The sequence below is a fragment of the Hyphomicrobiales bacterium genome (assembly GCA_016125495.1).
Classification (GTDB): domain Bacteria; phylum Pseudomonadota; class Alphaproteobacteria; order Rhizobiales; family RI-29; genus RI-29.
This window is the reverse complement of record WGLQ01000009.1, coordinates 56,350-112,800: the sequence shown is the minus strand read 5'-3', so window position 1 is coordinate 112,800 and position 56,451 is coordinate 56,350. Positions and strand designations below refer to the sequence as shown.

Sequence of the window (56,451 nt, the reverse complement as noted above, 5' to 3'; positions counted from 1 at the left end):
CTCGCGCATCTGCGGGGCATGTTCGCCTTCGCGATCTGGGATGGCCGGCGCCTGCTGGCGGCCCGCGATCGTTTCGGGATCAAGCCGTTCTACTACACGGTCGTCGATGGCGTCTTTTATTTCGCTTCCGAGATCAAGGCGTTGCTGCCGATGCTCGACGAGGTGGCGACGGATTCGGAAGCCCTCGCCGAATACATGACGTTCCAGTACACCATTGGCGAGCGGACGCTGTTCAAGAACGTCCGCCAATTGCTGCCGGGCCATGGCCTCGTGGTCGAGAAGGGCGAGGTCAAGGTCTTTCGCTACTGGGACGTGCACTACGAGATCGACTGGGATCACCGGGCGGGCTGGTTCAGCAACCGGATGCGCGAGCTGCTCGCCGATTCGGTGCGCGTGCATTTGCGCTCGGACGTGCCGGTCGGAGCCTACATCTCGGGCGGCATCGATTCGAGCCTCATCGGCGTCATGGCGGCGCGTGAGCCGGCGTCCGGTCGCATCGGCTTTCATGGCAAGTTCACCGAGTTTCCGGGCTACGACGAGAGCCCCTACGCGAGGGCCGTCTGCAAGGAAGCGGCCATCGAGCTGCACGAGATGGAAATCACCGCGAGCGATTTCCGCGACAACATCGCCAAGGTCATCTATCACCTCGACCAGCCCGTCGCGGGTCCCGGCTCGTTCCCGCAGTACATGGTCTCCAAGCTCGCCAGCGAGCACGTCAAGGTGGTGCTCGGCGGGCAGGGCGGGGATGAAATCTTCGGTGGCTACGCGCGCTATCTCATCGCCTATCTCGAACAGTCGCTGAAGGCCTCGATCGACGGCACGTACCGCAACGGTAATTTCGTCGTCACGCCGGAATCCATCCTCCCGCACCTGACCGTCCTGCAGGAGTACAAGCCGCTCATCCGGCAGCTCTTTTCCAAGGGGCTCTTCGGGCCGCTCGACGAGCGCTATTTCCGCCTCATCGACCGCTCGGCCGACATGGCCGACGAGGTCGACTGGCGCCAGCTCGACCGCAGCGCGGTGTTCGAGCGCTTCCAGGCGATCTTCAATTCCGAGCGAAACGTGCGCAAGGAGGCTTATTTCGACTCCATGACGCACTTCGACTTCAAGTGCCTGCTGCCGGCCCTGCTGCACGTGGAGGACCGGATGTCTATGGCGCATGGGCTCGAATCGCGCGTGCCCCTGCTCGACCACTCGATCGTCGAATTCGCCGCGTCCATTCCGGCGGACGTGAAATTCGAAGGCGGCCGCATGAAGCACTTCATCAAGACGACGTTCGGCGACGAATTGCCGAGGGAGCTGATGGCGCGGCGCGACAAGATGGGCTTTCCGGTGCCGCTCAAGGAGTGGTTCTCAGGCGAACTCAAGGACATGGTCTCGGATATCTTCCACACCCAGAAGAGCCGGCACCGCGAATTCTTCAATTCCGAGGCGATCCTGGCGAACATGGGAAGTGTCGAGCGGTTCTCGCGCAAGATCTGGGGCCTCCTCAGCCTCGAACTCTGGCAACAGCAGTTCCACGATCAGGCGCCGGCCTACCGGGCCATGATCGATGCCGAACCGGGGGCCTCGAGCGTGGCGGCGCAATAGATCATCCAAGCGTGCGGAAAAAGGTGACATCGTGAGAATATTCATTACCGGCGGGAACGGCCAGGTCGGCTCGACCGTTGCCGATATCCTGCTTGCGCGTGGCGACACCGTCATGTCGATCGACAATTTTTCGACCGGCCGGCGGGACAACCTCCTGGCGCACGAAAACCTGACACAGGTCGAGGACACGATCTGCGATGGCGCGCTGATCGACCGGCTCTTTGCGGAATTCAAACCGCAGGTGGTGATCCACACCGCCGCCTCCTACAAGGACCCGGAGGACTGGGGGACCGATGCGATGGTGAATGCCGGCGGTACGGCCAACATCGCGCGGGCGTGCAAGACCCACGGTGTTGCCCGGCTCGTCTACTTCCAGACCGCTCTCTGCTACGGCACCAAGCCGATCCAGCAGCCGATCCGCCTCGACCATCCGATCAACCCGGTCAATTCGAGCTACGCGATCTCGAAGACCGCGGGGGAGAACTATGTGCAGTTTTCCGGTGTCGACTGGGTTTCGTTCCGTCTCGCCAACGTCATCGGGGAGCGCAATGTCTCGGGGCCGCTGCCGATCTTCTATTCTCGTCTCTCGGAGGGTAAACGCTGCTTCGTGACGCCGGCGCGGCGCGATTTCTGCTATGCCGGGGACCTCGCAAAGGTCGTCGTGAGGGCCGCCGACGGGACCGGTCACGGTGCCTACCATTTCTCCTCGGGAAAAGATGTCGCGATCCGGGAACTCTATGACGCCGTGGTTGGAGCCATGAAGCTCAACGAATATCCGGAGCCCGAGGTCAAGCCGCTCGGTCCGGACGATGCGCCCTCGATCCTGCTCGATCCCTCGCGGACGTTCTCGGATTTCGGCGAGGTGAGCTTCACGGCGCTCGACGAGATCGCGCGGGTCGCGGTCGAGCGGTGGGCGAGGCATGGCGTCCAGGGGGGGTATACACACCTCAAGGAAGCGCGCGGCGAGATCAAGAAGGCCTGAGGGGGGATTTCGATGCGGATCCTCATCACCGGCGGTGCCGGAACGCTCGGCTCGGGCCTCACGGAGCGCTATCTCGAGGCGGGACACGAGGTCCTGGTCGTCGACAACTTCGCGACGGGCCACCGCGGTTCGCTACCGGAGAGCCACCCTCGGCTCGAGATCGTCACCGGCAGCGTCGCCGACCGGGCGCTGGTGAACGGTGCGTTCGAGCGCTTCCGGCCGAGCCACGTCATCCACTCGGCCGCCGCATACAAGGACCCCGACGACTGGCTCGAGGATGCGCGGACCAACGTCGAGGGCACGATCAACGTCGTCCAGGCGGCGAAAGCGGCGGGGGTGGCGCGGTTCGTCAACTTCCATACCGCCCTCGGCTACGGCCGCCCGGCGAGCGTGCCGATCGCGGTCGATGCACCGGCGCGCCCGTTCACGAGCTACGGTATCTCAAAGCAGGCGGGCGAAAGCTACCTGGCGATGTCCGGCCTGCCGTTCGTTTCCCTCCGGCTCGCCAACGTGACGGGGCCCCGGCTCGCGATCGGGCCGATTCCGACGTTCTACACACGGCTCAAGGCCGGCAAATCCTGCTTCTGCTCGCGCACGGTCCGCGACTTCGTCGACATGGATGATTTCTTTTCCATGATGGATCTGGTGATGGCCGATGGCGCGCCGACCGGCATCTACAACGTCTCGACGGGAACGGGCCACACGATCAAGGAAATCTTCGACATCGTCGTCGAGCACCTCGGGATCGAATTGAAGGAGCCGGTTCCGGAAGTCGATCCGGGGCCGGACGATGTGCCCGCGGTGGTGCTCGATCCCACGCATACGATGGCTGTTTTCGGTTGGCGGCCGCGCTATGCCTTCGCGGAGACGATCCGGCGGATGCTGGCCTGGTACGACGAGCATGGCGTCACCGCGATCTACAGCCACCTCAAGGCGCCGCCGGCCGGCAATAGCTGAGCTGGGTGCCGTGACCGGTCCCGGGGCCAGGGACGACCACTCCTCGAGAGGACATCAATGAACGAGAGCTTCGCCGGACGGAACGTGCTGGTTGTCGGGGGGGGCGGGTTCGTCGGGTCGAACCTCGTCAAGGCGATCCTCGCCGAGGAGCCGCGGCGGCTGACGGTGGTCGATAATTTCCTTTCCGCCGATCCGGTGAACGTGCCGGACCATCCGGCGGTGCGCCTCGTTTCGGGGCCGATCACCTCGGAGCGGATCCTCGCTGGGCTCGATGACGATCTCGATTTCGCCTATCACCTCGCCTGCTATCACGGCAACCAGTCGTCGATCCACGATCCGCTCGCCGACCACGAGAACAACACGCTCACCACGCTCAAGCTCTTCGAGCGCTTGAAGGACATCAAGACGCTCCGCAAGGTGGTTTATTCGGCCGCCGGATGCGCGGTGGCTGCAAAGACCTTCGATGGCGCGAGCGCGACGACGGAAGATGCTCCGGTTTCGCTCTTCCACGACAGCCCCTATTCGATCTCCAAACTGATCGGGGAGATGTACGGCAACTATTATTTCACCCGCCATGGCATGCCGTTCGTCAAGGCGCGTTTCCAGAACGTGTACGGCCCAGGGGAAATTCTCGGGGCCGGGCGCTGGCGCGGGACGCCGGCGACGGTCTGGCGTAACGTGACGCCGACGTTCATCTGGAAAGCGCTGCACGGCGAGGCGCTGCCGGTCGAGAACGGGGGCATCGCGAGCCGCGATTTCATCTTCGTGGAGGATATGGCGCGGGGGCTGATGGCCTGCGCTCTCAGGGGCGAGCCCGGGGAGATCTACAACCTCGGCTCAGGGGTGGAGACGACGATCCTCGAACTCGCTGAGCGGGTCAATGCCGCGACCGGCAATCCGACCGCCATCGCACTCAAGCCGGCGCGCGACTGGGACCGCTCCGGTCAGCGTTTTGCTTCCACTGGCAAGGCGCGTGAAAAGCTCGGGTTCGTCGCCAGTGTCGGGCACGAGGAAGGGCTGCGACGCACGGTCGAATGGACGCGGGCGAACCGGACGACGATCCTGCGCTGCATGATGAGCCACGCCCATTTCCTTCCGGAAGTGCGGACCTATCTCGGAGAGGCCGCACGCTGATCTCGCGCCCCGCGTACCTCGGTATGCTGGCCTTTCCCTCGACGGCCTCCGGTCGGCGACCGCAGGGCGAAAGCGTGCGCGGAGTTCATGCCGGCAAGGCATCGAAGGCGGCGCGCACGCTGGCGGCGCGGTGCGAATAGGTGTGCGCCGAAAGCACGTGATCATAGGCCGCCTGCACGATGCGGGACCGCTCGGTCCGATCCTTGAAGCGCTCGATGGCGTCGCCGGCGTTCGAGAGGTCGGGCGATACGGCGACGTAGTGCTCGTCGGCCGTCAGGATGTCGTTGAAACGACCGCGGATCATGATCTGGCAGGTCTTGCTGCCGATGGCGTCGAAGTGGCGGGACGAGATCGCCTTGCCGTAGATCTCGGCTCGGCGTGCGGTGCGGAAAAACCGTTCGTCGAGTTCGGCGAAGGGTGTGTTGAAGTCGTCGATGATCTCGAACTTGACGGGGCCCCGCTTGAGGAGCGACCAGAGGCCGGCCTTGACGGACGATGGCAGGCGGCGCGCGAGGCGTCGCAGCGGGCTGGTGTTGCTGATGACGACACCGGATCGCCTGGCGCTGAGGTAGGCATGGATCCGGCCGACGAGGGCATCGTCGCGTTCGAGATACCAGCTGCCGGCCTCGCTCGAGATCGTTCCACGGCATTGGGCGAGGAATTCCGACCACTGGCTGCGATCGAGGCGGCGATCCTCGGCGACGTCGATGAGGAGGCCGTGATTGCAGGCGTACGTGCGGAAGAAATCGATGAGCCGGTTGCGATCGTCGTCGCCGAGGTAGTTCGGGTAGCGGTATCCGCGATAGCCGATGTCGAGGCGGCGCTGCTCGTCGGGCGGGCCGGGGCGGAAGGCGAAGGGATTGAGCGCATGCGGCACGGAGATGATACGGGCGCCGCAGCCCTGGTAGAGGAATTCCCCCGCTTCGCGCAGGAGTTGCGTTGCAATCAGGTCGCAACGCGCCTCGCCAAGGAGCCGCAAGCGCTCGACGGTCGAGACGTAGGGTGAGTTGTATTCGTTGCCAACGAAGCTCAGCAGCCGAGCCCGTCGCCGATTGCCGAGCACCGGGGCGATCGGCGCGAGGTAGTCGAGCGTGTCACCGTTGCAGGCATGCAGGATGATGACCGCATCGAACTCGTCCACCATCGCCGCCAGGGTCCTGGGGCGCAGATCGCGGACGTTCACCGTCTCGCATTCGAACTGTTGGCTGTTGCAGAAGGCGTCGCGCCAATCATCGTAGTAGGAGGCGCGATGGGGGTAGGTGAGAGTGAGCAGCAGAGTTCGCAGGACGCTCTGCCCCGTCGCCGATACCGGTCGCGCGCCAGATCCTGCGACGCTCAATCGTTCTCTCCTCGAAACGGCAGATCGATGTGGGGCCGGTTGCGGAATACTAGACCTGCCCGGCAAGGCACGAAGAGTATCGCGTCCTGGCGCGGCCGAGCAACCTCGAATGCCACTGCCCGGACTGCCTGCAATTCGCGCCGGCAGCGACATTCCACCTTGCCCGGATCGAGCGATGGTGACGGGTTTCAATGACCATAGATTCCGGCTTTGGGCAATCTCGGACGCCGGAGGTTCGGAAGGCTCCTCATGGTGCATCCCGGGTTGTGCCGGGCGCATGGCTCGCGCGGCCGGGAGGCAGGCCGAGGGCGCGCCGCTCGATCACCGTCGCCTTCAACATGGCGAAGACCGGACGGCCGACGGCAAGGCCGAGATCGGCTACAGCGGCCCGCGTGATGCGTGCCCGCAGGCGCGTGCCGCCGATGTCGACGAGTGTTTCGGCGAAGGCGGTCGCCGGCTCCTCCTCGATGCCGACGACGGTGCCGGCGAGGATGTTGCGCATGCTGACGCCGGCCGGGCGCTCGATGGCGAGACTGACGTCGCGGGCACGGATCCGGAGGCGAACGAGGCTCGCGACCGGCAATGCGGGCTCGGTCGTCGGCATCTCCATGGCCTGACCGCAGATTTCCAGCTTCGTCAGCCGGAAGACGGGATCGTGGCCGATGACGCGCGCCGTCACCGCGACGCCCGCCTCGAAACGACCCGTGGCCGGATGCAGGTCGAGGCGTTCGAGGATGTCCCCGGCCGGACCATGCGTCACGAGGCGGCCGGCGGCGAGAACCACGAGATGATTGGCGAGCCAGGCAACCTCGTCGATGGCGTGCGTGACGTAGATGACCGGCACGGCGAACTCGGTCGGCAAACGCTCGATATGGTGCATGATTTCTGCCCGGCGCGCGGTGTCGAGCGCGGCGAGGGGCTCATCCATGAGCATCAGGCGCGGACGCGAGAGGAGGGTGCGGGCGATGGCGACACGCTGACGTTCGCCGCCCGAAAGGGCCGTGCAGCGACGGTCCAGGAGGGGCGCAAGGTCGAGTGCCTCGACGACGCCGTCGAAGTGGATCGGGCTCGCGATGTGGGCCGAGCGGGCGGCCGCATAGCGCAAGTTGCCCGTGACGGTCAAATGGGGAAAGAGGCGACTGTCCTGGAAGACGACGCCGACGCCCCGGCGATGCGTCGGCATCCGGAGGCCGGCGGCGCTGTCGAGCCAGCTCTCGGAGCCGAGGCGCACGAGGCCCGACGCGCGCGGCTCGAGGCCCGCGATGATGCGAAGCAGCGTCGACTTGCCGCAGCCGCTCGGGCCAAAGAGCGCGGTGATGCCGCCGAGGGTGAAGTCGTGGGCGACCTCGAGCGCGAAACCCGGGAAGCGGACGCGGGCGTCGACGACGAGGCCGCTCACCGTTCACCCGCCTGGCGCGGCAGGCGCCCGTTGACGACGTAGACGACGAGCAGCGTGAGGAACGAAAAGGCGAGAAGGATGAGGGAAAGGCCGTGCGCCTCGGCGTAGTTTATCGTCTCGACATGCTCGTAGATGGCGATCGAGACCACCTTGGTGGTGCCAGGGATGTTGCCACCGACCATGAGAACCACGCCGAACTCGCCGACCGTGTGCGCGAAGGTGAGCACGGCGGCGGTGACGAAGCCGCGCAGTGCCATCGGCATGGCGACGGTGAGGAACGCATCTGTCGGAGAGGCCCTGAGGCTCGCGGCCTCCTCCATCGGTCCCGGACCGATCGCCTCGAAGGCCGTCTGGAGCGGCTGCACCATGAAGGGGAGCGAATAGAGCATCGATGCGATGACGAGGCCGGTGAACGAGAAGGTGAGCGTCTCGCCGGTCAGCCTCACGAAGGCGCCGCCGATGGGGGCGGTCGGGCTCAGGAGGATGAGGAGATAAAAACCGAGCACGGTCGGCGGCAGAACCAGGGGGAGTGCGGTGACCGCCTCGATGCAGGGTTTGGCGGGCGAACGCGTGCGGGCGAGCCACCAGGCGAGCGGTGTGCCGACGAGGAGGAGCGCCAGCGTGGTGACGAGCGCAAGGTGCATCGTCAGCCAGAGCGGGGCGAGGTCCGGCAGGCTCATGAGCCGGGGGCCGTCGCATAGCCGTGGCGAGCAATGACGGCGCGCGCCGGGGGGGAGGCCAGATAGGCGAGGAACGCGCGGGCCGCGTCGTTCGAGGCACCATGCGAGAGCAGGACCGCGTCCTGACGGATCGGCCGGTGGAGATGGCCGGGAACCTCCCAATGGCTCGAGCGGGCCGGGGCGCGGGGGCCCTTGAGCGCGGAAAGGGCAACGAGGCCGAGGTCGGCCGCCCCGCTCGCCACCAGGGAATGCGCCTGACCGATGTTCTGGCCCATGACGATGCGCGGTTGGAGGCGATCCCAGAGCCCGAGGCTCTCGAGCGTTTCGCGGGCCGCGCGGCCATAGGGCGCCAGTTCCGGGTTGGCGATCGCGAGGTGGCCGCGCTCGAGGCTGCGCAGTGCAGCCACCCCGTCGAGGGTGACGCGCGAAGGATCACTGCTCCAGAGCACGAGACGGCCATAGGCGTAGGCAAAGCGGGTGCCGGGGACGCCGGCCCCCTCGTTCTCGAGCCGCTCGGGCGTGATTTCGTCGGCCGAGAGCAGGATGTCGTAAGGGGCGCCGGCCTTGATCTGGGCATAGAGCTTACCCGTGGAGCCGGTCGTGATGCGCAGCTCGTGACCGGTCGAGGCCGCGAAGGCGGCAGCGAGCTCCGTCACGACGTCGGCGAAGTTGGCGGCAACGGCGACGAGGGGGCGCGCATCGGCGGCCCGGTCCCGCAGTCCCGAAGCTCCGACGGCGGGTGCCGCGAGCAGCACGGCGAGGGCGGCGGAGAGGACGGCCGGAAACCGCAGCGGCGCGGTCCGCACCAGCATCGACATGGCGGCCATGGCCCAACGCATGCGCCCACTCCGACATGTTTCACCGTACATATCGGCGACAAGAGTAACGGATGGCAGTGGGCCTGACAACCAATTGCCGCTGCTCGAATGATCGATCGTCGTGCAGGGTCCTCAGTTGTCGGATTCGCTGACCAGCATGGCGCGCAGTTTGGCGAGTTCATCGGCGATCGCCGCGTCGGTGATCTCCTCGATGCGCCGGTAGCAGGCGAGGACGCGGCGGCCCTCGTCGGTCAGTTGCGCGCCGCCACGGGCATTGCCGCCGCGTGAAGTCTCGACGAGGGGGGCCTTGAAGCAGGCGTTCATGGATTCGACGAGCAGCCACGCGCGCTTGTAGCTCATGCCCATGCTGCGCCCGGCGGCGGCAATCGAGCCCGCTTCGGCGATGGCCTCCAGCAGGTCGGCCTTGCCGGGTCCGATCGCGATGTCGGTTTCGAGGACGACACGCAGCCTCGCCCCGGTCTTCTTGTTGCCCGCTTTCATGGCGGAGCCATAGCCGGCCGCGGGGCTCCTGTCACGGGGGCGGGCGTGGGCGTGGCCGGGGGGCATCACCCACGGCAAATGCATACGGAGCACGCGTCGGCCTTGACGTCGCCCCGATTCGGCGCGACTGGTCGAAACATGTGTGGATTCCGCATCATCGTGGCCGTATCGGGGGCCATCGCGCTCGCCGGATGCTCCAGCTCCGGCAGTGGCGGGTTGGGTGGCATACTCGGCTCCAGTAGCGCGGATGTGCCGGCGACCCAGAGCGCCAGCCTGCCGCAGCCGGCCGCCGGGGCGCCAGCCGCGGTTCCTGGTCCCGCCACGGCGGGGCAGACGACCGCGCCAGGGCAACCGGGTCAAGCCTCGACACAGCCCGGTGCCAGCCAGCAGGCGAACGCGACCGCGCAGCGGCCGCGCGGGACGACGTCGTTCACCACGGGTCGCACGCCCGATGCGCCGGTCGTACAGCCGACACTCGTTGCGGCGCAACCGGCGGTGCCGGTCGCCACGGCGGTGGAAGCGCCGGTCGATCCCATGGCCAAGCCGATGCATGTCGGCTGGACCATGGCGCGGGCAAGGCACTGCGGTTTCTATTTCGAACCCGACAAGGTGCGCGCCGGATATCTCGCGTTCGAAGCCCGCAACGGTACGCCACCGGAGCAGCTCTCGAAGATCGAGCAGACCGTTCGCTTCACCGAGGTCTCCGTCGCCAAGCGCCTGCCGGAAGCGCCGGCCTACTGCACCGATGCTGTGCTCGGCGAAATCCGCGCCGATCTGCCGCCGATGGTCGCAGGCGATTTCACGCGGCCCCCGCGTGCGCCCAAGAAGAACGACGAGGAGGAGGCCGGCCTCCTCAGCTGGCTCTCGACGCCGGTCTCCAACAAGCCCAAGCCCTTCGACCGCCGCAAGGTCTTCGCGCCAGGGGACTCGAAGTAGTCCCTGCATGGTTGATCAGTTGCTATGGCTCGATGCGCTCGTCAAAATCGTGGCGGGCGCATTTCTCGTTTTCATCCCGCGAGTGTCGGTCGCGGCGTTCGGGCTGCCCAAGAGCGATCAGTCGTTCTATTTGCGGTTGATGGGTGCCCTCTTGCTGGGGATCGCGGCCGCGATCGTGGTGGGCGGTGGCGGTCGCTCGGTTGGCGGGCTCGGCGCGGCGGGGGCGGGGGTCATCAATCTCCTCGGCGCGGGCATGCTGTCGACGCTCTTGATGCTGCCGCGCGCGACGTTGGCGATGCGAGGACGGGTGCTGCTCTGGGGCGTCGCGGGCGTGCTGGTCGTGCTGGGCGTCGGCGAACTGCTGCTCGGATGACGGCGGCGAGGGCGTTGGAGCGCTGCGTCTTTCGGCATGGCGCCGGCCGGGTTTGGAGTGGTAGGAGGAGGCATGACGCCGTTCGACAGGCCTCCATCATCCGCATCCGCCGGCAGGCCTGACGTTTCGTTCGGCGGTGCTGGCACGGGCGCCGGCGCAACTGCGGGCGCGTGGCGATCACCGCTCGTGCTGCTCATGCTGCTCGCAGCGGCCATGCAACTCGCGCATCAGACCTGGTTCACTTTGCTCAACAACTTCGCGATCGGCGAGATCGACTTTTCCGGGCGGGAAATCGGCATCCTGCAGTCGCTGCGCGAGATCCCGGGGTTTCTTTCTTTCGGAGTGGTGTTCATCCTGCTCGTGATGCGCGAGCAGCCGCTCGCACTCATCTCGCTGGTGGCGCTCGGGCTCGGCACGGCGCTCGCCGGCTATTTCCCGAGCGAGTACGGCTTTTATGCCACCACCATGCTGATGTCGCTCGGCTTCCATTACTATGAGACCGTTGCCCAGTCGCTGGCGCTGCAATGGCTGCCAAAACACCGAGCGGCGCAGGACCTCGGGCGGATAGCGGCGGCCGGCTCGCTTGCCGCGCTGGGGAGCTATGGGCTCGTCTATCTCACGTTCGAATTGCTCGGTCTCGGCTTTGCGAACGTCTATCTGATCGCCGGGGCGGCAACCCTCGCCATCACGCTCATGGCCTGGCTCGCCTTTCCCATGTTCCGTCAGGAGGTTGTGCAACGACGCGAGTTGATCGTGCGCAAGCGCTACGGCCTCTATTACGCGCTCGTATTCATGAGCGGCGCGCGGCGTCAGATCTTCATCGTCTTTGCCGGTTTCATGATGGTCGAGAAGTTCGGCTATTCTGTTACGGCGATCACGACGCTGTTTCTCGTCAACCACGTGATGAACATGTTCCTGGCGCCGCGGATCGGGCGGCTCATCGCGTACATCGGGGAACGCCGGGCACTCATCATCGAATACATTGGCCTCGTCGGTGTTTTCACGGCCTATGCCTTCGTCGACGATCCGATGGTGGCGGCGGGACTCTACATCGTCGACCACGCCTTCTTTGCACTCGCGATCGCCATAAAGACCTATTTCCAGAAAATCGCCGACCCGGCCGACATCGCGCCGTCGACGGGTGTCGCATTCACCATCAACCATATCGCGGCGGTCTTCCTGCCGGTCGCCCTCGGTTATGTGTGGTTGCGCGATCCCTCCGCCGTCTTCCTGCTGGGGGCGGGTATGGCGTTTGTCTCGCTCATGCTCGCGCATCTCGTTCCGCGGGCTCCAGCGCCGGGCTCGGAAGTGGTGTGGCCGGGGGCGCCCGCGCCGGTGCGCCCGGCGGACTGAGCCGCTGGGAGGGGCGCTCGGCAGCCGACGCGTGCCCTCCCTGTCGCCCGTCACCTGCGGGGGCATCGGTGGTGCCGAAGCAACAATCGACAGCGTTCTGCTCGAGGCGCGCAAATCCGATTGTCAGTCGTTCAGCACCTGCCTAGCGTCGGTGCCGCAGGTGGCTGGCCGACGGGGATTGGGGCACGGCGGGCCCTGCGATGGGTTGCAGGGCAGGTTCCGGTCCGACGCGTCGGTGAGCAAGCGAGAGCGAAGCAATGTTCGACAGAATTCCAAGCGGTTGGCGAGAATTGAGGCGTGGGTGTCCGGTGGCGGCGCTCGGTGTCGCGTTGGCCTTGCTCGGAGGGTGTGCCAGCAGCTCGGAAAGCATCCAGGCATCCTATGTCAGCCCCGTCCTCTACCAGGGCCTATCGTGCGAACAGCTCGCGGCGGAGGCGCAGCGCGTCAGCTATGCGGCGGTTCGAGCCGCGGGCGAGCAGGACCAGAAGGCGACCTCCGATGCCGTCGCGACGGGCGTCGCGCTCGTGATCTTCTGGCCGGCGGCGTTGCTGGTGAGTGGCGGCGACGGCCATACCGCGGCCGAACTCGCCAACCTGCGCGGTCAGATGAAGGCCATCGAGGAAGCCAATCTGCAGAAGTCCTGCGGGCTCAACTTCACCCCAATGCAGCCGGCACCCGTGCCGAATGTGCCTTCGGCCCCACCGCGCTCTTCGACCTGATCCGGGCTTGGCCGTGGCCATCGCGAGAGCGATGGTCGACCGCTGATGCAAGCGAACGGTCCCGATGGCCACAATGCGTCGGGCAGCGCGTTTGCGCGCTAGCCCTGACGAAAGCCAAGAGACGGACTTTCGTCACGAAATCACCGCCCGATCGCCGCTGGCCTGACCAGCGCTCGCCCCGGCCGCGACAATCCGTTGTGCCAGGAACATTGCTTCATTGTTTGTTTGGGCAATTCGGCGATGTTTCCTTCTCATGGGGTGTGAGCGTTTTTCCAAATGGGCGGCATTGGCCGCGACATTACTGCTGGCGTCGTGCGGCGGCAGTCAGCCGTTCGTGTCGACCGATGCGCCATGGCGTGCCGAGGAGGAGCAGGCCTGTCTCCTGACGGGGGTTGCCGACCGGTCGCCATGGGTGCGCGAGCGGGCGGCACTCGGCGGGCCATCGGTCTGTGGGGCGATGCGCCCGCTGGCCGTGCACGCAACCGATGGCGGGCGGACTCGGCTCGCGCCACCGGCCACGCTCCGATGCCCGATGGTGCCGGCGCTCGATCGCTGGATGAACGAAGTCGTCCAACCGGCGGCTGTCCGCCATATCGGTGCACCGATCGTCGAGATGAAGGTGGCCGCCTCCTATGCCTGTCGGCCGCGCAACCATCAGGCGGGCGCCAAGCTCTCGGAGCACGGCTTTGCCAATGCCATCGATTTCAGCGTCTTTCGCTTTGCCAACGGCCGCGAGGTGAGCGTTCTCCAGGGCTGGCGCGGCCGGAGTGGTGAGCAAGCCTTCCTTCGGGAGATTCATCGCGGCGCCTGCGGCATCTTCACGACCGTGCTCGGCCCCAATGCCGACCAGGCGCACCGCGACCATTTCCACCTCGATCTCGCGCGCCATGGCAAGCCGGGGCGCACCTACTGCCGGTGACGCACGCGTGCCGCCGGCCGCACCTGCCGGTGGCGGGAGGGCCGGCGCGTGCTAGACCTCTCGGTATGAGCGAGCCAGGCACGCGGCGCGACAATGACCTTTCATGACGACGACGAGCCCCAGAAGCGAAGGGGCTATCATCATGGCAATCTGCGCGAAGCGCTGATCGCGGCGGCGCGCATGCTGATCGGTGAGAAGGGGGCGTCGGGCTTCACGTTCGCGGAGGCGGCGCGCCTGGCGGGGGTCAGCCCGGCGGCCCCTTACCGTCATTTCAAGGACAAGGACGACCTGCTGGCCGATGTCGCGCGCCAGGGGTTCGACCGCTTCGAGGCGGCGCTGCAGGCGGCATGGGATGGCGGCCGGCCGAACCCGCTCGCGGCGTTCGACCGCCTGGGGCGTGCCTACCTCCGGTTCGCCAGTGAGCACCCGGCCGACTATCAGGCGATGTTCGAGGCGGGAATCGCGATCACGCCCGGAACTCCCCTCGCCCACTCGTCGGACCGCGCCTTCAATGTCCTGCGCACGGCGGTGTCGGTGCTGGTCGAGACCCTGCCGGCCGCGAACCGTCCGCCAGTGATGATGATGAGCCTGCACATCTGGAGTCTGACGCACGGCATCGCCTCGCTGTTCCTCAGGGGCGACGGGGCGCGGCGCAAGGCGCCGATCTCGGCCGAGGAACTGCTCGAGTCGGCGCTGCTCATCTATCTCCAAGGGCTCGGGTTCGGGAGCGCCGGAGGTCCTCGATGAAGTTTGGGTGCGGCCTTGCGTTCCCGGGCCCTTGCCACCCGGCGGGTGTCATCGGTTGATCAGCCGCCAGAGCGCGTCCGCGTTGAGCGGGGTCGAGGACACCGGCACCTCGAGCGCATCGGCGACCGCATTGGCGATGGCGGCCGCCGGCCCGATGGCACCCCCCTCCCCGAGCCCCTTGGCGCCGAGCGGCGTCAGCGGCGTCGGCGTTTCGATGTGGTGAACCTCGATGGTCGGGATCTCCGGCGCGAGCGGCAGCAGATAGTCGGCGAAGGTCACCGTGCGGGGCTGACACTCCTCGTCGTAGACGAACTGCTCGAACATCGCCGAGCCGATGCCCTGCACGATGCCGCCGCGCACCTGACCATCGACAACGAGCGGGTTGAGGATGCGTCCACAATCCTCGACGGCGATGAAGCGCTTGAGGCGCATCTTGGCGGTTGCGAGTTCGATCTCGACGACCGCGGCGTGCACCGCATTGGAATAGGTTCCGTCTCTCGGGCCATCGAGGGAGCATTGCGCCTCGAGTCCGGGCGCCATGCCCTTAGGCAACCGGTCGACGTTACGGAGTGCGGCGCGCGTGAGCCGCGCGATCGGAATGTGACGGTCGGGTGCGGCGGTCACGAACGCGCGCCCGCCGCCGAGCGTGATCTCCCGCTCGGACGCCTGGAGGAGGTGGGCAGCGATCGCGCGGAGTTTTTCCGCGATTTCACTCGCCGCGACGTGCACCGCGCCGCCGCCGAGCGGGCCGCCGCGACTGCCCCACGTGCCGACCGAATAGGGGGTGGTGAGGGTGTCGCCGTGACGGACGTGAACGTCCCCTGGGGCGATGCCGAGGGCGTCGGCGGCGACTTGCGCCATCACCGTCTCGTGGCCCTGGCCATGACTCTGCAGGCCGATGTCGACGACGGCGCCACCATCCGGTGTCATCGCGACCCGGGCGGCGATGTAGCCGGTTTCGATGGGCACGCGGCGGCGCGTGAAGTCGGGCGTGCCGTGGGCGCTCTGTTCGATGAAGCACGCGATGCCGACGCCGACCCTGCGCTCGGGGTGCCCCCTGAGGCTGGCTGCCTCGGCGATGTCGTCGGCGAGAAGTTCGCGCGCCTTTTCGAGGCACTCGGCATAGGAGCCGGGGTCGTAGGTGAAGCCGAGCGCGTTGGTGTACGGAAAAACACGCACGACGTTGCGCAGCCGGAGCTCGATTGGATCGATGCCGAGTTCATCGGCGATGTCGTCCATCAGGCGTTCCTGGGCAAAGACCGCCGACGGCCGGCCGACACCGCGATAGGTGCCGATCGGGCATTTGTTGGTCGCGAGGGCGCGGAACGTCGCCTCGTAGTGCTGGAAGTCGTAGGGGCCCGGCATGACCTTGGCCGCCATGCCGGGATCGCCCGCCGCCGTGAAGGGGAAGGTCGAATAGGCGCCGACGTCGACGCTGATATCGGCCTTCAGCCCGAGGATGCGCCCGTCCGCGGCGACGTAGGCCTCGAGCGTGTGGCGGTGGTCGCGGGCGTGGATGCTGGCGAGGAGATGCTCGCGGCGATCCTCGATCCATTTCACCGGCCGCCCGGTCTCGAGCGCGAGCCAGGCGACAAGCACTTCCTCGGAAAAGACCTGTCCCTTGACGCCGAAGCCGCCACCGACGTCCGGGGCCACGACCCGGAGGCGCTGTTCGGGGAAGCCGAGTTCCTCGGCAATGTAAGTACGCACGAGGTGGGGGATTTGTGTCGAGGACCAGACGGTGAGGAAGCGGTCGGCGGGATCGTAGCGGGCGACGACGCCGCGCCCCTCCATGGGCACGCCGGCCTGGCGGTGCGTCGAATACGTGCGGCGGATGATGTGGGCGGCGGCGGCGCGGGCCCTTTCGATATCGCCTCCCTTCATCTGGCGCTCGACGAAGACGTTGCCATTCCAGCCATCGAATAGCGGCGGGCTGGCCGGATCGAGCGCGGCCTCCATGGAGGCCACGACCTCGAGGGGATCGTAATCGACGAACACGAGTTCGGCGGCATCCTCGGCGATGTAGGGATCGTCGGCGAGGACGGCGGCCACCGGTTCGCCGACGAAGCGCACGCGGTCCCGGGCGAGCAGCGGCTGCTCGGAATACTGGAACTCGGGTACGTCCTGGTGCGCCTTGATGGCGAGCCCGCCGATGTCGGCACCGGTGAAGACGCGTGTCGGGTGTTGGAGATCGCCGAGCGCGCCGATGTCGATGCCGAGGATGCGGGCGTGGGCCATCTCCGCGCGCACGAAGCGCAGGTGCAGCATGCGGGCAAGGCGGATGTCGTCGATATAGCGTGCGCCACCGGAGAGGAGGCGCGTGTCCTCGATGCGCTCGACGCGTGCGCCGACGTGTCTCGGGCGATCGGCGGCCGTGGTCATGCTGGTGCTCCAGTTCCTATCCGTTCGGCGATCGCCTGGCGAACCGCCTCGACAATCCCCTGATAGCCGGTGCAGCGGCAGATGTTCCCGCTCATCGCATCGCGGATTTCATTCTCGTCGGGCAAGCGGTTCTCGGTCGCCATGGCCTCGACGAAGGGCGCGAGCGTCATGATGAAGCCGGGGGTGCAATAGCCGCACTGGAGAGCATGCGCGCGGCGAAACGCCTGCTGCAAGGCGTGCTCCGCCGCCGGGCCCCCGATATCCTCCACGGTTCGGACCGACTTCCCGTCGCACTGGACGGCGAAGGTCAGGCAGGACAGCCGTGGCACGCCGTCGACATGGACCGTGCAGCAGCCGCAGGAGCCCTGGGCACAGCCGATGTGGACGCCGGCAAGGTCGAATTCCTCGCGCAGGACATCGGCGAGGAGACGCCTCGCCTCGACCCTGAGGCTGCGCCGGTCACCGTTCACGACGAGCGTGATCTCGATCATCGTCCCTCCCTCGTGCGTTCGCCGGCCGAGGCGAGCGCGCGTGCGAGCAGCGCCGCGATCAGCCTCCGCCTGTGGTCACTCGTTGCAACGATGTCACCGGGCGGCGCGAGGGTTGCGGTGAACGCATCGATCGCGCTCCCGGCAACGGCGAGCGCGGTGACCGACTGGCCGGCGAGCGCTGCCTCGAGGCCCGGCGCGCGGATCGGAATCTGCGATGCTCCCGAACAGGCAATGGCGATTTTTCGAATGGTGCCGGCCTCTTCTTCCATCACCACCGCAACGGCGGCGATCGCGAAATCGCCGCGCCGCTCGCTCATCTCGAGGAAAGCGCCGAAGGGTCGCGAGTTGGGCAGCGTGAATTCGACGTGGGTCAGCATCTCGCCGGGCTCGAGGGCGGTCTCATAAGCGCCGCGGAAAAAATCCGCGCTGGCGATGCGGCGTGTCCCACGCAGGGAGGCGGCAACGATCGTGGCATCGTGCAAACGGGCAAGGAGTGGGAGTTCGGCGCTCGGGTCGGCGTGCGAGAGGCTGCCGCCGGTCGTGCCGTTGCGTCTGATGGTCGGATGGCCGATGCAGGCGACTCCTTCCCGGATAACGGGGAAATATCGGGCAACGAGGTCGTCCCGCAGGTAGCGCTCGTGGCGCACCAGCGCACCGATCCGGATCACGTCACCCACCTGCTCGATGCCCTCGAGGGGGAGATCATTGATGTCGACGAGGTGACGGGGGCGGGCAAGCCGGAGGTTCATCATGGCAACGAGGCTCTGTCCGCCCGCCAGTGGCCGGCCATCCTCGCCGTGCTCTGCCAGGAGCGCGAGTGCGTGCTCGAGGCTGGTTGCCCGATGGTAGGCGAATGGCGCTGGCCTCATGCTGGTTCCCGTCCGGTCGCCCGATCCCCTGCGCGCGGGATCAGGCCTCCCAGGAATATGCCCGGTGCCCGATTGTGCGCCAGACGAAGTTAGTCAGCGCTCGTTTTGTATGCAATGATAAATGCATTGTAGACACAAGCCGCGAGGGCGTTCTAGGCTGTCCTCCGCGCCGGCGCCCTGCTCGGGTTGGTCGGAGCCGCGGTTCGCCCGTCTTCATCGGGGAGGAACGAATGGAGGATGGAATGAGGATATTGGCTAGGAACGCCCTGCGGGCTCTGGCTGTCGCCGTCGTTGCCGGCAGCGCCACGGCGGCCTTCGCGGAAACGGTTACGCTGCGGATGATCGGGTCCTTCCCGATCGGCCCCTCACCGACCGCCGAGATCGGCAATCAATTCATGCAGGCCGTGAACAGGCTCGGCGCCGGCAAGGTGGAGATCAAGTACATCGGCCACTCCGACGTCATCCCGACGTTCGACCAGCCCGAAGCGCTCGTCAACGGCGTGTTCGACGTCTGGTACGGCGCGCCGAACTACTGGGCGGGCGTGGTGCCTGGGGGCGACGTCACCGAGATGTCGTCGATGAAGATCGCCGACGGTGGTCCCGGTCACGAGATGTACCAGTATCTCGTCGATCTCTTCGCCAAGAAGGGCGTTCGCTATCTTGCGCACGCGGCCGCGGATGTCGGTGTCGGCACACATTTCCTCTCGACGAAGTTCCCGGTCGCCTCGATCGACGATCTGCGTGGCAAGAAGGTGCGCGTCGCACCACTCCTGCGCCACTTCGTCCAGGCCTCCGGCGCCGAGCCGATCACCCTGCCGCCTGCCGATATCTTCCTTGCGATCGACCGTGGCACGGTCGACGGATTCACCTGGCCGGTTGCCGACGGATACACCCGCAACGGCTGGCAGACGGTGACCAAGTACCTGGTGAACCGTCCGATGTACCGCAGCGGGGCCGGGCTCGCCATGAACCTCGCCAAGTGGGATTCCCTCTCCAAGGAAGTCCAGGACATCCTTCTTGCGGCGGTCGTCGAGGCGCAAACCTTCGCCCAGGACTGGTTCCTCAAGAACGAGCAGGAGCAGATGAAGCTGATGCGCGAAGGCGGGATGGAATTCATCACGCTCTCCGACGAGGCTGCCGCCAAGTGGAACGAGGTCGCGCGCAGTGCGCTCTGGACCTACTACAAGGGCATCATGACGCCTGAACAGGTCGAGACCGTCGCCCGCATCCTCGAGATCAAATAGCTGGCGGACAACGCAAGTTGCTGCCGCGGGCAACCAGCCCGCGGCCGCGGTCACCACCGGCGACGGTCCCGCGAGGGGGAGGGGAACAGCGTATCATGCGGATCGTTGAAAGGATCTATGATCGGATCGTGGATCTGCTCGCCGTCGTCGCCGCCGTCTTGCTCATTGCGGTGATGCTCGCCACGGTCTTCAAGGTGGCGCTTCGAGGATTATTCGGTGAGGGGATAATCGGCGTCGACCAGTTGAGCGGAACGGCGATGGTCTACATGACCTTCCTCGGCGCCATCTGGGTCCTGCGCAACAACGGACATGTCTGCGTTGACATCCTCATCGGCAATCCACACGGGGGCAGGACGCGCGGGCTCATCTTCATGAGTTCCCTCATCGGCGCCGCGATCTGCTTTTGTGTCGCCTGGTTCGGGGTGGGCGCCGTGCAACTCTCGATCGCACGCGGGGTGATGGTGGCGACCGAACTCGAGCTGCCGCGCTGGATCGGGCTCATCCCCATACCGATCGGCTGCTTCCTGCTGGGCATCGAGTTCCTTCGCCGGGCGCGCGATGCGTGGTGTGGCCAGGGGCCGCATCTCGCGCCCCCCCACATCGAGCAGTGACCGTCATGGAGTGGTGGATCCATCTGCTTGCATTCTTTTCCGGCCTCGCGGTGCTGCTGCTCATGGGGCTGCCGGTGGCCTTCGCTTTCCTCGTCGTCAACGTCGTCGGGGTCTATTATTTCTGGGGCGGCGTTTCGGGTCTCAATCAGATCATCCTCAGCATAGAAAGCTCGATCTCGACCTTCGTGCTGGTGCCGATCCCGATGTTCGTGCTGATGGGCGCGATCATGTTCCATTCGGGCATCGCCAGGAAGATGATCGAGGTGCTCGACCATTGGATAGGCTTCATCGCCGGGCGCCTCGCGGTTCTCGCGATCCTGACAGGGGCGGTGCTCGGGGCGCTGACGGGCGTGGCAATGGGCAGCGTCGCGATCCTCGGCTCGACCCTCCTGCCGGAGATGAAAAAGCGGGCCTATGCCAAGTCGATGTCGATCGGGCCGATCCTGGCGAGTGGCAGTCTCGCCATTCTCATCCCTCCAAGCACGCTGGCCATCGTGCTTGCGAGCCTCGGCGGGTTCTCGGTCGCCAAGATACTGATCGCGATCATCGTCCCGGGTCTGATGCTCGCGGTGATGTATGCGACGTACATTCTCGTCAGGTGCACGCTCAATCCGGAGCTGGCGCCTGCCTACGAGGTGCCCGAGGTGCCGATGGGCCAACGCCTTCGCGAGACTTTCGTGCACCTGCTGCCACCGGTCTCGATCATCGTCTTCGTCATCCTTTCGATCTTCTTCGGGGTGGCGACGCCGACGGAGGCCGCGGCCATCGGCACATTTCTCACTTTCGTGCTCGCGGGGCTATACGGCCGCCTCAACTGGCAGGTGCTGCGCACCGGCATCGGTTCGGCGACGGCCCTTTCCGTTATGGTGATGATCATCCTGACCGGCTCGGCCGCGTTCAGCCAGCTGCTCAGTTTCTCGGGTGTTACCTCGGCGGTGACCAAACTCGCGACCGGGCTCCCCGTGGACCCGATCGTGCTCTTCATACTGATGCAGTTGGTCGTGATCATCCTCGGCATGTTCCTCGAGCAGACCTCGATCGTGCTCGTGACGATGCCGATTTTTCTTCCCATCATCAAGGCGATGGGCTGGGATCCGATCTGGTTCGGAACGGTCATGATGCTCAACCTCGAGATGGCAACGATAACGCCCCCATTCGGGCTTTCCCTCTTCGTCATGAAGGGAATCGCGCCAAGTGGCGTCACCATCATCGACATTTACAAGGCGGCGTTGCCGTTCATCGCGATCAACCTCGTCCTGATGGCGTTGATGATCTTCTATCCACCGCTCGTTCTCTGGCTGCCGGGGCTGATGAATTGACGGACGGAGCGCCCAACGGCAGACAGGTCCCGCGGCTGTCGGCGGGGTCCGGAAGACGAGCGAACCAGGAGTGAAACGCAAACGATGGCGGAGCTGAAGCAGGAGTTCGTCGTGCAGCAGCCGCGTGCACGGGTCTGGGCGCTCTTTCAGGATGTCGCGACGGTGGTCGAGTGTCTGCCGGGCGCCGGCCTCGCCGAGCCGCCCGTTGGCGATCACGTCAAGGCGACGATGACGGTCAAGCTCGGGCCAGTCAGGGCGAGCTTTGCCGGCGAGTGCGACATCGAAGCCGACGAGGAGCGCCATGTCGGTCTGATAAAAGGAACCGGCGTCGACCGCAGCCAGGGCTCGCGGGCTCGCGGCAGCATGCGCTATACGCTCGAGGAAGCGGACGGGGGCCGCGCGACGAGAGTGCTGGTGAACGTGGACTATGCGCTGACCGGTGCGCTTGCCCAATTCGCGCGCGGGGGCATCGTGGAAGCCGTTGCAGCCAAGCTGGTGGAGGATTTCGCCGGCAACGTCGAGGCGCGGCTCGCAGCCGACACGCAGGAGGTCGGTGCGCAGGATCGTTCGATGGCAGCCGAAACCTCGGGTCTCCAGCGGGGGGTGGGCAGTGGAGGTGAACTCAATGCGTTCGGATTGCTCTGGGCGATTATCAAGAACTGGTTCGCTAAGGCGTTCGGGCGCGAGCGAACGGGGGCTCGCAGGGGCGATGCCGGATCGCCTGGAGGAGGCAACGGGAGGTGAAGCGGTTGCGGGGTGTGGTGTCATTCGCGCTCCCGAAACCGGTTTTCGTTCAACAGGATGAATGTGACGCTTTTTATTATCCTCGAAGTTTGACTTGGATTTGCGCCGGTGCTACCGGGCAGGGTGAAGGCGGCGGTTCGGAACGGGATGTTCGATGGATTTCGGATTGCGCGATAGAAGGGTCCTCGTGACCGCCGCCACGCGGGGCCTCGGGCGGGCCAGTGCGCTCGCGCTCGCGGCGGAAGGGGCCGCGGTCTGCGTTGCGGGCCGCGATCCGGATCGCCTCGCGCGCCTCGTCGGCGAACTGCGCGCGGCCGGGGCCGCCGATGCCGCGGCTGTCACCATGGACCTCTCCGATCCGAGCACATTCGCGCCGGCGGTGGCCGAGGCGGCCCGGACGTTCGGCGGTATCGATGTATTCATCGGCAACACGGGCGGTCCGCCGAGCGGGCCCTTCAGCGAGATGACCCGGGCGCGCTGGCAAGCGGCGCTCGACGAAACGCTGCTCGCCATGGTCGACCTCTGTCACCTCGCCGTCCCGCACCTCATCAGCTCCGGCAGTGGCCGGATCATTTTCATCACCACCGTCGGCGTGAAGATCGTACAGCCGAACATGGTGCTGTCGGATTCGCTGCGGCTGGCCATGGTCGGGCTCGCAAAATCCCTTTCTATCGAACTCGCGGGCGATGGCGTCACCGTGAACTGCCTCTGTCCCGGGCCGTTCAAGACGGACCGCATGGAGGACCTGATCGCGGCGACCATGGCGCGCGAGGGGGTCGATCGGGCGACGGCGGAGGGTATCTGGCTCGAGGAGGTGCCGGTCGGCACGTTCGGCGATCCGGCCGATTTCGGCGCGATGGTCGCGCTGCTCGCTTCTCCGCGCGGACGCTTCGTGACAGGGACAGCGATCGCGCTCGATGGCGGAAAATCCCGCGCTTACTAGCATAGCGCATCCGACGCTCGGTTCCGACACCAGCCGTATCGGTGCCAAACGTCGGGACCGGAACACGGTGGTGCCGACGGTGCCGGCAGACTCGAATTGGAACGGAGAACGACATGCCGCAGAATTACGACGGTGGTGCCGCGGTCGTCGGCTGGCTCAAGGAGGCGGGCATCGGGCACGTCTTTTCCGTTTCTGGCGGACCGATAAATCCCGTTTATCGCGCCTGCGCCGAGCTTGGTCTCCCGCTCGTCCACGTGCGCCACGAGGCGGCGGCCTGTTTCATGGCCGAGGCCGCCTCTAGGGTCACCGGAAAGCCGGGTGTCGCGGTCGTCACGCTCGGGCCGGGGGCGACGAACACGCTCACGCCCGCGCTCGTCGCCACACTTGCTGGAACCCCGCTGATCATCATCGCCGCACAGGCCGCCACACGCAGCTTCGAGCGCGGCGCCGGTATGTCGCACGATGTGCTGCCAATGGTCGCGAACGTGACGAAATGGTCGGCGCGGGTGCTCGACGTGAACCGCATCGGGGAATATCTCGACATCGCCTGGCGGAAAATGTGGGCCGGACGGCCTGGGCCCGTCTTCCTCGAAATTCCCTCCGACATCATGGCTGCGACGCTGACGACGGCGGTCGGGCGATCGGGGCCGCCGTGTCTCGTGCCGCGTCCGGGTCCCCGGCCCGCCGACGTCGCGAGCCTTGCCGGAGAGATCGCGGCGGCGCGAAGACCGCTGTTGCTGCTCGGTGACGAGACGTTCTGGGATGGCGGTGCCGGATGGCGAGAGGTGATCGAGCGTCATCAAATGCCGTTCGTCACGCTGCGGCTCGCGCGCGGTATCGTCGACGAGCACCATCCGTTCTGGATGGGGCCGGGCTACAGTCCGTGCAACGAGACGCTGCGGCGTGCGCTCGCCGAGGCGGACGGTGTGTTCCTCATCGGCCATCACTTCGAATTCGATCTCGAGTTCGGCGACAAGCTCGGGCGCGCAACACGGGTCACGCAGATCGCCTCGGACCCGGAACTGCTGCACCGCAACAGGAGGGCCGAACTCGCCATCCCGGCCTCTCCGGCGAGTGTGGTCGAGCATTTTCTCGCCGCCGCGCCCGGTGCCGTCGATCGCGACTGGGTGGATGGCATGCTCGCGAGCTGGCGCGCGGAGCGGGCCAGCCAGCTGGTGGAGAACAATGGCGGCGCGCTCCATCCGGTCGCGGCCGTGGATGCCGTTGTCACCGCCGCGCCCGACGATACGATCTACGTGACGTCGCACGGCAACGTCGATTTCTGGGCGGATGCACGGCTTCGCATTCGCGCGCCAGGGCAGTACCTGCGAGCCGGTCAATCGGGAGCGCTCGGAGCCGAAGTGCCCTATGGCGCGGGTGCCGCGTTCGCTCGACCGGGTGCGCCTGTCATCGTCTTCGTCGGCGACGGGGGCGTCGGCTTTCACGTCACCGAACTCGATACCGCGGAGCGACATGGACGACCGTTCGTGATCGTCGTGCTCGACGACGAGTTGTGGGGTGCCATCGCATTGCCGCAGGAAATGCGATACGGCACGACCTACGAGATGGGGCTGCCGCGTCGCGACTGGGCGAAGGTGGCCGAGGGGCTCGGCTGCAAGGGGTATGTCTGCAACAACGAGAGCGAAATCGCATCGGCCATCGGTGAGGCGATCGCCAGCGGCAAGCCCGCGCTCGTGCAGGTCGCGGTGCGCTCCGTCATCAGCCCCTACATGAAATTCATTTCCTAGTGTCGCGTCACGGACTCCGGTGCCCGGTCGCGGTTGGCGACACAATCAAATGCCGGGTCGATAGCTTAGGCTCGTATCATAGGGTTGCTCGTCTTTCTTCGGTTCCGACACCCGCGCTCGAGTTCGCAGCGAATGGGACGCAAGTGTCGACACCGGAACACCGCCGGGCGGAAAGGGAAAGAACATGAAAATCTGGAAGGACGGCCACAAGACCGGCATCACGCCACCCAATCACTTCGGCGGGCTCAACGTGCTCGACATCGTGCCGCTCGCGGGGAGCCAGTTCTCCGTGCAGGTCTCCAAGGCGCCGCCGGGTGGCGGGGGCGAACTGCACCATCATGATCACTGGTCGCAGGTCTTCTACGTGGCCGACGGTGAGTTGACCTTCGACACGGGTGCGGAGCGCTTCACATTGAGGCGTGGCGAGGCGGTGCTTTTCGCGCCGGGCGATCCGCACTACACACTCAACGAGAGCGACCGGGAGAGCACCTGCCTGGTCATCACCGTCGACCATTCGAGTGGCGTCAGGCCGGTGTGACCGCCGGATGCGCGGCCGGTGCCGGCAGGCCGTGGCCGAGACCGCCGAGGAGGGTGAATGAGCACGCCAACGAGGAAGAAGGCCGTGCGCGGGCCGGAGAGCGAACGGCCCGCCAATGCCGCGAGGGTGGCGGGAAACGCCGCGGGAAGTCTCGTGCAGGCGCTCGAGGACGATATCCTCGGCAATGTCCTCAAGCCCGGCGACCGGCTCGACGAGCAGGCGCTGGCGCGGCGCTTTTCGGTATCGCGCACGCCCGTCCGCGAGGCTCTCAGGCACCTTGCTTCGAGCGGGCTGGTCGAAATCCGGCGCAACCACGGGGCGACCGTCCGGAGCCTGACGACGACGGAAATCGTCGAGATGTTCACGGTCATGGCGGAGCTGGAGGGCCTCTGCTGCCGGCTCTGTGCGCGGCGCGTGACGGAGGCCGAGATCGAGGAGATGCGGCGATACAACCGCCAGTGCGAAGAGCTGGCGCGCAGCAGCGATCACGAGGGGTTCTTCACTGCCAACAATCTTTTTCACGATGTCATTTACGCCGGTGCCCGCAATTCCTACCTGCAGGGAGAAGCGGTGAAATTGCGCAACCGGATCAACGTCTACCGGCGCCACATCAGTTTTCAGCCCCGGCGCATGGTGCGCTCGGCCGAGGAGCATTGGCGGATCGTCGAGGCGATCGCATCGGGTGCCGAGGAGGATGCCCACCGCGTAATGCGCGAACATGTCGACCTGCTCGCGGGCTCGACGGCCGACGTGCTTCTCGCGCTCGAGGCCAAGAACCGGCGCTAGGCTTGCACCACGTCCGCCACCCGGCTTCGCATGGTGGGCGAGGTAACGGGCAAGGCAGTACCGGGCGCCGCCGCCCGATCAGGGTGCGATATCGATCAGGACGCTCTTGAACCGGAGGTTCGCCTCGAAGGCTTCCCGCCCGAGGTCCTTGCCGAAACCGCTGCGCTTGAAGCCGCCGGTCGGTATGGCGAGATCGTCGCTGCGTCCGTACCGGTTGATCCAGACAGTTCCCGCTTCGATATCGCGCATCGCGCCGAGCGCCTTCGATATGTCGCGCGTGTAGACGCCGGCCGCGAGCCCGTAGTCCGGATGAGCCGCGAGCGCGACGCCTTCCTCGAGGCTCTCGAATGTCTCGACCGTGAGCACCGGTCCGAACACCTCCTCGCGTACCGCAACGCTTTCCGCCTTCACACCCGTCAGGATCGTCGGGGAAAAGAAGCAGCCGTCGCCATGTCCCGCAAGAGTGCGTCCACCGATGACGGCCTCGGCTCCGCTGTCGATCGATTCCCTCACCAGGCGGTCGATGCGATCCAGTTGCCGGCGCGAAACGATGGGTGAATAATTCGTCGCACCGTGCCATGTCGGTCCGGGTGCGATCTGGCTCATGGCTGCAACGAGCCGTTCGATGAGATCATCAGCGATGCTGCGATCGGCGACGAGGCGCGATCCGGCAACGCAGACCTGACCGGCGTTGGAGAGGATGGAGCGGGCGATGGACCGCGAGGCGAGGGCGAGATCGGCGTCGGCGAGAACGAGCTGTGGTGATTTTCCGCCGAGCTCGAGCGTCACGGGTTTCAGTCCATGTCCGGCGGCAAGGGCCATGATCCGGGCGCCGGCTGCCGTGGAGCCAGTGAACGTCACCTTGCCGACGTCGCAATGGCGCACGAGTGCCTCGCCCGTGGTCGGCCCGTCTCCCTGAACGACATTGAAGATGCCCTGCGGAAGTCCTGCCTCCGCCGCCAGTTCCGCGAGCCGGATCGCCGTGTAGGGCGTCATCTCCGACGGCTTCAGGATCACGGCGTTTCCAGCCGCGATCGCCGGGGCCACCTTCCAGGCGGCAATGACAAGAGGGTAATTCCAGGGTGCGATCGCCGCGACGACACCGTAAGGCTCGGCGACGGTCATGCCGAGGTGCCGCGAAGCGGTCGCTTTCACCTCTCCGCCATGCTTGTCGACCAGTTCCCCATAGAAGCGGATGATATCGGCGACGTGCGGTACGTCCCAGCCGATGACCTCCCTGATCAGGCGGGTCGAGCCGACGGCCTCGAGGCGTGCGACCGCGATCGCGTCGCGCTCGATCAGGTCGGCCCAGCGACGCATGACGCGGCCGCGCTCGCGCGGGGCGATCCTCGACCATGTGCCGCGGCGAAAGGCGCGGCGGGCGCTTTCGGCGGCCCTTGCCACCATTGCCTCGTCGGCGAGCGCAAGTCTGCCGTAGGCTCGCCCGTCGCTCGGGCGCCGCACATCGAGTGCGTCCGGCGCGGCAACGCGCGCGGCGTCGATGTAGTGCCCGGCCGGAATGTCCAGCGCATCGGGATCGAAATCCATCATTGTTTTCCTCCGCAATGCCCGACGGATCGCCCTTTGGCGATACCACTGCCCCCTCGTCGATACCCGCGCACCGCCTCGGCCCGCAAGTGCCGATGCCGCCCCGGGTGGCGGCCAGCCGCCGGCCGGCGGCTGGTTTGCCGTGGCATAACCATAAGTTTGGTCTGACCAAACAGAAAACATTGGCGCCTCGGGCGCTCCCATGGAACCGATAGAGCCGTCACAAGGAGGCAGGTGCCATGTCGGGCCCGGGCTCTGGTCGCTTCGTGCGACTTGCTGAAACCGATCGTGCGACCGTCGCATTCACCATCGACGGTCGACCGGCCAGTGCCCTGGCTGGCGATACACTCCTCGTTGCCGTGTTGATGAACGCCAGTTCGGTGCGTGCGACCGGAGCGCCGGGCGTGCGGCGGGCTGGCTTCTGCCTGATGGGCGCGTGCCAGGATTGCTGGGTGTGGACGCGTCAGGGCGAGCGGCTGCGGGCCTGCACGACGCCGGTGGCCGCGGGGATCGAGGTTTTGACCGAAGCTCCGGAGGACCGATGGCCGACCCTCGCGTAGTCATCGTCGGTACTGGCCCGGCGGGAGTGCGGGCCGCCGAGACGTTGCTGGCAGGCGGGCTGATCCCGACCGTGATCGACGAAGGGCGGGACGGGGGACAGATCTATCGCCGCCAACCAACGGGCTTTTCGCGCGATCCGGTCGACGTCTACGGCGCCGATGCCGCCAAGGCCGCAGGACTGCACGCGGCATTCGAGGCGATAGCGGGGCGAGTCGACTACCGGCCCGACACGGTCGCTTGGGGGCTTTGGGACAATCGTGTCCATCTCGCCTCGGGCGATCGTTCGAGCGTCCTGGCGTTCGATCGTCTCATCATCGCCGCTGGAGCCACGGATCGGTTGATGCCGGTCGATGGCTGGGAACGGGCCGGCGTCTTCACCCTTGGCGGTGCGCAGATCGCATTGAAATCGCAAGCGGTTTCGATCGGCCGCCGGCTCGTCTTCATGGGAACGGGGCCGCTGCTCTATCTGGTCGCCTGGCAGTACATGAAGGCGGGCGCCGAGGTGGCCGCCGTGCTCGACAGCGCTGCGACGACGGACCGCTTGCGCGGCCTGCCCCGTCTCCTCGCGCGGCCGGATGTGCTGGCCCGTGGACGCTCGCTCGTGCGCGACCTGCGGGCCGCAGGAGTTGAGCTGCGTGCCGGCATCACGCCCCTCGAAATCGAGGGAAGCGACGCGGATGGCGTTTCGGGCGTGCGCTACGCTTGCGACTACGGGCGCGAGCGTACTGTCGCGTGCGATGCCGTCGCGATGGGGTATCATCTGCGCCCCTCGCTCGAGCTGGCCGACCTTGCGCGCTGCGAACTGCGCTTCGATGCCACCACCCGACAGTTCATGCCGGTGCTGGATGGCGATGGGCGGAGCAGCGTCCCTGGGGTCTATCTGGCCGGCGATGGTGCGCGCCTCGTCGGTGCGGACGGAGCCGAACTGTCGGGTCGTCTCGCCGGGCTCGCCGTGCTCGCGGACTGCGGGCGGGCCGTGCCACAAGGGGAGATGGCGCGGCTGCGCCGTGCGCTTACCCGCCATGTCCGTTTCCGCGACGGCCTTGCAACCGCCTTTCCCTGGCCGGCGCATCTCGCGAGAGAGCTGTCCGACGACACGGTGCTCTGCCGCTGCGAGAGCGTGACGGTCGGCGAACTGCGCGAGGCCGTCTCGGTCAAGGGTGGCTCCGAGGTCAACCGGGCCAAGGCCTTCAGCCGCGTCGGGATGGGCCGCTGTCAGGGCCGCTATTGCGGTCATGCCGCCGCGGAGGTCATCGCGGCGAGCGCGGGCATCGGAATCGAGCAGGTCGGGCGGCTGCGGGCCCAGGCGCCGGTGAAACCGCTCGCGCTCGCCATCGGTCGGACCGAGGAGGGGGCGTCATGAAGCCGCTCGCAGCGGACGTCATGATCGTCGGCGGCGGGCTGATGGGGGCCGCGACCGCGTTCTTCCTCGCGCGCCGCGGTCGCTCCGTTCTGCTGCTCGAGCAGGGGATGATCGGCCAGCAGGCGAGTGGAGTGAATTTCGGCAACGTGCGCCGGCAAGGGCGCTTCCTTCCCCAGCTCCCGCTCGCCAACCGCTCGCGCGAAATCTGGGGCCGTCTGCCCTCGCTCATCGGGGAGGACGCCGAGTTCCTGGCGAGCGGACATATCCGCATTTGCTACAATCGGGAAAGCCTCGGTGTTCTCGAGCAGTACGCCGAGGATGCGCGGCCCTACGGTCTCGATCTCGAGCTGATGAGCGCGAATGCGCTGCGCAGCCGCTTTCCCTTCCTGACCTCCGAGGCGATCGCCGGCTCCTACTCGCCTCATGACGGACACGCAAATCCGCGTCTCGCAGCCCCGGCATTCGCACGCGCGGCCGTGCGCGCCGGCGCCCATGTCCTGGAGGCGACCGAGGTCGCCGAGATCCAGAAGGTCGGAGAGGATTTCGAGGCCGTCGCCACGGACGGGAGGATTTTTCGCGCTCCTGTCGCGATGATCTCGGCGGGGGCGTGGGCCGGGCGGCTCTCGGCGCGCTTCGGCGAGCCCGTCGACCTCGTCGCCCGGGGACCGCAGATGGCGGTGACCGAGCCGCTGCCCTACCGCATCGAGCCCGTCATCGGGGTTTGCACCAAGGTGACGGAGGAAGGCCTCTATCTGCGCCAGGTCAAGCGCGGCAGCATCGTCTTCGGCGGTGGCGATCGCGGCCCTGCCGATCCCGGGACGCGGCGTGCCTATGCGCTTCCCGAACGGCTCGAGAGCCAGGTGCGGCAGATCCGACGCATCGTTCCGGCTCTGGCGAACGCGCACATCATCCGCACCTGGAGCGGGATCGAGGGATATCTTCCGGACGACATTCCGATCATGGGGCCGAGCGCGCGGGTTTCGGGGCTCTACTACGCGTTCGGCTTCTGCGGTCATGGCTTCCAGCTCGGCCCCGGGGTTGGTGACGTCATGGCCGAGCTGATCGACCGCGGCGAGACGACGACGCCGATCGAACCCTTCTCCATCAGCAGGTTCGCGCCGAATGGCGGCCTGCAGGACAGTGACAGTTGATCCATGCGAGGAAGCAACATGGCGCAGACGACCGCAGTTCGCCCGTCGGCGATCGAGGCCAGTGAAGAAACGAAAAGGCTCCATGACGGGATTTTCGTCTTCGATGCGCTGTCGATCGGCTATGTCCTCGAGGACAAGTATGCCGAGCGTGTGCTCTCGGGCGGGGTCAACGCCACCAACGTGACGTTCGCTCTCGAAGAGGACTGGAATACGGTGCTGCGGAACTTCGAGACCAATCTCACGCGCATCGAAAAGAGTCCGTATCTTCGCCTATGCCTCACGGCGGACGACATGCTGCGTGCCCAGTCCGAGGGACGGCTCGGTGTCGTCATCGGCACTCAGGGTGCGACAATGCTCGACGACCAGCTCTGGCGGCTCGAGTTCATGGTGCGGATGGGGCTGCGGATTTTCGGCCTCGCCTATACGACCGCGAATGCCTTCGGTGACGGTTGCGGAGAAAAGCGAGACGCGGGGCTCACCTACCTCGGAGAGGATCTCGTGGCGCTCGCCGACGGTTTGCCGCTGATGATCGACCTTTCGCACTGCGGCCATCGCACCCGCGCCGAGACGACGGAACGCGCGCGCGCGCCTGTCTGCACGCATTCCAATGCCTCGGACTTTCGTCCCAACGGGCGCAACACCGAGGATGCGACAGTTGCGGCGATGGCCGCCAAGGGCGGGGTGATCGGGGTGTGCGGGCTGCCGCAATCGCTTTCCGACGGCACCCCGACGCTCGCCGATCTCCTCGATCATGTCGATCATCTGGTTCGTGTCGCCGGAATTGGACGGGTCGGGATCGGCATGGACTACGTGGAGAAATACCAGGAGCAGACGAATGTGATCGCGCCGCCGAGTGTCGTGCGCTGGCGCACCCTGCGCCCGGATATCTTCGGCCCGCTGTCGTCGTTCGGCCGCCAGTCCTACCCGGTCGGGGTCGAAACGGTGGCCAAGCTCGCCAATCTCACCGAGGGGCTTTTGGCCCGTGGGTATGACCGCGAGCAGGTCGCCGCGATCATGGGAGGCAACTGGCTGGCGGCCTTCCGCCGGTTCTGCGGCTGAGGGCAATTCGATCAGTTGGAGTGGTTGCAAGTCATTTGAACAGGTTCCCGCTGGAAAGAGCGACGGCGCAGCCGAGGACCCCTGTCCCGATGGCGCCGAGAAGGACCGAGATGGACGCCTCGCGATTCGGGGCGGAACGGAAAGGGGACATCCCCGATCCCGCATAAGGAGAGGAAAGACAGATGTTCGACCGTGACGAGGAGTTCAAGAGGCTGGTGAGCCGGCACGACCAGTCGAGGATCGAGGAGGCCATCCGCCGTGGCGCGACGCGGCGTGAGCTGCTCGGCATGCTGACGGCGGCCGGCGCGAGCCTCGGATTTGCCGGCGGGATGATAACGCTGGCGCGCGAGGCGGTCGCCGGGACACCGAAGAAGGGTGGGTCGATCCGCTTCGCCTGGTCCCAGCATGGCCCATCCGACACCTTCGACCCGATCCTCAACACCAACACGATCGACTACGGTCGTGGACGCCTCACCTACAACAATCTCTGCCGCTTCAACGAGGATCTGACCGTGCGTCCGGAGCTGGCCGAGGAGTTCACGTCGAACGCCGATGCCACGGAATGGACGTTCCGCCTGCGCGACGGCGTCACCTGGCACGATGGCTCCAAGCTCACCGCCGAGGATGTCATCTATTCGATGACGCGGCACCTCGGTGCGGAGACCAAATCGAAGGCCAAAGTGCTCGTTTCCGGCGTCAAGGAGTGGGTGAAGGTCGACGCGCGGACCGTTCGCGCGGTGCTGAGCGCGCCGAACTCCGAATTGCCGGTCGTCCTTGCGACCTTCCATTTCAGGATCGTCAAGGACGGCACCAGCGATTTCTCCAAGCCGATCGGCACAGGTCCCTACAAGGTCGATGATTTCTCGCCCGGCGTGCGCTCGATCCACTCGCGCTTCGACGGCTACTGGGGAACGGAAGGAGGACCTTATCTCGATCGCATCGAGGTGTTCGGCATCACGGACGCCGCCGCCCGCGTAAATGCACTGCTGACGGGGGACGTCGACATGGCCGGCACGATCGACCCCAAGGCGATCGGGCAAGTCGAGGCCTCGGACGGGGCCGAGATGTTCATCGTGCCGTCGGGGGCCTGCAACACCTACAATATCCGCCTCGACATGGAGCCGGGCAACAATCCCGACTTCGTCATGGGAATGAAATATCTGCAGCGCCGGGACCGCGTCCTCGAGGCCATCCAGAAGGGCCGCGGCTCGATCGGCAACGACCATGCAGTGGGTGCCGCCTATGGTGCCGACTACTGCGGCGACCAGGTGATACGGCCCTACGACCTCGACAAGGCCAAGTTCCACCTCAAGAAGTCCGGCATCACGCAGGCGAGCATCGATGTCGCCGATGTCGCCGTCGGGATCATGGATGTTGCGCTCCTCCTGCAGAGCGAGGCGGCCAAGGCGGGGCTCGACCTCAAGGTCAACCGCGTGCCGAACGATGGCTACTGGAGCAAGATATGGCTCAAGTCGCCATTGCACGTCGGCAGCTGGAACATGCGGCCGAGCGCCAACATCATGATGACCATCGCCTACAAATCGGACGCTCCGTGGAACGAAACACGTTTCAAGAGCGATCGGCTCGATGCCCTCCTGGCGATGTCGCGTGCCGAACTCGACGCCGGCAAGCGTAAAGAGATGCATTGCGAGATGCAGAAGATCGTCTCCGACGGGGCCGGTTCGCTCATTCCGAGCCATTCGGCCTACATCGATGGAAAGTCGAAGCGGCTCAAGGGATTCCCCAAGGTTCCTCTGGCCCCGTTCGGCGGTATGGAGTGGCCGGAGTACGCCTGGCTCGACGCCTGACCCGGGATCGAGCCGGGGCAACGTGGCCGGCGGCGCAGCGCGCCGCCGCCCCCTGCCCGCTCGATCCGCGAGGTCGGCCGCGACGGCGCCGGCTTTCGGCGGGTCACGATGCGCTTGGCGCTACCGCCGAAGACGATTGCAATTGATGGCGTTTGCGGCCAGGGTGCCGCCGCGCCGCGCTTGCCACCAGACCTGAAGGCATAACAGGGAACGACCCATGAGCAGCTTGCGGCCCAAGTTCATCACTTTCGACTGCTACGGAACACTGACGTGGTTCCAGATGAGCGCGATGGCGCGCGAGGTTTATGCCGACCGCGTCGCTCCCGAGCGCATGGATGCTTTCATCGCCGATTTTTCGTCCTATCGATACGACGAGGTCCTGGGCGACTGGAAGCCATACGGCGACGTGATCAGAACCGCCACGCGGCGCGTCTGCGAACGATGGGGGATCGACTACGTGGAGGACGAGGGCACCGCGTTCTACGACGCCGTGCCGACCTGGGGCCCGCACCCGGACGTGCCCGCTCCGCTCGCCCGCGTCGCCCGGGAATATCCGCTCGTCATCCTGTCGAACGCCAGTGACAATCAACTCGGCTCGAATGTGGAAAAGCTCGGCGCGCCGTTCCACCGCGTGCTCACCGCCCAGCAGGCCCGCGCTTACAAGCCGCGGTTCAAGGCGTTCGAATACATGTTCGACGAACTCGGTTGCGGGCCGGAGGATATTCTGCACGTCTCCTCGAGCATACGATACGACATCATGGCGGCCGCGCTGCTCGGGGTGCGCAACAAGGTCTACGTGAACCGTGGTTACGAGCCCTCGGTGCCGGCCTTCGGCTATCACGAGATGGCCGACCTCGGTGGTTTGCCGGGTGTCGTCGGCCTCTGAGGAAGGCAAAGCGATGAAGCTGGCGTCCTACTGGCTCGAGACGGCGCCGGCGTTCGCGGGTGGGGCGCAGGGCGAGCCGCCGTCGCGGGCCGATGTGGTCGTGATCGGCGGCGGGTTCACAGGGCTTTCGGCCGCGCTCGCGTTGGCGAAGACGGGGGCCGATGTGGTCGTGCTCGAGGCGGCAGGTGTCGTCTCGGCCGCCTCCGGCCGGAACGGCGGGCACTGCAACAACGGGCTTGCGCACGATGCCTCGGCGCTCGTCGACCGTTTCGGGCTCGAGCGCACCCGCGCCCTCTACCGCGCCTTCGACGATGGCGTCGAGCGTGTCGCGGCGATCGTCGGCGAAGAGGGGATCGACTGCGATTTCCGCCGCTCGGGCAAGCTGAAGCTGGCCGCCAAGCCCGGCCATGCCGGCGGACTCGAGCGGTTGCAGGCGTTCCTCGCCCGGGAGATCGACCCCGATACCGCCTTCCTGATGCGTTCCGACCTCGAGGCCGAGATCGGCTCGAGGGTCTATCACGGCGGCCTCCTCTATCGGCGCAGCGCCATGCTCCACGTCGGGCGGTTCGGGGTCGGGCTTGCCGAGGCAGCGAGCCGCCGGGGTGCGCGGATCTACGAGAACACTCCGGTGAGCCAAGTGCGCCGCGATGGCGCGCGCATGATCGTGGAGGCCGGCAAGGCGCGGATTTCATGCGGGGCCGTCCTCCTTGCGACGGGGGCTCAGACGACCCGACCCTTCGATTATTTCCGTCGTCGCATCGTGCAGGTCGGCAGCTTCATCGTCGCCACGGCGCCGCTTTCCGATGCCCTCGCCCGCGAGATCGCTCCCGGCAACCGGACGTTCGTGACCACCAAGCACATCGGGAATTATTTCCGTCTTACGGCCGACAACCGTCTCGTGTTCGGCGGTCGCGCCCGGTTTGCGATCTCGAACCCGACTTCGGATGCCAGCAGCGGCGTCATCCTCGAGCGCGCGATGCGCGCGATCTTCCCGCAGCTGCGGGATACCCGCATCGACTACTGCTGGGGCGGTCTCCTCGACATGACGGCCGACCGGCTGCCCCGGGCGGGCGAGCGCGAGGGCATCCATTTCGCGATGGGCTATAGCGGTCACGGTGTGCAGATGTCCGTATACATGGGCGAGGCGATGGCCCGGGTGATGGCGGGCGATCCCGCTGCGAATCCCTGGCGTGACCTTGCCTGGCCGGCGGTTCCGGGGCATCTCGGCAAGCCCTGGTTCCTCCCGCTTGTCGGCGCGTGGTACCGGATGCGCGACCTCTACGAGTGAGGCGCGGCGGGCGGATCGTGGCACGCGGGATGCGCTTGGCTCTGCGTTCGCGGCGGTTCCGTCGCCTCCAAGCCGAGGTTATGATCGGCCCATGAACCTGCGACACCTCGAAGTCTTTCGGGCGATCATGCGGCACGGCTCGCTGACAGCCGCGGCCGAGGCCCTGCACGTCTCCCAGCCCGCCATCAGCAAGGTGCTGCGCCATTTCGAGGCCCGCATCGGCTACCGTCTCTTCGACCGCATCGGTGGACGGCTCGTCGCCACCGCCGAGGCGGAGCTGCTGTTTCGCGATGCCGACCGGATCTTCCGCGAAGTCGAGGTTCTCAAAGGTTTTTCCGACCGGATCCGCGACAAGCAGGTAGGACTTCTGCGTATCGCCTCCAGTGCCCCGCCCGCATTTGCCCTCCTGCCGCACGCCATCGAGCAATTCCACCGGCGCAACCCCGGCGCTCGCATCGTCGTGCACACGTTGCCGGCCGAGGAGATCGCCGAACGGATCCTCATCGGTGATGTCGACATGGGCCTTACGCTCGCCGCGATCGCCGAGCCGCAGGTGCGCTGTACGGTCATCGACCGCACGGAGATCGTCGCGGTGATGCATCGCGAGCATGCCCTCGCCGGGCGGGCGTTCCTCGGTCCGCAGGACTTCGAGGGTGTCAGCATGATCAGTTATGGCTCCCAGCCGTTGATGGGGCGCCTCCTCGATCGCGTCTTTCGCGAGGCAGGGCTGCGCCACGAGCCGCAATTCGAGATCACCATGTCGATTGCCGCGGCGCTGTTCGTTGCCCGGGGTCTCGGCGTCGCCCTCGTCGACGGTCTCATGCCGTGGCGCAACTTCGGCGATTTCGTCGTCCTGCCGTTTCGCCCGCGCGTCGAGATGGAGGTGGTGCTGACGACCAGCCTGGCGCTGCCGAGCTCGCGATTTGCGAACGAGTTCAAGGATGATCTCGAAGCTGCCGCGCGGGCGCTGCGTCACGCGAAGGGCTGAGCGCTCGTTTCGCGTCGTTCATTTCTCCAGGGGTGACCGGGACTGGCGCGAGCGCATCGCCCGACCGGCGAGGCCAGCGACATCGGTGACGCCGACACCCGCCATCGTGCGCTCGAGTTCGTCACGCAGGACCGCGAGGATGTTGCGTGCCCCCGCCTCTCCCCCGCAGGCGAGCCCGTAGAGCGGCGCCCGGCCGGCCAGCACGCCCTTGGCTCCGAGGGCGAGCGCGCGCGCGATATGGCTCCCCCGGCGGATGCCGCTGTCGGCGAGTACGGTGAGCTGATCGCCGACCGCGTCGGCGATCTCGGGCAGAACCTCGACGGGCGTCGGTGCCGCATCGAGATTTCGCGCTCCGTGATTGGAGACGACGATGCCGTCGCAGCCGGCGCGGACGGCGAGCCGCGCGTCCTCGAGCGACAATATCCCTTTGAGAACGAGTGGACCTTGCCAGCGCCGGCGGAGTTCCGCGACATCCGACCAGTTCACTCGATCGTCGAGCGCCATCTCCGTGCCGAGTCGCTCGCGGCCCGCCTTCGACCTGAACTCGGAGGGATAATGGCCGTAGGTCGGAAATCCCTTCGCCAGGATGTGCCGCAGCAGGACCGAGACGAGCCAGCGCGGGTGCATCAATGCATCGGCGATCGATCTGGCGGTCGGCGCGTAGGGAACGTTGAAGCCATTGCGGATGTTGTATTCGCGCTTCGGGCTGATGGGGGTGTCGACGGTGAGCACGAGCACTTCGGCGCCGGCCGCCGCGGCGCGCTCGAGAAAGGCGAACGTGCGTGAGCGTTCCCGCCAGACGTAGAGCTGGAGCCAGAGTCGGGCTTTGCTGTCGGCGATCTCCTCGATGGAGGTGACAGACTGTGTTGCAACGCAAAATGGAACGCCTGCCGCGTGCGCCGCGCGGGCCAATGCAACCTCGCCATCGTACCAGACCAGCCCGGCGAGGGCAGTCGGCGCTATCACCAGGGGAAACGAAACCCGGCAGCCGAGGATCTCGGCTGCCGCCGAGCGCTTCGAGACGTCGACCAACACCGACGGGCGCAGCGCGACGTCATCCCAGGATGCCGCGGTGTCGACGAGGCTGATCTCGTCCTCCGTTCCCCGATCGATGTATTCGAAGACGAGGCGCGGCAGCCATCTGCGCGCGCGTTCGCGGGCTTGGTCGAAATTGAGGGGAGCGGCCATTGGCAGACTGAAATTCTCCGTTCGCGGGCGACAACTCCTTGACATCCGGCGCCCGGGTCCAGCACTGTATACAGGAACGATCGTCATGCCTACGGGCACAGCATTGCTCGGCTATCGATGCCCGGTGCGCCGGTAGCATCATGGCTCAGCGGGAGCAGAGGGAGCTGCATTCCGCAATGGCTGGCGCCCTGCCGGGTGCGCTGGCGCAGCACACATTTCCGAACAACCCGGGCTCGTCGCCAGGCTGCGGCACGGCAATGCCCGGACCACGTATCCGTCGAATGTAAGTATCAAGTGGAAGGGATGAGATTGATGCTGCACTCCTCTTTGTTGCAACGGCTCGCCGGGGTCGCGCTGCTCGGTGCGTCGATCATGGTTGCGGCTCCGGGGGCGATCGCCCAAACAGTCGTCAAGCTCGGCCACACGGAGGCCGAGGGTGATCTGCTGAAGAACCCCTACTGGGCCTTCACCGAGGTCTTCGGCCGCGTGCTCGAGAACGAGACGAATGGGCGATATACGCTGCAGGTCTTTCCGAACAAGCAGCTCGGCGACCTCGAAAGCCTCGCCGAGCAGACCTCCCGGGGCACCATCCAGATGGCGGCGGGGCTCAGCGCCGGTCACCTCAGCAGCTATTTCCCGAGCATCCAGGTGCTCGAGATGCCCTATATGTTCCCGACGACCGAGGTCGGACGCCGGGTGATGAACGGGCGCTTCGGCTCGGAGCTTTCCGATGCGGTCGCGGCTCAGAGCGGCATTCGCATTCTCTCCTATCTGCCGTCCGCATTCCGCAGCTTTACGAACAATGTCCGTGTGATCCGAACGCCGGAGGACATGAAGGGCCTCAAGATCCGCGTCCAGAACATTCCGATCCACGTCGAGATGGTGAAGGCGCTCGGCGCCTCGGCGACCCCGATCGCCTGGGCGGAGCTTTATGGCGCGCTGCAGACCGGCGTCGTCGATGGTCAGGAGAATGCGCCTTATACCCTCCTTCTCGCGAACCTGCAGCAGGTCCAGAAGTACTACACGCTCGACCGCCATCTGCTGAACATGCCGCTGATCGTCGTCAACGAGAAGTTTTTCCAGGGTCTCAGCCCGGCCGACCAGAAGGCATTCCGGTATGCCGCGAGCGAGGCCTCGTTCGCCATGCTCGGCATCATCACGGCCAAGGAATCGCAGGACCTCAAGACCATCGCCGCGGCCGGCGTGACGATCTACTCGCCGACGCCCGAGGAGTTCCAGAAGTTCGTCGAGGCGACGCGTGAGCCGATCATGGCGATCATGCGCGAGAAGGTCGACCAGCGCTGGATCGATGGTCTGGTCGCCGCGATCGAGGAAGCAAAAGGTCAGTAGCGGGCGCGCCTACTGCTGGCCGGCTCGCACGACCGTGCGAGCACCGCGTTCGAGCCATGGATTTGCCGGGCGGCTGCCGATCGGGGCCGCCCGCTGATCCGACCGGTTGGGGGAATGAATGCTCGCAATGACGCACCGGCTGGCCGGGCTGCTCGCCAGCGCGAGCGAGATCCTGGCAAGACTGGGCGTGCTCGTCGTTGCGATGATCCTTTTCGTCCAGGTCGTGCTGCGCTACGTCTTCAACACTGGGCTGCCGTGGCCGGAAGAAGCCTCGCGATACATCATGATCTGGGTGACGATGCTCGCCGGAAGCCTCCTGGTCCGCGACGAGCAGCTCATCGCGGTCGATTTCTTCGACAAGTACTGGCCGGAGCGCGCGCTGCGCTACCGCAATGCGCTCTTTCGGCTGCTGCTCGCCGCCATGCTGGCCGTGCTGTTCTGGGTGGGACTCGATCAGGCGATGTTCAGCGCGTTCCGCCGGACGGCGACGCTCGAAATCTCCTGGTTCTGGCCCTACCTCGCAATTCCGGTCGGCGCCGCTCTCATGCTTCTCAACATGGCGCTGCTCGCCGTTCGCGATCTGACCGCCGAGGATTTCAAGTCGTCGCGGCGTGCCCGCGACACCGAGCCGCTCGGCTAGAGAGCGTCAGGGGAGGCAATCGCCGTGGAACTACCGCCGCTCCTGGTCGTGATCGGGCTCCTCGTGATGCTGCTCTTCATCGGCAGCCCCGTCATCTTCGCTATCGGAGCCGCCGGTCTCGCCTACTTCCTGATCGCGCCCGGGATGATCGACCAGCTCCCGATCTTCGCGCACAAGTTCTTCACCGGAATGGACGTCTTCATCTGGCTTTCCATCCCTCTCTTCGTCTTTTCCGGCGAGGTGATGGGGGCGATCGGGATGACCGACAGGCTGGTGCGCTTCTCGCGGCTGCTGGTCGGCTGGCTGCGCGGCGGGCACGGCTATGTGAACGTCGTCGGCAGCATGATGTTCGGCGGCGTCTCCGGCTCGGCCCTCGCCGACATCTCCGCGCTCGGTCCGATCGAGATCAGGCTGATGAAGCAGGCCGGCTACCGGGCCGATTTTTCGACCGCGCTCACCGTGACCTCGGCGATCCAGGGTCCGATCATTCCACCGAGCATTCCGCTCATCATCTTCGCCAGCCTGACGAATACGTCGGTCGCCGCTCTCTACCTCGGCGGCGTCATTCCGGGCTTGCTGATCGGCATTGCGCAGATGGTGGTTGTCTTCATCATGACGCGGGTCTACGGATTCCCGAAGAATCCGATCGAAGGGCTGACCTTTGCCATGGCCTTGCGGATCGTCATCGACGCCACGCTTGCCATCATGATGCCGGTGATCATCCTCGGCGGTATCCTGTCGGGTGCATTCACGCCGACCGAGGCCGCCGCAGTCGCGGTCGCCTATGCCCTCATGGTCGGCTTCCTCGCCTACCGCACCCTGACGTTCGCACGCCTCTGGGAACTCCTCGGCAAGGTCGCGCGCACCAGCGCCTCCATCTACCTCATCGTCGGGTTCGCGACGGTGCTCGGCTGGGTGTTCGCGGCCGAGCGCGTGCCGACGGCCATCCAGGGGCTCGTGGATCACTATCAACTGGCGCCGTGGATGTTCCTGCTCGCGGTGAATATCTTCCTGCTCATCAACGGGCTCTTCGTCAGCGATTCCGTTCAACTCCTCCTTTTTGCTCCGCTCTTCACGCCGATCGCGGTGACGCTCGGCATCGATCCGGTCCACTTCGGGGTCATCATGACGGTCAACGTGATGATCGGCCTCATAACGCCGCCCTACGGGCTCGGGCTCTATCTCGGTTCGATCGTCGGGGGGGTGCCGCTCGGGGCGCTGGTGCGCGCCACACTGCCTTTTCTCGCCTCCGCCATCGCCATGCTGATGCTCGTCACATACGTGCCGGAGACGGTACTCGCTCTGCCGCGCTATTTCGGTTTCCTATAGCCAAAGGAGTTAAACATGGCTCTCACCTCCAGCATGCTCAGAGGGCTTCTGCCGGCGCTGACGACGCCGCTCGATCGTGATGGCCGGGTGGACGCGGTCGCCACACGCCGCCAGGTGGACTACATCATCGCGGGCGGTGCGAGTGGCCTCGTTCCCGTTGGCGGGACGGGTGAATATTCCGCCCTCTCTCAGTCCGACCGCGTCGCCATGGTGCGCGCCACGGTGGAGGCCGCGAACCGCCGGGTGCCGGTCGTGGCGGGCGTGCTCGCGCCGGGGTTGCGCGATTCGATCGAGGCGGGCCGCGAATTCCTCGCGGCTGGTGCCTCGGGCCTGATGGTCATCGCGCCCTACTACATCACGCCAACGCAGGAGGGCATCCGCGATTATTTCAAGGCCTTTGCCGATGCCATCGGCGGACCCGTGATGCTGTACGAGATCCCCTATCGTACGGGTGTCACGCTCAAGGCCGAGACGATCGCCGGCATCGTCGAGGATGGCAGCATCGTCGGGATGAAATCGTCGAACCCCGACATGGCGCACATGGCCCGCGTCCTCTCCCTCGTCGGTGACCGGATCAGTGTGGGGAGTGGGGAGGAAATGCTGTTTCCGACCGGGATCGCGATGGGTGCGGTGGGGGGCGTTCTGGCGAGCGCGGTCGTGCTGCCGCGGACGTGGGTGGAAATTTTCGATCTCGCCAAGGCGGGCAACCTCAAGGCGGCCCTTGCCCGTCACGCAAAGATGCACGAGTTCCTCGCGGCGGTCTTTTCGGAGTGCAACCCGGGGCCGCTCAAGGCGGCGCAGGCGATCGCCGGCGTTCCGGTCGGCGAGGTTCTCTGCCCATTGCGTCCGCCGGCCCGTGCCCTCGTTGCGCGCCTCGAGGAGTTGTTGAAGCCGCTCCTCGCCCACGAACGCTCGCTGATGAGCAAGGCGGCCTGAGGCGTCTCTCGCGGGCGGTCGATCTGGCCGCCCGCAGCCGCTGGATCGTGCGGCCGTCGGCGTAAAAGCGGAGCGGACAGGAATGTCGGAGTTGGTCGGTGAGCTGCGGGCGAGGCTTCCCGGGGCGGCGGTGGTCACCGAGGCTTCGGATATCGAAGCCTATTGCATCGACTGGCGGGGCCGCGTTTCGGGACGGCCGGTGTGCGTCGTGCTTCCCTCCTCGACGGCTGAGGTCGCGGCAGTGGTTTCGGCCTGCGCGGCGCGCGGCGTCGCCATACATCCGCAGGGGGGAAATACCGGCCTCTGCTATGGCGCCGTGCCAGCCGGCGACCGGCCCAGCGTCGTCATCTCATTGTCCCGCATGACGAAAATCCGCGCCCTGGATCGGGCGGGGAATTCCATGATCTGCGAGGCGGGCACCGTTCTCACCAAGGCCCACGAGGCCGCCGCCAGCATCGGCCGGCAACTTCCGATGCACCTTGGCAGCGAGGGTTCGGCGCAGATCGGCGGCCTCATCTCCACCAATGCCGGCGGCACGGGCGTGCTGCGCTACGGTCCGATGCGCGATCTGGTGCTCGGGCTCGAGGTGGTGCTGGCGGATGGGCGGGTCTGGAACGGGCTTTCGATGCTGCGCAAGGACAACACGGGCTACGATCTCAAGCATCTCTTCATCGGCGCCGAGGGGACGCTCGGCATCGTCACCGCCGCTGCCCTCGAGCTGTTCCCCGCCATGAAGTCGCGCGGTGATGCCTGGGTGGCGGTTGCAACGCCCGCCGATGCACTTACCCTCCTCGGGCGCTGCCAGGATGCGTTCGACACCCGCATCCAGGCGTTCGAGCTGCTTTCGCGATCCGAGGTGAATATCGCGCTGACCAACGTTCCCGGCAACCGCATTCCCTTCGCCGAGGCGCCGCCCTGGTCGGTGCTGATCGAACTCGGTGATCCGGACGGCGGCGCGACGCTGACCGCCATGCTCGAGGACGTGCTCTCGGCAGCCGCCGAGGACGGTATCCTGCTCGATGCCGTGATCGCCCAGAGCGACGCCCAGGCGCAGTCCTTCTGGCGCCTCAGACACACCCTCTCGGAGGCCAACAAGCGCCACGGCCATCACCATGCTCAGGACGTTTCCGTGCCCGTCGCGGCGGTGCCGGAATTCCTCTCTCGGGCCGATGCCTGGCTCGCTTCCCGATTCCCCGAGGCCGAGCCGGTCGTCGTCTCGCACCTCGGAGACGGCAATGTCCACTACATGGCGATGTTCACGAGGGAGGATTGGGCGAGGGTCCCCGATCCGGCGGCGGCTGTCGATGAACTGCAAACCGCCATCCACGACATCGCCGCCGGTTTCGGCGGCAGCTTCAGCGCCGAGCACGGGGTCGGGCGCAAGCTGGTCGGCGAACTGGCGCGGCTCACCGATCCCGTCGAACTGGATCTGTTGCGGACCGTCAAGAAGAGCCTCGATCCGCAGGGCATCATGAACCCGGGCGTGATCTTTCCGGAGCGCTGAGGCGCGGGTGGACGGTCACCGCTGCCGGTGGCGTGTGGTCGGTTGCGAGCCGATCGGGGCGAGATCAGGCCTGGTTCCCATCGCGTGCCGAGTTCTCCTCCTCGAGGCGCGCGGCGGTCGCCTCCGGCCGGATGCTGTAGTTGCTGATGCCCTTGCGGAAGGGCAACAGCAACATGTCGTGCAGATTGAGCTTGGACTGGTCGCGGAACTCGTGAAGCCCGATGGTCATGCCGGTGTGGCCCTTGCTCGGCTGCGGCGTGTAGGTGCCGCAGAGGCGGTCCCAGATCGAGAGAAAAAATCCGTAGTTCGAATTGGTCTCTCTGACGATCACCGAGTGATGCACGCGGTGCATGTCGGGCGTGACGACGACCGCGCGAAGCGTCCTGTCGATCGCCTGCGGCATCGCGACATTGGCGTGGTTGAAAATCGCCGAGCCGTTCAGCACCACCTCGAACGCGATGACGACGTAGGCGTCGCAACCGAGCGCGGCGACGATCGCCACCTTGTAGAGCATCGAGAGCAGAATTTCGATCGGATGGAAGCGCAGCGCCGTGGTGCAGTCGAAGTCGAGGTCGGCGTGGTGTACGCGATGCAGGCGCCAGAACACCGGCAGGGCGTGCGACATCACGTGCTGCAGGTAGATGGCAAAATCGAGGATGAGGAAGGCAATCGCGAACTCGAGCCAATAGGGCCAGTCGACGAGCGCGAAAAGACCCCAGCCGCTCTGCTCGGCGTGGATCGCCATGGCGACGGCGGCCGCCCCGAGCGTGAAGCGCTGCACCAGGATGTCGATTAGCAGGATGCCGAGGTTGTTGAACCAGCGCAGTCCCTTGTGCTGTGTCAACTCGCGCCGGTGTGCGAGTACCTCCCAGACCGCCATGACGAGGAACACACCGAGAAAGGCGCCGAAGCGGATCATCGTCTCTGCTGTCATCGTGATTCTCCGAGCGGACCTTGCGACGGTCGATGTGCGCGCCCGGCCGGCGGGCTATTTCACCAGCGGATAGGATTGGACCGGGCCGGCGGACCATTCCCACATGGAACCGGCATAGTTCTGCGCCCGGATTCCCAACGTCTGGAGCACGGAGGTGAAGTATCCCGAGCGAACGCCGCCGGTGCAATAGGCGATGACCTCCTTGTCCGGCGTCACCCCCAATGCGGCCAGTTTCCCGCGTAGCGCCTCGGGCGCAAGGAGACGGCCGTCTGCTCCGAGAACGTCCTTGAAGTGAAGGTGGCGGGCGCCGGGAACATGGCCGCCGCGCGCTTCGCCATAGGGCGTTGCACCGGCGAATTCACGCGGCTCGCGGGTATCGATCACGACCACGTCCGGGCGGGCGAGCGCGTCGCGCACTTCGTCGGCAGTTGCCTCGAGGGATGGGTCGGTGCGTGCGGTCCAGTCGCCGGTTGCGACCGGCGCCGTGATCGGGAAGGGGCCGCCGGCCGCGAGGGCGCCGTAGCCGCCATCGACGAGAACGGCGCGCTCGTGCCCCCGGCTTCGGAGCGTCCAGACGATGCGCCCGTCCTCGCCCCAGCCCGAAAGGGCATCCCCGACGACGACGACTGGCCGTGCCGCGCTGACGCCGAGCGCACGGAAGGCCTCGGTGAGGGTCGCATCGTCGGCCAGCAATCCAAGGCCCGCCCGCTCGCTGGACCGCGAAAAATCGTCCCAGGCGACGGAGACCGCGCCGGGCAGGGGTTTCCACCATTGGGCGAGCCGGTCGCGAGCATCGAGCACGAGGGCGCCGGCTGCGATCAGAATGCGGGCTTGCGCGGCGCTGACGATCCAGGTCGCCTCGAGCGCTCGCTCTTCCTTCGCCAGCGCCGCCCTGCCCGGGAGGAGCGACGCGGCGAGGAGGACGAGAACGGCGATGGCCGCGGGCAAAGCGGGCAGGTTCATTCCCAGCCGGCGCTTCGATATGCGTGTTCGCAATGGGTGCATTGTCTCTCTCCGCCAGCTGCGATCGCGCTACCGGCTGTCGCCCGTTCGCTTGTTGTGCGCCGCTGTCATATCGTCTCGCGTGGGGCTGGCAAAAGACCACGGCCATCAACTTGCCGCGAGAGAGGCGTGGCCATTACGAGCAACGCGGGCGGAATGGCGCGTGGCCGCACCTGCCAATCCGCTCCGGCTGGCACCAATGTGTCGCCGCAACGGCATGATCAACCCCCAAGGCTGCTTTGCTCGACAGCCGGAATTGGTCGTGATTATCTGCAACTCGAGAAGCGGGATCGGTCGACGGGAGTGCTCGATGATTTCGGTCGACTTCGCTGGACCCTTCGTTCCTGGAGTGTGCGGGTGTTGCTGAGCCGCCGCCAGTTCACCACCGGCGCGGGCGCATGCCTCATGGCCCCTGGGGCGCTGGCGGCCCGCGACGTCATCGATTCCGCCGGGCGGAGTGTGCGCTTGCCCGACCGTGTCACGCGCGTCTTCGCGGCCGGCGGGCCGGCGGCGATCGTGGTCTACGTGTTACGGCCCGATGCGCTCATCGGCTGGCCGCGGGCCATGCGTGCGGAGGAAAGACCCTACGTCCTCGAATCGGCCCGCAACCTGCCGGAGGTCGGGATGCTGACCGGGCGGGGGGGATCGGCCAACATCGAGGTGGTGCTGCGCACGAAGCCCGATCTCATCGTCGATTTCGGGTCGGTGCGCCCGACATTCGTCTCTCTGGCCGAGGCGGTGCAGGAGCACACGGGTATCGCCTACGTCCTCGTCGATGGCCGCTTCGATGCAACGCCTACCGCCCTGCGCACGCTCGGCGACATGCTGGGGGCGAGCGAGCGGGGCGAGACCCTGGCGCGCTACACCGAGGCGCTCTTTGCGCGGGTTGATCAGGCCGTTGCCTCGGTGGCCGAAAGTGACCGGCCGCGCGTCTATCTGGCGCGCGGGCCGGATGGCCTCGAGACCGGGCTCAAGGGCTCCATCAACACCGAGATCATCGAGCGCGCGGGTGGGCGCAACGTCGCCGACGCCGAGGGCCAGCGCCGCGGCATCGCCCGAGTCTCGCCCGAGCAGATCCTGGTTTGGAACCCGGATGTCATCGTCACCTGGGATCGGCGCTTCCACGAGTTGGTGCGTTCGGGCCGCGATCCGATCTGGCAAGGCGTCGAGGCCGTCCGCCGCGGCCGCATCCACCTCGCCCCGACGGCGCCCTTCGGTTGGATCGATCGACCACCCTCGGTCAACCGTCTCATGGGGCTCGCCTGGTTGGCAGGGCTCTTTCTCGGTGAGCGCTTCGCCTTCGATATCGAGGTGGCGACGCGCGAATTCTACCGCCTCTTCTATCAGGTGGAATTGAGCGAAGGGGCGCTCGCCACGCTGATTGCTTGGGCGGACGGCAAGCCGCCGGCTTTGCGGCAATGAGCGTTGCGACGGAGCGTCGGCGCTCCGCACCAGGAGCGGTCATGGCTTGCCTCGTGTTCGCGGTGCTCGTTGCCGTGTTCGCGGGGCTGACAGCCGGAGCCTACCCGCTTTCCCTGCAAAGCTATGGGCGAGCCCTCGAGGCACTCGTGAGCGGGGAAACCGAGCTCACCAGTGACGAGCGCGTGTTGCTCCTGGTACGCGGCCCGCGCGTGCTCGCCGGCTTGCTCGTCGGAGCGGCCCTCGCGGCGGCCGGGGTCGTCTACCAGGGACTGTTCCGCAATCCGCTCGTCTCACCCGATGTGCTCGGCGTCTCAGCGGGGGCAGGGCTCGGTGCGGTCGTTGCGATTTTCCTCTCCCTTCCGCTCGCCATGATCCAGTTGTTCGCCTTCGCAGGGGGAATCGCAACGGTCGCGGTCGTCACGTTCATCGCGGCCGCGGTCCAGGGGCGCGATCCCACGCTGGTGCTGGTGCTGGCAGGGGTGGTGGTCGGCGCCTTGGCTGGCGCGGTGATTTCGCTGCTCAAGGTGCTCGCTGACCCCTATGACCAGCTTCCGGCAATCACCTTCTGGTTGCTCGGCAGTCTCGCATCGGTTCGTGCTGGCGATCTTGCCGCGACCTTGCTGCCGGTGCTGCTCGGACTCTTGCCGCTCGTCCTCTTGCGCTGGCGGATCGATATTCTCTCCCTCGGCGACGAGGAGGCGCGTGCCCTCGGGCTCGAAGCCGGCCGGCTGCGGATCATCGTGATCGCGGCGGCAACGCTCGTGACCGCGGGCGTCGTTGCCATCGCCGGCGTGATCGGATGGATCGGCCTCGTCATTCCCCACATGGCGCGTATGCTGGTCGGCCCGAGCTTCGAGCGCCTGCTGCCGGCGGCCATGCTGCTCGGGGCGGCCTATCTCGTCGTCGTCGACACGCTGGCGCGAACGCTTTCGGCGATCGAGATCCCGCTCGGAATTCTGACGGCTGTGCTCGGGGCGCCCTTTTTCCTCTGGCTGCTCTGGCGTGGCCGGCACGGGTGGTCGTGATGCAACTCGAGGCGCGCGATCTCGAATTCGGTTATCCAGAGCGTTCCGTCGGTCGGCTCGAGCAGTTCGCCTGCGGTTCGGGAGAAGTGGTCTGCCTGCTCGGGCCGAACGGTTGCGGCAAGACGACGCTCTTCAAGACTCTACTCGGTCTTTTACCGGCGCTTTCCGGGACGGTCTCGCTCGGGGGGGAACTGTTGCCCGCCTTGGCCCGGCGCACGATCGCGAGGCGCATCGCGTATGTGCCGCAGGCCGGCTCCGTTCCCTTCGCCTATGCGGTTCGCGACGTCGTTCTCATGGGGCGCGTCGCACATCGGGGCCTCATTTCGGGACCGAGCGCGGGCGATCACGAGACGGTGGCTCGTGCCCTTGCCGATCTCGGCATCGCCGATCTTGGCGATCGCGATGTCCCGCGCCTTTCGGGTGGTCAGCGCCAGCTCGTCATGATCGCGCGCGCGGTCGCTCAGGACGCTCCCCTGATCGTCCTCGACGAGCCGACGGCGAGCCTCGACTTCGGAAACCAGGCGACGGTGCTGGGCGAGGTTCGGGGACTGGCCGAGCGCGGCGTCGGGGTCCTGCTCTCGACCCATGATCCCGATCAGGCCTTCGCCATCGCCACCCGAGTCGTTCTGATGCAGGACGGGCGGATCGTGGCGTCCGGAGCGCCCGACGAGGTCCTGACTGTAGAGAACCTGCTGGCGGTCTATGGCGTGCGCGTGACGGTCGAGACGCTTTCGACGGGTCAGCGCGTCTGCGCTCCCGAGTTCGAAAGCCATTCGGAGCGTCGGCGGGACGGCCGTCGGGAGTGAAAAACCCGCGGGGAGCAAGCCCCCGCGGGTCGCAATCATCGGCAACGGGCGGCGCCGAGTGTCGGAGCCGCCGCGGTGCGATGGATCAGACGAACCACCAACGCTCGCCGTTCTTGTGGCCGTCGAGCTCCCAGTTGTTGGCGAGCTGTGCCGGAAGACCGACCTTCTTGCTGATGGCGTGCGTGTAGGCCATGAACATCGGGATGATGGCGCCGCCGTCCTCGTTGCAGAGCTTCTGCATCTCGACGTACATCTCGCGACGCTTGGCGGTGTCGAGTTCGCTGCGCGCCTGCAGGAGCAACTCGTTGAAGCGCGCGTTGTCCCACTTCGACTCGTTCCAGTCCGCGCCCTTGGAATAGATCTGCGAGAAGATCCAGTCCTCGGTCGGACGGCCACCCCAGTAGCTGCCGCACCAGGGCTTCTTCAGCCACACGTTGTCCCAGTAGCTGTCGTCGGCCTCGCGCACGACCTCGATCTCGATGCCGGAGGCCTTGGCCGATTCGGCGATGAGCGTCGCGGCGTCGATGCCACCCTCGAAGGCGGTGTCGGCGATGTGGAGCTGCACCTTGAGGCTATCCATCCCAGCCTTCTTGAGGTGGAACTTGGCCTTGTCGGGGTCGTAGGGCCGCTGCGGCATCTCTTCCGCGGTTGCCCGGTAGATGTTGGCGGGGCCGACCGGCGAATCGTTGCCGACCTCGCCCTGGCCGCGCAGGATCTTGGCGACGAGTTCGTCACGCTTGATGCTGTACTTGATCGCCAGTCGCACGTCGTTGTTGTCGAACGGCGCGGTATCGCAGTGCATCGGCAGCGTGGCGTGCTTGTTGCCGTAGGTCGGCACGACCTGCACGTTCTGGTCACGCTGGAGGAGGTGCACGGTCTTGAGGTCGAGGTTCGACATCGAGTGGATCGAGCCCGTGATCAGCGCGTTCGAGCGGGCACCCGAATCGGCGATGAAGAGGTTGTCGATCGAGTCGAACCAAGCGCGGCCCTCTTTCCAATAGTTCGGGTTGCGGCGCACCTTGGTGCTGACGCCGGGATCGAAATTCTCCAGCGCGTAGCCGCCGGTGCCGACGCCCGACTGCCAATCCATGCTGCCGTCGTCGTTGGCCGGGCAGATCGTCAAGTGGTAGTCGGAGGTGATCGCCGGCCAGTCGGCGTTGCCGCCTTCCAGCGTGAAGATCACCATGTCGCCGTCGGCCTTGACGTCCTTGATCTGCTTGGTGAGGCCGGAGGCGGCGGACTTCGTGTTCTCACCACGGTGGTGATTGAAGGAGGCGACGACGTCGTTCGGCGTCATCGTCCGGCCGTTGTGGAACTCAACGCCCTTGCGAATCTTGAAGGCCCACGTGGCGGCGTTGTCGGAGCCTTCCCAGCTCTCGGCGAGTTCGGCGGTGAGCTGGCCGTCCGGTCCGATCTCGATCAGGTTGTTCCGCAGCTGACCCGAGCTGACGTTGATCATGTAGCTGTCGAGCGTCTGGGCCGGGTCGAGCACGTCCTTGGTCCCGCCGCCGGTCAGCGCGTTGACGAAGTGCCCGCCCTTCTTGGGCTCGGCGCGCGCGGCGGTCGAGAACATCGTTTCTGCGGCGGTCGCGGTGACACCGGCAGCGATCGCGAGCTGCACGAACTCACGCCGGTTCATGCGGCCTTTGCCCGCTTCCTTCTTCATCCAGTCCAAATTCTTCTTGTCCGTCATCGAGTGACCCTTCTGTTCAGCCTACCTCCCTTGACACCGCACGCCCCGGCCGATCTCGGGCATCGCGGTGTGTGATGGTCAGCGGTTACGTTTCCCATCTGACGTGGGTCAGTTGCCCGCGCTTTCCATCCTGCGTGTCTGGAGAACATTCTCCAGCCAGCCGGTCCGCATTTCGGGGACCGATTTCAGCAACAGGTCCGTATAGTCGTCGAATGGTGGCGACAGGACGTCGGCCTTGCGACCAAAGCGGACCACGCGCCCCTTGTAGAGGACACAGACACTGTCGGCTATCGCGCGGACCGTCGCAATGTCATGTGTGATGAAGACGTACGAGACGTGCGTCTCCTTCTGCAGGCCGACCAGCAGCTTCAGGATGCCGTCGGCAACGAGCGGGTCGAGCGCGGAGGTCGGTTCGTCGCAGATGATGAGGCGGGGGTTGGCGGCGAGGGCCCGAGCAATGCACACGCGCTGCTTCTGCCCGCCCGACAGTTCGCCCGGGTAGCGGCCGATGAAGCGTCTGCCCATCTCGATCTGGTCGAGCAATTCGACGATGCGGCGTTCGCGTGCGGCGCCGGCGAGGCCGAAATAGAACTCCAGCGGTCGCCCGATGATCTCTCGCACGGTATGGCGTGGATTAACCGCCACGTCGGGCATCTGGTAGATCATCTGCAGGTCGCGCAGGTGCTCTCGCGTGCGCTGTTTGAGCGCTGGCGGCAGGGCCTCACCCGCAAAGACGATGCGCCCGGACTTCGGCGGCAGCAGACCCGTGATCACACGCGCCATGGTCGATTTGCCGGAGCCGGACTCGCCGACCACGGCGAGCGTCTCACCGGGCTCGACGCTGACCGAAACACCATCGAGCACCGTGAGCTGGTTGCCGTAGGCGGCCGTCACGTTCTCGACGGCGAGCAGCGGTGCCGGGGCGGCGGTCTCGGCGGTCGGCTTGGAGAATTGGCGGATGGCGACGAGATCGCGGGTGTAGTCCTGCTTCGGGCGCGTGATGATCTCGTCGGTCGGCCCCTGCTCGACCATCAGGCCATGGCGCAGGACCATGATGTCGTCGGCGATCTGGGCGACGACGGCGAGATCGTGGGTGATGTAGATCGCCGCCACCCCCTCGTCCTCGATCGCCTCCTTGATGGCGGCCAGGACGTCGATTTGCGTGGTCACGTCGAGAGCGGTGGTCGGCTCGTCGAAGATCACGAGGTCGGGGCGGGGCGCCAGCGCCATCGCGGTCATGGCGCGCTGGAGCTGGCCGCCCGAGACCTGATGGGGATAGCGTTGCCCGATGCGCTGAGGGTCGGGGAGCTTCAGCTTGGTGAAGAGCTCGACGGCCCGCGCCTCGGCCTCGCTGCGGTTCATCACACCATGGGCGAGGGCCGTTTCGACGATCTGGTCGATCAGGCGGTAGGCCGGGTTGAATGCCGCCGCGGCGGACTGAGCGACATAGGCGATGCGGCTGCCGCGCAAGCGGTCGAGTTCGCTCTCGCCGAGCGTGCGCAGATCGACGCCGTCGAACATGATGCGCCCACCGGTGAACCGGCAGCCGGCCCGCGCATAGCCCATCGCGGCGATGCCGATGGTCGATTTTCCAGCCCCGGATTCTCCGATGAGGCCGAGCACGCGGCCGCGCTCGACGGTGACATCGACGCCGCGCACGATCTCGATCCAGCGATCGTCGGACTGACCCTCGATCATCAGGCCGCGCATCTCGACCAGAACGCCGCTCTTTGCGGAGCGGGAGCCGGAACCCGTGCGGGGCGACAGGGATCGCGCGCCATTCGCCATTTCAGTGCTCATCGCGCAATCCGCTCGTCTTGTGCAGGAACCAGTCGACGACGAAGTTCACCGCAACCGTCAGCAGCGCAATAGCGCCGGCGGGCAACAGTGGCGTGACATCGCCATAGGTGATGAGAGTCGCGTTCTCGCGCACCATCGAGCCCCAATCCGCGGACGGCGGTTGAATACCGACGCCGAGGAACGAAAGCGCCGAAATGGTGAGGAACACGAAGCAGAAGCGCAGGCCGAACTCGGCAACGAGCGGCGGCATGACGTTGGGCAGGATCTCGCGACGCATCACCCAGCCGAGCCCCTCGCCGCGCAATCGCGCCGCCTCGACGAAATCCATGACGGCAACGTTCATTCCGACCGCGCGGGCAAGGCGGAAGACGCGGGTGGCGTCGAGCAACGCGATGATGATGACGAGGTTCACGACGTTCGAGCCGAAAATCGAGAGCAGCATCAGCGCGAAGATGAGGGAGGGTATCGACATGAGCACGTCGACGATGCGGCTCATGACGAGTTCGAGCCAGCCCTTTCCGATCACCGCCGCCAGGATGCCGAGCGTGCCGCCCACGAAGAATGCGAGCAGGGTGGTGGCGACCGCGATGCCGACGGTATTGCGGGCACCGTAGATGAGACGCGAGAGCATGTCGCGGCCAAGCTGGTCGGTGCCGAGCAGGAATTGCGATCCGGTGGTCTCTATGGTGATCCAGTAGGGCAGCGAGATCGGTCCGAGATCGGCCCAAAGCAACTTGGGCACGTGACTCCACTGCTCGTAGGGGATGTCGAAGACCTCGGATTCGCCGTGCGGCGCGATGAACGGGGCGAACAGCGCGACGAAGATGTAGCCGAAAATGATCACGAAGCCGAGGAATGCCGTGAACGGCATCTTGCGGACTTCACGCCAGAAACGACCGCGCTCGGCCGTCTCGTCGGCCGTCGGAGCAGGCAGACCGGCTGCGTTTGGATCGGTCGTCATCTCGGGTGGAGAATCCTCGGATTGGTGGCGATCGAGATCACGTCGGCCAACAGATTGAGAAGGATGTAGGTCGCCGCGAAGATCAGGGCGCAGCCCTGAACGACGGGGATGTCGCGCGTGCTGACCGCATCGACCATGAGCTGGCCGATGCCAGGATAGACGAAGACCACCTCGACGACGACCACGCCGACGATGAGATAGGCGAGGTTGAAAGCGATCACGTTGACGATGGGGGCCCAGGCGTTCGGCAGGGCGTGCCGCATGATGACCTGTCGATTGGGAATTCCCTTGAGACGCGCCATCTCGATGTAGGGGCTGGCCAGCAGGCTGATCAGGGCCGCCCGCGTCATGCGCATCATGTGTGCGATGATGACCAGCGTCAGGGTGAGGGCGGGCAAGAGGCACCGCCAGATGCGTTCACCGAGGCTCATGTCGGCGCTGACGTTGGCGAGCGTCGGCAATAGGTGCCACTGCACGGCAAGGAACAGCATCAGCACGTAGGCAACAAAGAACTCTGGAAACGAGATCGTCGTCAGAGTCGTCGCGTTGATGGTTCGATCGAAGATGCCATTGCGATGGAGTGCCGCCATGATCCCGAGAAAGAGAGCGAGCGGCACCGCGATGATCGCCGTCATGCTGGCGAGGAATAGCGTGTTCCAGAGGCGCGGCTTGATGACGTCGACAACGGTGCGCTTGTAGCCAGCGCCGCTCGCAAAGCTGTTGCCGAAGTCGCCGACGGCGACCTTGGAAATCCACTCGAAATACCGTTGCACGGGTGGCTTGTCGAGGCCGAGCTCGCGCTGGAAGACAGCGACGGTCTCCGGCGTCGCGGACTGCCCGAGGATCGACTTGGCGAAATCGCCCGGTAGCATGGTCACGGAGGAGAAGATGACGATCGAAACGACGAAGAGGGTGACAATGCTGAGTGCCAGACGCTGAATCACGGTGCGTACGATCGGGTGCATCAGGTCCCCTCGGCGACGTGTTGGGCGCTCCGACGAGCCCCCCCGGTTGTAACCGGCGGACGTCGAACGCAAGTATCATCCTCGCTTCGCGTCACTTCTGACAACCCAAGAAAACCGACAGAAAATATTCCGAAACCGTCGAATTCGTGCGGATGCATGCGTCGAGTGCATTGCCGAAGCCCCGTTCCTGCATAGTTCCCACCGCACCTGTCGTCTATGGCTGCGTGGCAGCGAACCCTTCACGCGCTGTTGATAATGGTGGCGGGGCTCGCGCGATCGACGACACGCGCGTTCTTTCAAAGCGGAGGGGGCGCGGTGCCAGGTCAGGACCCGACCAGGCAGGGCAGGGTGCGGCTGGCGCCGGCCGGAGGCGGCCGAGTGGGGATCGCGCCGCGAACGGATCAGCTGGCGTTCGGGTCGACCTTCGCGCGACCGATGCCACGGAACAGCTGACCGATGAGGCCACGCTCGGCGATCTGCGGCGGCGTCTCGCGCTCACTGAAATTGACGACGCGACCGTCCTCGAGGCCATATTGGGCGACGCGTGTCACCGAGCCGAACGGATCGAAATAGACCGCCAGCACCTGTCGGTCGACCACCTCGGGCGCCATGAAGGCGACCTGCTTCTTGGTGGTGGAGATGTAGTAGTAGGCACCGCCGTCCATGGTGGACGTGGTGATCGGTGTGCCCAAGGTGAGACGGACCTGCTCCTGACTCATCCCCGGCTGGATCTGCTGGATTTCGACGGCCGAGAAGTGGTGGCCGTGGCGGATCGTCTCACCCGCACAGGCGCCGAGGAGGCCTCCGGCGAACACAGCCGCCAGAACGCCCTTCGCGATCTTCGCGCGCCCGGTCGCACGGCGCGGGGCGCCGCCCAGCCCCACTGGCAAGACCGATACCGTCGATCCGGTGCGGGTCTGCCCGGCGGCCGCTCGTGAACGCGCCATCATGTTCCTCGCCTGCCCACCGAAGCCCCCGAATCCATGCGCCAGCCTAGCCAGAAATGCGCCTGCAGCGGAGATGGAAGACTTGGCTTCTCGACGTTTTCCACGCACACGTTGCCTTCGCGCATCCGCGTGCGAACACCCGGTTCCATAATGCGGAGAAGACTTCATGTTCAAGTGGTTCGCTCGTCGCGTTCGCGGCCCCGGCGGCGCCGAGCAGCAATACGAGGCGATTGTGACGGCGGCGCGGCATCCCGCACACTACATGCAACTCGCGGTTGCCGATGACATCGCCGGACGCTTCGAGATGTTGACGCTCCATCTCTTCCTGGTCCTCGAGAGGTTGCGGGTGCTCGGGCCGTCGGGGGAAACCGCGACCCGAGATCTCCTCGAGACCTTCTTTTCGAACCTCGATCACGAGCACCGGGAGATGGGATTGGCCGATCTCAGTGTCGCACGGAAGATGGGGCGCACCGCGGAGGCCGTATATGGCCGTCTCAAGGCCTATGCGGAGGGGGTGCGCGAGCCGAGCGGCGAGGCGCTGCGTGCGGCGCTCGGGCGCAATCTCTATGGCGGGCGTGAGGAACCGGTCGCGGCCGGCGACATGGCAACCTATGTAGTGGCGGCGCTGCGCCACCTCGCCACGGTCGAGACGGCCGACGTGCTGGCCGGCCGGCTGACGTTTCCGGAGCCGGGCGAGGTCGTGGCAGGGCGCCCGGCTGCGGCGGGTGACTGAGGCGGTGGCGTTCGCCGGGGCGCTACGCCGGCGACGCGCAGGGCGATGGCGGTGCGACGTGGTCGTGGAGGATGCGAGCGATGGGCGAACAGGAACCTGCGGCATCGCCGCTCGAGGCCATGCCCTGGCGGATTCCGGTCGGGGCACTCTCGCGTGGTGCCAATACCGGGCTAATCGAGGCGATCGAGGAGGAGCGGCTCGAGGTGGCCCGCGCGCTCGGTCTGCTCGCGCTCGACCACCTGGCGCTCGACTGGCGGCTCGCACCCTTGTCGCGCGGCAGGTGGCGCCTCACGGGGCGTCTGCATGCGCGGCTCGAACAGGCTTGTGTGGTGTCGCTCGAACCGGTGGCGCAGGACATCGAGGAGGAGGTGTCCGCGGTGTTCGTGCCCGATGCCGGTGAACGTGGCGCCGTCGTCGACAATCGCCAGCCAGCCCCGGCACA

53 protein-coding genes (2 of these 53 cut by a window edge) are annotated in these 56,451 nt (G+C 66.2%); 36 read left to right on the top strand and 17 right to left on the bottom strand.

From position 1 onward, the window contains the following. The 4 genes in view from asnB to GC150_09330 are tightly spaced (at most 57 nt apart) and all read left to right on the top strand, a layout consistent with a single transcriptional unit that may run on beyond the window. On the top strand, positions 1-1,590 hold the 3' portion of the coding sequence (gene asnB / locus GC150_09345; GenBank protein MBI1385101.1) for an asparagine synthase (glutamine-hydrolyzing). It extends 351 nt beyond the left edge of the window; the window shows 1,590 of its 1,941 coding nt (coding positions 352-1,941); the start codon falls outside the window, past its left edge; its stop codon occupies positions 1,588-1,590. Positions 1,591-1,618: 28 nt separating this feature from the next. Then, positions 1,619-2,572, top strand: coding sequence for an NAD-dependent epimerase/dehydratase family protein (locus tag GC150_09340; protein ID MBI1385100.1), 954 nt, complete (start codon positions 1,619-1,621; stop codon positions 2,570-2,572). Positions 2,573-2,584: 12 nt separating this feature from the next. Next, positions 2,585-3,529: an NAD-dependent epimerase/dehydratase family protein gene (locus tag GC150_09335; GenBank protein MBI1385099.1), complete on the top strand. Its 945-nt coding sequence runs from the start codon at positions 2,585-2,587 to the stop codon at positions 3,527-3,529. A 57-nt stretch (positions 3,530-3,586) separates the two neighbouring features. Then, the gene (locus GC150_09330) at positions 3,587-4,663 is read left to right on the top strand and encodes an NAD-dependent epimerase/dehydratase family protein (protein MBI1385098.1); all 1,077 of its coding nucleotides are present in this window, start codon (positions 3,587-3,589) and stop codon (positions 4,661-4,663) included. An 85-nt stretch (positions 4,664-4,748) separates the two neighbouring features. Here the strand turns inward: GC150_09330 and GC150_09325 are convergent, their stop codons facing one another. The 5 genes from GC150_09325 to GC150_09305 form a co-directional block, all read right to left on the bottom strand. Next, a complete protein-coding gene (locus GC150_09325) occupies positions 4,749-6,281 on the bottom strand; it encodes a glycosyltransferase (GenBank protein MBI1385097.1) in 1,533 nt (510 codons plus the stop codon). Further along, entirely contained in the window at positions 6,250-7,401 is a 1,152-nt protein-coding gene (gene modC, locus GC150_09320) for a molybdenum ABC transporter ATP-binding protein (protein ID MBI1385096.1), read from the bottom strand. Before modC ends, GC150_09325 begins: the two co-directional genes overlap by 32 nt. After that, positions 7,398-8,081, bottom strand: a complete 684-nt coding sequence (gene modB, locus GC150_09315; protein MBI1385095.1) for a molybdate ABC transporter permease subunit — start codon at positions 8,079-8,081, stop codon at positions 7,398-7,400. The genes modC and modB overlap by 4 nt, the downstream gene beginning before the upstream one ends. Then, the gene (gene modA, locus GC150_09310) at positions 8,078-8,908 is read right to left on the bottom strand and encodes a molybdate ABC transporter substrate-binding protein (protein ID MBI1385094.1); all 831 of its coding nucleotides are present in this window, start codon (positions 8,906-8,908) and stop codon (positions 8,078-8,080) included. The genes modB and modA overlap by 4 nt, the downstream gene beginning before the upstream one ends. 123 nt (positions 8,909-9,031) lie before the next feature. Continuing rightward, positions 9,032-9,400, bottom strand: coding sequence for a LysR family transcriptional regulator (locus tag GC150_09305; GenBank protein ID MBI1385093.1), 369 nt, complete (start codon positions 9,398-9,400; stop codon positions 9,032-9,034). A 138-nt stretch (positions 9,401-9,538) separates the two neighbouring features. Here GC150_09305 and GC150_09300 point away from each other — a divergent pair, with 138 nt between their 5' ends. The 6 genes from GC150_09300 to GC150_09275 all read left to right on the top strand — a co-directional run bounded on the left by GC150_09300 (position 9,539) and on the right by GC150_09275 (position 14,447). After that, entirely contained in the window at positions 9,539-10,336 is a 798-nt protein-coding gene (locus tag GC150_09300) for a hypothetical protein (GenBank protein MBI1385092.1), read from the top strand. A gap of 7 nt (positions 10,337-10,343) precedes the next feature. Beyond that, positions 10,344-10,709 (top strand): hypothetical protein, encoded by a 366-nt coding sequence (locus GC150_09295; protein MBI1385091.1) that lies wholly within the window; start codon positions 10,344-10,346, stop codon positions 10,707-10,709. A gap of 195 nt (positions 10,710-10,904) precedes the next feature. Continuing rightward, positions 10,905-12,062: an MFS transporter gene (locus GC150_09290; protein ID MBI1385090.1), complete on the top strand. Its 1,158-nt coding sequence runs from the start codon at positions 10,905-10,907 to the stop codon at positions 12,060-12,062. A gap of 257 nt (positions 12,063-12,319) precedes the next feature. Continuing rightward, positions 12,320-12,781, top strand: a complete 462-nt coding sequence (locus GC150_09285; protein ID MBI1385089.1) for a hypothetical protein — start codon at positions 12,320-12,322, stop codon at positions 12,779-12,781. A gap of 253 nt (positions 12,782-13,034) precedes the next feature. Then, positions 13,035-13,700, top strand: coding sequence for an extensin (locus tag GC150_09280; protein MBI1385088.1), 666 nt, complete (start codon positions 13,035-13,037; stop codon positions 13,698-13,700). Between the two features lie 93 nt (positions 13,701-13,793). Continuing rightward, positions 13,794-14,447 carry a TetR family transcriptional regulator gene (locus GC150_09275; protein MBI1385087.1) on the top strand — a complete coding sequence of 218 codons (654 nt, stop codon included), beginning with the start codon at positions 13,794-13,796 and terminating at the stop codon, positions 14,445-14,447. Between the two features lie 48 nt (positions 14,448-14,495). Here the strand turns inward: GC150_09275 and GC150_09270 are convergent, their stop codons facing one another. From GC150_09270 to GC150_09260, 3 genes are read right to left on the bottom strand one after another with little or no spacing between them, the layout of a single operon-like run. Next, entirely contained in the window at positions 14,496-16,829 is a 2,334-nt protein-coding gene (locus GC150_09270) for a molybdopterin-dependent oxidoreductase (protein ID MBI1385086.1), read from the bottom strand. Continuing rightward, positions 16,826-17,320, bottom strand: coding sequence for a 2Fe-2S iron-sulfur cluster binding domain-containing protein (locus GC150_09265; GenBank protein MBI1385085.1), 495 nt, complete (start codon positions 17,318-17,320; stop codon positions 16,826-16,828). Before GC150_09265 ends, GC150_09270 begins: the two co-directional genes overlap by 4 nt. Further along, positions 17,317-18,189 carry a xanthine dehydrogenase family protein subunit M gene (locus GC150_09260; protein ID MBI1385084.1) on the bottom strand — a complete coding sequence of 291 codons (873 nt, stop codon included), beginning with the start codon at positions 18,187-18,189 and terminating at the stop codon, positions 17,317-17,319. The genes GC150_09265 and GC150_09260 overlap by 4 nt, the downstream gene beginning before the upstream one ends. Here GC150_09260 and GC150_09255 point away from each other — a divergent pair. The 8 genes from GC150_09255 to GC150_09220 all read left to right on the top strand — a co-directional run bounded on the left by GC150_09255 (position 18,174) and on the right by GC150_09220 (position 26,122). Continuing rightward, positions 18,174-19,433 (top strand): hypothetical protein, encoded by a 1,260-nt coding sequence (locus GC150_09255; protein MBI1385083.1) that lies wholly within the window; start codon positions 18,174-18,176, stop codon positions 19,431-19,433. The genes GC150_09260 and GC150_09255 overlap by 16 nt on opposite strands. Positions 19,434-19,528: 95 nt before the next feature. Beyond that, complete coding sequence (locus GC150_09250) at positions 19,529-20,044, top strand: TRAP transporter small permease subunit (GenBank protein ID MBI1385082.1); 516 nt, start codon at positions 19,529-19,531, stop codon at positions 20,042-20,044. Between the two features lie 5 nt (positions 20,045-20,049). Continuing rightward, entirely contained in the window at positions 20,050-21,363 is a 1,314-nt protein-coding gene (locus GC150_09245) for a TRAP transporter large permease subunit (GenBank protein ID MBI1385081.1), read from the top strand. A gap of 84 nt (positions 21,364-21,447) precedes the next feature. Beyond that, positions 21,448-22,107: a hypothetical protein gene (locus GC150_09240; GenBank protein MBI1385080.1), complete on the top strand. Its 660-nt coding sequence runs from the start codon at positions 21,448-21,450 to the stop codon at positions 22,105-22,107. A 154-nt stretch (positions 22,108-22,261) separates the two neighbouring features. After that, positions 22,262-23,050: an SDR family oxidoreductase gene (locus GC150_09235; protein MBI1385079.1), complete on the top strand. Its 789-nt coding sequence runs from the start codon at positions 22,262-22,264 to the stop codon at positions 23,048-23,050. A gap of 113 nt (positions 23,051-23,163) precedes the next feature. Then, a complete protein-coding gene (locus tag GC150_09230) occupies positions 23,164-24,798 on the top strand; it encodes a hypothetical protein (GenBank protein MBI1385078.1) in 1,635 nt (544 codons plus the stop codon). A gap of 184 nt (positions 24,799-24,982) precedes the next feature. Further along, positions 24,983-25,336, top strand: a complete 354-nt coding sequence (locus GC150_09225) for a cupin domain-containing protein (protein ID MBI1385077.1) — start codon at positions 24,983-24,985, stop codon at positions 25,334-25,336. 57 nt (positions 25,337-25,393) lie between these two features. After that, the gene (locus GC150_09220; protein ID MBI1385076.1) at positions 25,394-26,122 is read left to right on the top strand and encodes an FCD domain-containing protein; all 729 of its coding nucleotides are present in this window, start codon (positions 25,394-25,396) and stop codon (positions 26,120-26,122) included. Between the two features lie 78 nt (positions 26,123-26,200). On the opposite strand, the gene GC150_09215 is transcribed toward GC150_09220, so the two are convergent. Continuing rightward, positions 26,201-27,673, bottom strand: coding sequence for an aldehyde dehydrogenase family protein (locus GC150_09215; GenBank protein ID MBI1385075.1), 1,473 nt, complete (start codon positions 27,671-27,673; stop codon positions 26,201-26,203). Positions 27,674-27,909: 236 nt separating this feature from the next. On the opposite strand from GC150_09215, the gene GC150_09210 reads away from it, so the two are divergent. The 8 genes from GC150_09210 (at position 27,910) to GC150_09175 (ending at position 36,774) form a co-directional block, all read left to right on the top strand. After that, complete coding sequence (locus GC150_09210) at positions 27,910-28,230, top strand: (2Fe-2S)-binding protein (protein MBI1385074.1); 321 nt, start codon at positions 27,910-27,912, stop codon at positions 28,228-28,230. After that, positions 28,212-29,594 (top strand): FAD/NAD(P)-binding oxidoreductase, encoded by a 1,383-nt coding sequence (locus tag GC150_09205; protein ID MBI1385073.1) that lies wholly within the window; start codon positions 28,212-28,214, stop codon positions 29,592-29,594. The genes GC150_09210 and GC150_09205 overlap by 19 nt, the downstream gene beginning before the upstream one ends. Continuing rightward, complete coding sequence (locus GC150_09200; protein ID MBI1385072.1) at positions 29,591-30,745, top strand: FAD-dependent oxidoreductase; 1,155 nt, start codon at positions 29,591-29,593, stop codon at positions 30,743-30,745. The genes GC150_09205 and GC150_09200 overlap by 4 nt, the downstream gene beginning before the upstream one ends. Before the next feature lie 3 nt (positions 30,746-30,748). After that, complete coding sequence (locus GC150_09195; GenBank protein ID MBI1385071.1) at positions 30,749-31,804, top strand: peptidase M19; 1,056 nt, start codon at positions 30,749-30,751, stop codon at positions 31,802-31,804. Between the two features lie 182 nt (positions 31,805-31,986). Then, on the top strand, positions 31,987-33,612 hold the full coding sequence (locus GC150_09190; GenBank protein ID MBI1385070.1) for an ABC transporter substrate-binding protein: 1,626 nt from the start codon (positions 31,987-31,989) through the stop codon (positions 33,610-33,612). A 217-nt stretch (positions 33,613-33,829) separates the two neighbouring features. Next, a complete protein-coding gene (locus tag GC150_09185; protein ID MBI1385069.1) occupies positions 33,830-34,498 on the top strand; it encodes a haloacid dehalogenase type II in 669 nt (222 codons plus the stop codon). Positions 34,499-34,511: 13 nt separating this feature from the next. After that, entirely contained in the window at positions 34,512-35,786 is a 1,275-nt protein-coding gene (locus GC150_09180) for an FAD-dependent oxidoreductase (GenBank protein MBI1385068.1), read from the top strand. A 91-nt stretch (positions 35,787-35,877) separates the two neighbouring features. Next, positions 35,878-36,774: a LysR family transcriptional regulator gene (locus GC150_09175; protein MBI1385067.1), complete on the top strand. Its 897-nt coding sequence runs from the start codon at positions 35,878-35,880 to the stop codon at positions 36,772-36,774. An 18-nt stretch (positions 36,775-36,792) separates the two neighbouring features. Here GC150_09175 and GC150_09170 read toward each other — a convergent pair whose 3' ends face one another. Further along, a complete protein-coding gene (locus tag GC150_09170; protein MBI1385066.1) occupies positions 36,793-37,962 on the bottom strand; it encodes an alpha-hydroxy-acid oxidizing protein in 1,170 nt (389 codons plus the stop codon). A gap of 117 nt (positions 37,963-38,079) precedes the next feature. Between GC150_09170 and GC150_09165 the strand changes: the two genes are divergently transcribed. The 5 genes from GC150_09165 (at position 38,080) to GC150_09145 (ending at position 43,721) form a co-directional block, all read left to right on the top strand. Continuing rightward, complete coding sequence (locus GC150_09165) at positions 38,080-39,312, top strand: DctP family TRAP transporter solute-binding subunit (protein ID MBI1385065.1); 1,233 nt, start codon at positions 38,080-38,082, stop codon at positions 39,310-39,312. Between the two features lie 118 nt (positions 39,313-39,430). Beyond that, positions 39,431-39,952, top strand: coding sequence for a TRAP transporter small permease subunit (locus GC150_09160; GenBank protein ID MBI1385064.1), 522 nt, complete (start codon positions 39,431-39,433; stop codon positions 39,950-39,952). A gap of 24 nt (positions 39,953-39,976) precedes the next feature. Continuing rightward, positions 39,977-41,281 (top strand): TRAP transporter large permease subunit, encoded by a 1,305-nt coding sequence (locus GC150_09155; GenBank protein MBI1385063.1) that lies wholly within the window; start codon positions 39,977-39,979, stop codon positions 41,279-41,281. 15 nt (positions 41,282-41,296) lie between these two features. Then, complete coding sequence (locus GC150_09150) at positions 41,297-42,217, top strand: hypothetical protein (protein ID MBI1385062.1); 921 nt, start codon at positions 41,297-41,299, stop codon at positions 42,215-42,217. Between the two features lie 82 nt (positions 42,218-42,299). Continuing rightward, entirely contained in the window at positions 42,300-43,721 is a 1,422-nt protein-coding gene (locus tag GC150_09145) for an FAD-binding protein (protein MBI1385061.1), read from the top strand. 64 nt (positions 43,722-43,785) lie between these two features. On the opposite strand, the gene GC150_09140 is transcribed toward GC150_09145, so the two are convergent. Both GC150_09140 and GC150_09135 read right to left on the bottom strand, forming a co-directional pair. Further along, positions 43,786-44,655, bottom strand: coding sequence for a sterol desaturase family protein (locus GC150_09140; GenBank protein ID MBI1385060.1), 870 nt, complete (start codon positions 44,653-44,655; stop codon positions 43,786-43,788). 54 nt (positions 44,656-44,709) lie between these two features. After that, entirely contained in the window at positions 44,710-45,504 is a 795-nt protein-coding gene (locus GC150_09135) for a sulfurtransferase (protein MBI1385059.1), read from the bottom strand. A 558-nt stretch (positions 45,505-46,062) separates the two neighbouring features. Here GC150_09135 and GC150_09130 point away from each other — a divergent pair. The 3 genes from GC150_09130 to GC150_09120 are packed head-to-tail and all read left to right on the top strand — an operon-like array spanning position 46,063 to position 48,910. Continuing rightward, positions 46,063-47,079, top strand: a complete 1,017-nt coding sequence (locus tag GC150_09130) for an ABC transporter substrate-binding protein (GenBank protein MBI1385058.1) — start codon at positions 46,063-46,065, stop codon at positions 47,077-47,079. Next, positions 47,076-48,104 (top strand): iron chelate uptake ABC transporter family permease subunit, encoded by a 1,029-nt coding sequence (locus tag GC150_09125; GenBank protein ID MBI1385057.1) that lies wholly within the window; start codon positions 47,076-47,078, stop codon positions 48,102-48,104. The genes GC150_09130 and GC150_09125 overlap by 4 nt, the downstream gene beginning before the upstream one ends. Further along, complete coding sequence (locus tag GC150_09120) at positions 48,104-48,910, top strand: ATP-binding cassette domain-containing protein (GenBank protein MBI1385056.1); 807 nt, start codon at positions 48,104-48,106, stop codon at positions 48,908-48,910. Before GC150_09125 ends, GC150_09120 begins: the two co-directional genes overlap by 1 nt. 85 nt (positions 48,911-48,995) lie before the next feature. Here GC150_09120 and GC150_09115 read toward each other — a convergent pair whose 3' ends face one another. The 5 genes from GC150_09115 to bamE all read right to left on the bottom strand — a co-directional run bounded on the left by GC150_09115 (position 48,996) and on the right by bamE (position 55,276). Next, positions 48,996-50,603 carry a peptide ABC transporter substrate-binding protein gene (locus GC150_09115; protein ID MBI1385055.1) on the bottom strand — a complete coding sequence of 536 codons (1,608 nt, stop codon included), beginning with the start codon at positions 50,601-50,603 and terminating at the stop codon, positions 48,996-48,998. A 108-nt stretch (positions 50,604-50,711) separates the two neighbouring features. Further along, positions 50,712-52,313: an ATP-binding cassette domain-containing protein gene (locus GC150_09110; protein MBI1385054.1), complete on the bottom strand. Its 1,602-nt coding sequence runs from the start codon at positions 52,311-52,313 to the stop codon at positions 50,712-50,714. A 79-nt stretch (positions 52,314-52,392) separates the two neighbouring features. Continuing rightward, positions 52,393-53,364, bottom strand: coding sequence for an ABC transporter permease subunit (locus GC150_09105; GenBank protein ID MBI1385053.1), 972 nt, complete (start codon positions 53,362-53,364; stop codon positions 52,393-52,395). After that, positions 53,361-54,329: an ABC transporter permease subunit gene (locus GC150_09100; protein MBI1385052.1), complete on the bottom strand. Its 969-nt coding sequence runs from the start codon at positions 54,327-54,329 to the stop codon at positions 53,361-53,363. Before GC150_09100 ends, GC150_09105 begins: the two co-directional genes overlap by 4 nt. Positions 54,330-54,730: 401 nt before the next feature. Further along, on the bottom strand, positions 54,731-55,276 hold the full coding sequence (gene bamE, locus GC150_09095; GenBank protein ID MBI1385051.1) for an outer membrane protein assembly factor BamE: 546 nt from the start codon (positions 55,274-55,276) through the stop codon (positions 54,731-54,733). Positions 55,277-55,442: 166 nt separating this feature from the next. Here bamE and GC150_09090 point away from each other — a divergent pair, with 166 nt between their 5' ends. Continuing rightward, positions 55,443-56,009: a ubiquinol-cytochrome C chaperone gene (locus GC150_09090; GenBank protein MBI1385050.1), complete on the top strand. Its 567-nt coding sequence runs from the start codon at positions 55,443-55,445 to the stop codon at positions 56,007-56,009. Positions 56,010-56,080: 71 nt separating this feature from the next. Next, positions 56,081-56,451 carry the 5' portion of a hypothetical protein gene (locus GC150_09085; protein ID MBI1385049.1) on the top strand. Its footprint extends 229 nt past the window's final position, so 371 of the gene's 600 nt are visible here — the first part of the coding sequence; the start codon lies at positions 56,081-56,083; the stop codon falls past the right edge of the window.

Bases quoted from the DNA above. Each gene is read 5' to 3' on its own strand.
- GC150_09335 (MBI1385099.1), top strand. From the start codon at position 2,585: ATGCGGATCCTCATCACCGGCGGTGCCGGAACGCTCGGCTCGGGCCTC.
- GC150_09330 (MBI1385098.1), top strand. From the start codon at position 3,587: ATGAACGAGAGCTTCGCCGGACGGAACGTGCTGGTTGTCGGGGGGGGC.
- GC150_09325 (MBI1385097.1), bottom strand. From the start codon at position 6,281: ATGCGCCCGGCACAACCCGGGATGCACCATGAGGAGCCTTCCGAACCT.
- modB (MBI1385095.1), bottom strand. From the start codon at position 8,081: ATGAGCCTGCCGGACCTCGCCCCGCTCTGGCTGACGATGCACCTTGCG.
- modA (MBI1385094.1), bottom strand. From the start codon at position 8,908: ATGGCCGCCATGTCGATGCTGGTGCGGACCGCGCCGCTGCGGTTTCCG.
- GC150_09305 (MBI1385093.1), bottom strand. From the start codon at position 9,400: ATGAAAGCGGGCAACAAGAAGACCGGGGCGAGGCTGCGTGTCGTCCTC.
- GC150_09300 (MBI1385092.1), top strand. From the start codon at position 9,539: ATGTGTGGATTCCGCATCATCGTGGCCGTATCGGGGGCCATCGCGCTC.
- GC150_09295 (MBI1385091.1), top strand. From the start codon at position 10,344: ATGGTTGATCAGTTGCTATGGCTCGATGCGCTCGTCAAAATCGTGGCG.
- GC150_09290 (MBI1385090.1), top strand. From the start codon at position 10,905: ATGCTGCTCGCAGCGGCCATGCAACTCGCGCATCAGACCTGGTTCACT.
- GC150_09285 (MBI1385089.1), top strand. From the start codon at position 12,320: ATGTTCGACAGAATTCCAAGCGGTTGGCGAGAATTGAGGCGTGGGTGT.
- GC150_09280 (MBI1385088.1), top strand. From the start codon at position 13,035: ATGGGGTGTGAGCGTTTTTCCAAATGGGCGGCATTGGCCGCGACATTA.
- GC150_09275 (MBI1385087.1), top strand. From the start codon at position 13,794: ATGACCTTTCATGACGACGACGAGCCCCAGAAGCGAAGGGGCTATCAT.
- GC150_09270 (MBI1385086.1), bottom strand. From the start codon at position 16,829: ATGACCACGGCCGCCGATCGCCCGAGACACGTCGGCGCACGCGTCGAG.
- GC150_09265 (MBI1385085.1), bottom strand. From the start codon at position 17,320: ATGATCGAGATCACGCTCGTCGTGAACGGTGACCGGCGCAGCCTCAGG.
- GC150_09255 (MBI1385083.1), top strand. From the start codon at position 18,174: ATGGCGCTGGCCTCATGCTGGTTCCCGTCCGGTCGCCCGATCCCCTGC.
- GC150_09260 (MBI1385084.1), bottom strand. From the start codon at position 18,189: ATGAGGCCAGCGCCATTCGCCTACCATCGGGCAACCAGCCTCGAGCAC.
- GC150_09250 (MBI1385082.1), top strand. From the start codon at position 19,529: ATGCGGATCGTTGAAAGGATCTATGATCGGATCGTGGATCTGCTCGCC.
- GC150_09245 (MBI1385081.1), top strand. From the start codon at position 20,050: ATGGAGTGGTGGATCCATCTGCTTGCATTCTTTTCCGGCCTCGCGGTG.
- GC150_09240 (MBI1385080.1), top strand. From the start codon at position 21,448: ATGGCGGAGCTGAAGCAGGAGTTCGTCGTGCAGCAGCCGCGTGCACGG.
- GC150_09235 (MBI1385079.1), top strand. From the start codon at position 22,262: ATGGATTTCGGATTGCGCGATAGAAGGGTCCTCGTGACCGCCGCCACG.
- GC150_09230 (MBI1385078.1), top strand. From the start codon at position 23,164: ATGCCGCAGAATTACGACGGTGGTGCCGCGGTCGTCGGCTGGCTCAAG.
- GC150_09225 (MBI1385077.1), top strand. From the start codon at position 24,983: ATGAAAATCTGGAAGGACGGCCACAAGACCGGCATCACGCCACCCAAT.
- GC150_09220 (MBI1385076.1), top strand. From the start codon at position 25,394: ATGAGCACGCCAACGAGGAAGAAGGCCGTGCGCGGGCCGGAGAGCGAA.
- GC150_09215 (MBI1385075.1), bottom strand. From the start codon at position 27,673: ATGATGGATTTCGATCCCGATGCGCTGGACATTCCGGCCGGGCACTAC.
- GC150_09210 (MBI1385074.1), top strand. From the start codon at position 27,910: ATGTCGGGCCCGGGCTCTGGTCGCTTCGTGCGACTTGCTGAAACCGAT.
- GC150_09205 (MBI1385073.1), top strand. From the start codon at position 28,212: ATGGCCGACCCTCGCGTAGTCATCGTCGGTACTGGCCCGGCGGGAGTG.
- GC150_09200 (MBI1385072.1), top strand. From the start codon at position 29,591: ATGAAGCCGCTCGCAGCGGACGTCATGATCGTCGGCGGCGGGCTGATG.
- GC150_09195 (MBI1385071.1), top strand. From the start codon at position 30,749: ATGCGAGGAAGCAACATGGCGCAGACGACCGCAGTTCGCCCGTCGGCG.
- GC150_09190 (MBI1385070.1), top strand. From the start codon at position 31,987: ATGTTCGACCGTGACGAGGAGTTCAAGAGGCTGGTGAGCCGGCACGAC.
- GC150_09185 (MBI1385069.1), top strand. From the start codon at position 33,830: ATGAGCAGCTTGCGGCCCAAGTTCATCACTTTCGACTGCTACGGAACA.
- GC150_09180 (MBI1385068.1), top strand. From the start codon at position 34,512: ATGAAGCTGGCGTCCTACTGGCTCGAGACGGCGCCGGCGTTCGCGGGT.
- GC150_09175 (MBI1385067.1), top strand. From the start codon at position 35,878: ATGAACCTGCGACACCTCGAAGTCTTTCGGGCGATCATGCGGCACGGC.
- GC150_09170 (MBI1385066.1), bottom strand. From the start codon at position 37,962: ATGGCCGCTCCCCTCAATTTCGACCAAGCCCGCGAACGCGCGCGCAGA.
- GC150_09165 (MBI1385065.1), top strand. From the start codon at position 38,080: ATGCCCGGTGCGCCGGTAGCATCATGGCTCAGCGGGAGCAGAGGGAGC.
- GC150_09160 (MBI1385064.1), top strand. From the start codon at position 39,431: ATGCTCGCAATGACGCACCGGCTGGCCGGGCTGCTCGCCAGCGCGAGC.
- GC150_09150 (MBI1385062.1), top strand. From the start codon at position 41,297: ATGGCTCTCACCTCCAGCATGCTCAGAGGGCTTCTGCCGGCGCTGACG.
- GC150_09145 (MBI1385061.1), top strand. From the start codon at position 42,300: ATGTCGGAGTTGGTCGGTGAGCTGCGGGCGAGGCTTCCCGGGGCGGCG.
- GC150_09140 (MBI1385060.1), bottom strand. From the start codon at position 44,655: ATGACAGCAGAGACGATGATCCGCTTCGGCGCCTTTCTCGGTGTGTTC.
- GC150_09130 (MBI1385058.1), top strand. From the start codon at position 46,063: ATGGCCCCTGGGGCGCTGGCGGCCCGCGACGTCATCGATTCCGCCGGG.
- GC150_09125 (MBI1385057.1), top strand. From the start codon at position 47,076: ATGAGCGTTGCGACGGAGCGTCGGCGCTCCGCACCAGGAGCGGTCATG.
- GC150_09120 (MBI1385056.1), top strand. From the start codon at position 48,104: ATGCAACTCGAGGCGCGCGATCTCGAATTCGGTTATCCAGAGCGTTCC.
- GC150_09115 (MBI1385055.1), bottom strand. From the start codon at position 50,603: ATGACGGACAAGAAGAATTTGGACTGGATGAAGAAGGAAGCGGGCAAA.
- GC150_09110 (MBI1385054.1), bottom strand. From the start codon at position 52,313: ATGCGCGGCCTGATGATCGAGGGTCAGTCCGACGATCGCTGGATCGAG.
- GC150_09105 (MBI1385053.1), bottom strand. From the start codon at position 53,364: ATGACGACCGATCCAAACGCAGCCGGTCTGCCTGCTCCGACGGCCGAC.
- GC150_09100 (MBI1385052.1), bottom strand. From the start codon at position 54,329: ATGCACCCGATCGTACGCACCGTGATTCAGCGTCTGGCACTCAGCATT.
- bamE (MBI1385051.1), bottom strand. From the start codon at position 55,276: ATGGCGCGTTCACGAGCGGCCGCCGGGCAGACCCGCACCGGATCGACG.
- GC150_09090 (MBI1385050.1), top strand. From the start codon at position 55,443: ATGTTCAAGTGGTTCGCTCGTCGCGTTCGCGGCCCCGGCGGCGCCGAG.